Origin of the sequence: Agrobacterium sp. RAC06 (genome assembly GCF_001713475.1) — a bacterium.
GTDB lineage: Bacteria > Pseudomonadota > Alphaproteobacteria > Rhizobiales > Rhizobiaceae > Allorhizobium.
In genome coordinates, this window is the sequence record NZ_CP016499.1 from 2031738 (window position 1) to 2089408 (window position 57671).

At 62.1% G+C, this 57671-nt stretch carries 50 protein-coding genes and 1 pseudogene (2 of these 51 cut by a window edge); 22 read left to right on the forward strand and 29 right to left on the reverse strand.

What is annotated here, in order from left to right:
- The 8 genes from BSY240_RS09885 to BSY240_RS09920 all read right to left on the reverse strand — a co-directional run.
- Positions 1-168, reverse strand: partial view of an RNA polymerase sigma factor gene (locus BSY240_RS09885; RefSeq protein ID WP_054150747.1) — the 5' end (the start) only. Its footprint begins 354 nt before the window's first position; the window shows 168 of its 522 coding nt (coding positions 1-168); it begins with the start codon at positions 166-168; its stop codon lies off the left edge, out of view.
- 82 nt (positions 169-250) lie between these two features.
- Positions 251-3025, reverse strand: a complete 2775-nt coding sequence (locus BSY240_RS09890; RefSeq protein ID WP_069042195.1) for a M16 family metallopeptidase — start codon at positions 3023-3025, stop codon at positions 251-253.
- 161 nt (positions 3026-3186) lie between these two features.
- Positions 3187-3552 (reverse strand): monovalent cation/H(+) antiporter subunit G, encoded by a 366-nt coding sequence (gene mnhG, locus BSY240_RS09895; RefSeq protein WP_069042196.1) that lies wholly within the window; start codon positions 3550-3552, stop codon positions 3187-3189.
- Entirely contained in the window at positions 3549-3830 is a 282-nt protein-coding gene (locus BSY240_RS09900; protein ID WP_054150750.1) for a K+/H+ antiporter subunit F, read from the reverse strand. The genes mnhG and BSY240_RS09900 overlap by 4 nt, the downstream gene beginning before the upstream one ends.
- A complete protein-coding gene (locus BSY240_RS09905) occupies positions 3827-4303 on the reverse strand; it encodes a Na+/H+ antiporter subunit E (RefSeq protein ID WP_054150751.1) in 477 nt (158 codons plus the stop codon). The genes BSY240_RS09900 and BSY240_RS09905 overlap by 4 nt, the downstream gene beginning before the upstream one ends.
- Positions 4300-5940, reverse strand: a complete 1641-nt coding sequence (locus tag BSY240_RS09910; RefSeq protein ID WP_083229612.1) for a monovalent cation/H+ antiporter subunit D — start codon at positions 5938-5940, stop codon at positions 4300-4302. Before BSY240_RS09910 ends, BSY240_RS09905 begins: the two co-directional genes overlap by 4 nt.
- Complete coding sequence (locus tag BSY240_RS09915) at positions 5937-6275, reverse strand: Na+/H+ antiporter subunit C (protein WP_054150753.1); 339 nt, start codon at positions 6273-6275, stop codon at positions 5937-5939. The genes BSY240_RS09910 and BSY240_RS09915 overlap by 4 nt, the downstream gene beginning before the upstream one ends.
- Positions 6275-9196, reverse strand: a complete 2922-nt coding sequence (locus BSY240_RS09920) for a monovalent cation/H+ antiporter subunit A (RefSeq protein WP_335622543.1) — start codon at positions 9194-9196, stop codon at positions 6275-6277. The genes BSY240_RS09915 and BSY240_RS09920 overlap by 1 nt, the downstream gene beginning before the upstream one ends.
- Before the next feature lie 203 nt (positions 9197-9399).
- On the opposite strand from BSY240_RS09920, the gene BSY240_RS09925 reads away from it, so the two are divergent.
- Positions 9400-9570 (forward strand): hypothetical protein, encoded by a 171-nt coding sequence (locus BSY240_RS09925; RefSeq protein WP_371418405.1) that lies wholly within the window; start codon positions 9400-9402, stop codon positions 9568-9570.
- A gap of 38 nt (positions 9571-9608) precedes the next feature.
- On the opposite strand, the pseudogene secD reads toward BSY240_RS09925, so the two are convergent.
- Positions 9609-12121: pseudogene (gene secD / locus BSY240_RS09930) on the reverse strand (protein translocase subunit SecD).
- A gap of 84 nt (positions 12122-12205) precedes the next feature.
- On the reverse strand, positions 12206-12613 hold the full coding sequence (locus BSY240_RS09935; protein WP_069042198.1) for a hypothetical protein: 408 nt from the start codon (positions 12611-12613) through the stop codon (positions 12206-12208).
- Between the two features lie 430 nt (positions 12614-13043).
- On the opposite strand from BSY240_RS09935, the gene ugpB reads away from it, so the two are divergent.
- The 4 genes from ugpB (at position 13044) to BSY240_RS09955 (ending at position 17217) form a co-directional block, all read left to right on the forward strand.
- Positions 13044-14351 carry a sn-glycerol-3-phosphate ABC transporter substrate-binding protein UgpB gene (gene ugpB, locus BSY240_RS09940; protein WP_054150921.1) on the forward strand — a complete coding sequence of 436 codons (1308 nt, stop codon included), beginning with the start codon at positions 13044-13046 and terminating at the stop codon, positions 14349-14351.
- A 77-nt stretch (positions 14352-14428) separates the two neighbouring features.
- On the forward strand, positions 14429-15310 hold the full coding sequence (gene ugpA / locus BSY240_RS09945) for a sn-glycerol-3-phosphate ABC transporter permease UgpA (protein WP_006726481.1): 882 nt from the start codon (positions 14429-14431) through the stop codon (positions 15308-15310).
- 9 nt (positions 15311-15319) lie between these two features.
- Positions 15320-16168 carry a sn-glycerol-3-phosphate ABC transporter permease UgpE gene (gene ugpE / locus BSY240_RS09950; RefSeq protein WP_054150756.1) on the forward strand — a complete coding sequence of 283 codons (849 nt, stop codon included), beginning with the start codon at positions 15320-15322 and terminating at the stop codon, positions 16166-16168.
- A complete protein-coding gene (locus BSY240_RS09955) occupies positions 16168-17217 on the forward strand; it encodes a sn-glycerol-3-phosphate import ATP-binding protein UgpC (RefSeq protein WP_069042199.1) in 1050 nt (349 codons plus the stop codon). Before ugpE ends, BSY240_RS09955 begins: the two co-directional genes overlap by 1 nt.
- A gap of 71 nt (positions 17218-17288) precedes the next feature.
- Here BSY240_RS09955 and BSY240_RS09960 read toward each other — a convergent pair whose 3' ends face one another.
- The 7 genes from BSY240_RS09960 to BSY240_RS09990 form a co-directional block, all read right to left on the reverse strand.
- Positions 17289-18095, reverse strand: coding sequence for an inositol monophosphatase family protein (locus BSY240_RS09960; protein WP_069042200.1), 807 nt, complete (start codon positions 18093-18095; stop codon positions 17289-17291).
- Positions 18095-18943 (reverse strand): glycerophosphodiester phosphodiesterase, encoded by an 849-nt coding sequence (locus BSY240_RS09965; protein ID WP_069042201.1) that lies wholly within the window; start codon positions 18941-18943, stop codon positions 18095-18097. The genes BSY240_RS09960 and BSY240_RS09965 overlap by 1 nt, the downstream gene beginning before the upstream one ends.
- Positions 18933-19979, reverse strand: coding sequence for an ABC transporter ATP-binding protein (locus BSY240_RS09970; RefSeq protein WP_069042202.1), 1047 nt, complete (start codon positions 19977-19979; stop codon positions 18933-18935). Before BSY240_RS09970 ends, BSY240_RS09965 begins: the two co-directional genes overlap by 11 nt.
- Before the next feature lie 25 nt (positions 19980-20004).
- Positions 20005-20829, reverse strand: a complete 825-nt coding sequence (locus tag BSY240_RS09975) for an ABC transporter permease (protein ID WP_069042203.1) — start codon at positions 20827-20829, stop codon at positions 20005-20007.
- Positions 20830-20834: 5 nt separating this feature from the next.
- Positions 20835-21674 carry an ABC transporter permease gene (locus BSY240_RS09980; RefSeq protein WP_069042204.1) on the reverse strand — a complete coding sequence of 280 codons (840 nt, stop codon included), beginning with the start codon at positions 21672-21674 and terminating at the stop codon, positions 20835-20837.
- A gap of 35 nt (positions 21675-21709) precedes the next feature.
- Positions 21710-22861: an extracellular solute-binding protein gene (locus BSY240_RS09985; protein WP_069042205.1), complete on the reverse strand. Its 1152-nt coding sequence runs from the start codon at positions 22859-22861 to the stop codon at positions 21710-21712.
- Positions 22862-23125: 264 nt separating this feature from the next.
- Positions 23126-24157, reverse strand: a complete 1032-nt coding sequence (locus BSY240_RS09990; RefSeq protein ID WP_069042206.1) for a LacI family DNA-binding transcriptional regulator — start codon at positions 24155-24157, stop codon at positions 23126-23128.
- A gap of 284 nt (positions 24158-24441) precedes the next feature.
- Here BSY240_RS09990 and BSY240_RS09995 point away from each other — a divergent pair, with 284 nt between their 5' ends.
- The gene (locus tag BSY240_RS09995) at positions 24442-25749 is read left to right on the forward strand and encodes a hypothetical protein (protein WP_069042207.1); all 1308 of its coding nucleotides are present in this window, start codon (positions 24442-24444) and stop codon (positions 25747-25749) included.
- Positions 25750-25811: 62 nt separating this feature from the next.
- Positions 25812-26543, forward strand: a complete 732-nt coding sequence (locus tag BSY240_RS10000; protein ID WP_054150922.1) for a hypothetical protein — start codon at positions 25812-25814, stop codon at positions 26541-26543.
- Between the two features lie 63 nt (positions 26544-26606).
- On the opposite strand, the gene BSY240_RS10005 is transcribed toward BSY240_RS10000, so the two are convergent.
- Positions 26607-27926 carry an ABC1 kinase family protein gene (locus BSY240_RS10005; protein WP_069042208.1) on the reverse strand — a complete coding sequence of 440 codons (1320 nt, stop codon included), beginning with the start codon at positions 27924-27926 and terminating at the stop codon, positions 26607-26609.
- A gap of 29 nt (positions 27927-27955) precedes the next feature.
- Positions 27956-29140, reverse strand: coding sequence for an FAD-binding domain-containing protein (locus tag BSY240_RS10010; protein WP_069042209.1), 1185 nt, complete (start codon positions 29138-29140; stop codon positions 27956-27958).
- A 256-nt stretch (positions 29141-29396) separates the two neighbouring features.
- Between BSY240_RS10010 and BSY240_RS10015 the strand changes: the two genes are divergently transcribed.
- A complete protein-coding gene (locus tag BSY240_RS10015; RefSeq protein WP_069042210.1) occupies positions 29397-30299 on the forward strand; it encodes a helix-turn-helix transcriptional regulator in 903 nt (300 codons plus the stop codon).
- A gap of 47 nt (positions 30300-30346) precedes the next feature.
- Here BSY240_RS10015 and BSY240_RS10020 read toward each other — a convergent pair whose 3' ends face one another.
- Positions 30347-32497, reverse strand: a complete 2151-nt coding sequence (locus BSY240_RS10020) for a TonB-dependent siderophore receptor (RefSeq protein WP_069042211.1) — start codon at positions 32495-32497, stop codon at positions 30347-30349.
- A 316-nt stretch (positions 32498-32813) separates the two neighbouring features.
- Between BSY240_RS10020 and BSY240_RS10025 the strand changes: the two genes are divergently transcribed.
- Genes BSY240_RS10025 through BSY240_RS10045 form a run of 5 tightly spaced genes read left to right on the forward strand, consistent with a single transcriptional unit; the run spans position 32814 to position 37771 of the window.
- Positions 32814-33809 (forward strand): iron-siderophore ABC transporter substrate-binding protein, encoded by a 996-nt coding sequence (locus BSY240_RS10025; protein ID WP_069042212.1) that lies wholly within the window; start codon positions 32814-32816, stop codon positions 33807-33809.
- A complete protein-coding gene (locus tag BSY240_RS10030; RefSeq protein WP_069042213.1) occupies positions 33806-34849 on the forward strand; it encodes a FecCD family ABC transporter permease in 1044 nt (347 codons plus the stop codon). Before BSY240_RS10025 ends, BSY240_RS10030 begins: the two co-directional genes overlap by 4 nt.
- A 32-nt stretch (positions 34850-34881) precedes the next feature.
- Complete coding sequence (locus tag BSY240_RS10035; protein ID WP_069043928.1) at positions 34882-35895, forward strand: FecCD family ABC transporter permease; 1014 nt, start codon at positions 34882-34884, stop codon at positions 35893-35895.
- Entirely contained in the window at positions 35892-36722 is an 831-nt protein-coding gene (locus BSY240_RS10040) for an ABC transporter ATP-binding protein (RefSeq protein ID WP_069042214.1), read from the forward strand. Before BSY240_RS10035 ends, BSY240_RS10040 begins: the two co-directional genes overlap by 4 nt.
- A complete protein-coding gene (locus BSY240_RS10045) occupies positions 36719-37771 on the forward strand; it encodes a siderophore-interacting protein (protein ID WP_054150773.1) in 1053 nt (350 codons plus the stop codon). The genes BSY240_RS10040 and BSY240_RS10045 overlap by 4 nt, the downstream gene beginning before the upstream one ends.
- 13 nt (positions 37772-37784) lie before the next feature.
- Here BSY240_RS10045 and BSY240_RS10050 read toward each other — a convergent pair whose 3' ends face one another.
- Positions 37785-38117 (reverse strand): helix-turn-helix domain-containing protein, encoded by a 333-nt coding sequence (locus BSY240_RS10050; protein WP_150127448.1) that lies wholly within the window; start codon positions 38115-38117, stop codon positions 37785-37787.
- Between the two features lie 272 nt (positions 38118-38389).
- Between BSY240_RS10050 and BSY240_RS10055 the strand changes: the two genes are divergently transcribed.
- Together BSY240_RS10055 and BSY240_RS10060 are read left to right on the forward strand one after the other, a co-directional pair.
- Positions 38390-39295, forward strand: coding sequence for a FecR domain-containing protein (locus tag BSY240_RS10055; RefSeq protein ID WP_069042215.1), 906 nt, complete (start codon positions 38390-38392; stop codon positions 39293-39295).
- 39 nt (positions 39296-39334) lie between these two features.
- Positions 39335-42169: an EAL domain-containing protein gene (locus BSY240_RS10060; protein WP_069042216.1), complete on the forward strand. Its 2835-nt coding sequence runs from the start codon at positions 39335-39337 to the stop codon at positions 42167-42169.
- Here the strand turns inward: BSY240_RS10060 and BSY240_RS10065 are convergent.
- A complete protein-coding gene (locus tag BSY240_RS10065; RefSeq protein ID WP_069043929.1) occupies positions 42144-42506 on the reverse strand; it encodes a YbaN family protein in 363 nt (120 codons plus the stop codon). The genes BSY240_RS10060 and BSY240_RS10065 overlap by 26 nt on opposite strands.
- A gap of 165 nt (positions 42507-42671) precedes the next feature.
- Between BSY240_RS10065 and BSY240_RS10070 the strand changes: the two genes are divergently transcribed.
- The 4 genes from BSY240_RS10070 to aguB all read left to right on the forward strand — a co-directional run bounded on the left by BSY240_RS10070 (position 42672) and on the right by aguB (position 47757).
- A complete protein-coding gene (locus tag BSY240_RS10070) occupies positions 42672-43925 on the forward strand; it encodes an NAD(P)/FAD-dependent oxidoreductase (protein ID WP_069042217.1) in 1254 nt (417 codons plus the stop codon).
- Positions 43926-44209: 284 nt separating this feature from the next.
- Positions 44210-45568, forward strand: coding sequence for a glutamine synthetase family protein (locus tag BSY240_RS10075; RefSeq protein ID WP_054150779.1), 1359 nt, complete (start codon positions 44210-44212; stop codon positions 45566-45568).
- A 9-nt stretch (positions 45569-45577) separates the two neighbouring features.
- On the forward strand, positions 45578-46876 hold the full coding sequence (locus BSY240_RS10080; protein ID WP_069042218.1) for an NAD(P)/FAD-dependent oxidoreductase: 1299 nt from the start codon (positions 45578-45580) through the stop codon (positions 46874-46876).
- An 11-nt stretch (positions 46877-46887) separates the two neighbouring features.
- A complete protein-coding gene (gene aguB, locus BSY240_RS10085) occupies positions 46888-47757 on the forward strand; it encodes an N-carbamoylputrescine amidase (RefSeq protein WP_069042219.1) in 870 nt (289 codons plus the stop codon).
- Positions 47758-47760: 3 nt separating this feature from the next.
- Here aguB and BSY240_RS10090 read toward each other — a convergent pair whose 3' ends face one another.
- The 3 genes from BSY240_RS10090 to rirA form a co-directional block, all read right to left on the reverse strand.
- Positions 47761-48294: a gluconokinase gene (locus BSY240_RS10090; RefSeq protein ID WP_069042220.1), complete on the reverse strand. Its 534-nt coding sequence runs from the start codon at positions 48292-48294 to the stop codon at positions 47761-47763.
- 50 nt (positions 48295-48344) lie between these two features.
- On the reverse strand, positions 48345-50012 hold the full coding sequence (locus BSY240_RS10095) for a GMC family oxidoreductase (RefSeq protein ID WP_069042221.1): 1668 nt from the start codon (positions 50010-50012) through the stop codon (positions 48345-48347).
- A 181-nt stretch (positions 50013-50193) separates the two neighbouring features.
- On the reverse strand, positions 50194-50682 hold the full coding sequence (gene rirA, locus BSY240_RS10100; RefSeq protein ID WP_054150784.1) for an iron-responsive transcriptional regulator RirA: 489 nt from the start codon (positions 50680-50682) through the stop codon (positions 50194-50196).
- 172 nt (positions 50683-50854) lie between these two features.
- Between rirA and BSY240_RS10105 the strand changes: the two genes are divergently transcribed.
- Entirely contained in the window at positions 50855-51892 is a 1038-nt protein-coding gene (locus BSY240_RS10105; protein WP_069042222.1) for a Fe(3+) ABC transporter substrate-binding protein, read from the forward strand.
- 97 nt (positions 51893-51989) lie between these two features.
- Here BSY240_RS10105 and BSY240_RS10110 read toward each other — a convergent pair whose 3' ends face one another.
- The 4 genes from BSY240_RS10110 to BSY240_RS10125 all read right to left on the reverse strand — a co-directional run bounded on the left by BSY240_RS10110 (position 51990) and on the right by BSY240_RS10125 (position 56224).
- Positions 51990-53048, reverse strand: a complete 1059-nt coding sequence (locus BSY240_RS10110) for a M48 family metallopeptidase (RefSeq protein WP_069042223.1) — start codon at positions 53046-53048, stop codon at positions 51990-51992.
- The gene (locus BSY240_RS10115) at positions 53038-54105 is read right to left on the reverse strand and encodes a YjgN family protein (protein ID WP_069042224.1); all 1068 of its coding nucleotides are present in this window, start codon (positions 54103-54105) and stop codon (positions 53038-53040) included. Before BSY240_RS10115 ends, BSY240_RS10110 begins: the two co-directional genes overlap by 11 nt.
- A gap of 124 nt (positions 54106-54229) precedes the next feature.
- The gene (locus BSY240_RS10120) at positions 54230-54622 is read right to left on the reverse strand and encodes a GFA family protein (protein WP_054150788.1); all 393 of its coding nucleotides are present in this window, start codon (positions 54620-54622) and stop codon (positions 54230-54232) included.
- 105 nt (positions 54623-54727) lie between these two features.
- Positions 54728-56224, reverse strand: a complete 1497-nt coding sequence (locus BSY240_RS10125) for a CoA-acylating methylmalonate-semialdehyde dehydrogenase (RefSeq protein ID WP_069042225.1) — start codon at positions 56222-56224, stop codon at positions 54728-54730.
- Between the two features lie 404 nt (positions 56225-56628).
- Here BSY240_RS10125 and BSY240_RS10130 point away from each other — a divergent pair, with 404 nt between their 5' ends.
- Both BSY240_RS10130 and BSY240_RS10135 read left to right on the forward strand, forming a co-directional pair.
- Positions 56629-57510, forward strand: coding sequence for a LysR family transcriptional regulator (locus BSY240_RS10130; RefSeq protein WP_069042226.1), 882 nt, complete (start codon positions 56629-56631; stop codon positions 57508-57510).
- A 97-nt stretch (positions 57511-57607) separates the two neighbouring features.
- A protein-coding gene (locus BSY240_RS10135) for a HupE/UreJ family protein (protein WP_069042227.1) crosses the window boundary here: on the forward strand, positions 57608-57671 show its 5' end (the start). It continues 542 nt past the right edge of the window; 64 of the gene's 606 nt are visible here — the first part of the coding sequence; it begins with the start codon at positions 57608-57610; its stop codon lies off the right edge, out of view.

Consider the following 57671-nt stretch of genomic DNA (forward strand, 5'->3'; position numbering starts at 1 on the left):
GATATTGCCAGGCGTGCCCTGGTCGAGCGCCCGACGCGCTCTCAGATAGGCGTCGTGCGTCAACTCCTCGGCCTCGGCCGTGTCGCGCACGATCCGCAGGATCGCCCGGTAGAGCGACTGCCGCATGCCGAGAAACGCGTCGTCCAGCCTCTGCGTATCGCCGGTCATGACGATCCCTTGCCGAAGGACACGAGCGACGACGCCAGCCTCAGCCAAGCGCGCAATGGCTCCGCCCGGGCCGGCATGTCCGTCATTCGACCTCGCGTTCCGGCCTGGCGGCCGTGCCAAGCGGAAGCTTGGTGAGGACGGCGATATCTTCAGTGCGGAAGATATGGTTCGCATGGGCGACAAGCCTTTGCGCCGTGACCCGCTCGCCAAGGCCCTGCATGCGCCGCAGATAGCCCGCGTCACCGTAGCGGCGGTGGCTCAGAGCAAGGCGGCGCAGCCAGGTGTTGGGATCGGTCAGACGACTTTCTTCGGCAAAGGCGATGTCGGAGCGGATCTTCTCCACATCCGCCTGTCTGGCAATCTCCGGCATGCGATAGAGTACGGCAAATGCGGCTTGCGTCAGTTCCTCCGTGCGTTCCGGCGCGCAGTAAAAGGCGAGCGTGCCGAGAACACGATCCTGATCGGGATCGGCCTCCAGCTCGAATTCGAGGCTGTAGATGCCACCGAGAACATTGCGCAGTTCCTTCTTCAGGTTCTGCTGGGCAATCGGCGTCAGCGTTGAGATGACGAAGCTTGCCTCCGGCGTCCAGTCGAGCCCGGCGAAGAAGGAAATCTCGACACGTGCGCGATCGTCGGAGAAGACTTCGACCTGTGCCGCATGCCGCCCGGCCCTTTGCAGGGCGACCTCCGTCGTCATCGAGGCCGCACGTGGGACGGCGCCGATCACGGAGGCGAAGCTGTCGCGGATCTCAAAGCCGGGCTCGGGGCCGACGGCATACCAGGTCACCGGTTGGTGAAAGTGGGTGCGGGCGATGTGGCTCAACTCTTCCGCATCCACCTGCCTCAGGTCCTGCAACGTATCGACCGCACCTGCTTCGCCGTAAAGCAGTTCGGCGCGCCGTGCGGCAAGCTCATCCGGCCGTTGGTCTTTCATCTGCGCATGCAGGGCCTCGACGGCTTCCGGCCTTACGCCACCGAAAGCAATGATTGCGGCATAGGCCTCAAGGCGGGCCGGGAGATCGGCCGGGGCCGCAGCGATGCCAGCGTCGAGATCGCCTTCCTTGAGCGCGATGCTCCACTGCTGCGTCTGCTCCTTTGCCCAGAGATCGTGTTCGGACTGGCTCCAGAAGGTGAAGCCACTCTGATCAAAAAGCTGGACCGCCGCCTGGGAGGCCGAGCTTGGAAAAAGGCTGTTGAGGTATCCCGGGCGCGATTGGCCCGAGAGATAAACCTTGCCATCCGGCGTATCCCGCACCAGCCAGACCACCACGTCCCCGTTTGACAGCGTCCATTCGATGACATCGGGATTTCCGGAGCGGCGCTCAGCGGAGATGCGGCCCGATCTGGCCACCTGTCGATCGGCTGGCCATACGGGTGCGGCGGTCGCAATCTCAGGTTCTGGTGTCCGTGGCTGACGTGGCGGAAGGTCAGCCATGGCCGCCCAGCGCGCGCGTTCCGCTTCCACGGTGGCAACCGTCGGCAGCGTCACCGAAACGCCGCCCGGCACCTGGTAGAACAGGACCTGATCCTCGGCTGCCAGCATCTCCCGCAGGCGCTTATTGAGACCCTCGAACGTGATGCGATCGAGGAGAGCGGCCGTGCGGGTCGTGCGGGTTGCGGGATCATCGACGACCGAGCCGGTCAGAACCGCAGAGGCGATCCGGTCCTCCCATTCCGCATAGGTTCGGTTCTCGGCTGCTTTTCTGTTGTTCTCGTTGATGGCGCGGGCGCGCATCATCAGGCTTTCAAACCCGTCGCGCGCCACACCGTCACGCCGCAGCCGTTCGAGTGTTTCCATCAGCACAGGTATAGCTGCTGCGTGGTTGTCGGTGCGGGCGTTGAACGCGAGGATCAGCCGCTCCTCGGTCGTTTCCTGCGCCGCAAAGCCGAGGCTGTCATTGACCGTCGCATGATACGGTGCCTCCGCCTGCACGGCGTCGCGGATCAACCGCGTCAGGAAATACTGCTGCAGATAGGCGATCTGTCCCGCATCCGTCAGCCGGTTCGGCATGGGCAGCCGCAGGGCATAGGTTACCTGCGAGCTCGAGCCCTGCTCGTCCTGCACCAGGTTGACGTTGAGACCCTGCTTCAGGGGCAAAATACGGTAGTCGCGCTCCGGTGCGGGCAGCCTCGGTGCAGGACCGAAAGCCCTCTCAAGGGCATCACGTACTGCTTCCTTGTCAATGCGGCCGGAGACGATCAGCGTCATGTTGGAGGCGCGATAGAGGCTTTCATAAAAGCTGCGGATCTCCTCGATCGAGGTGCGCGATATGCCGGCATGGGTGCCGATTGTCGGCCGGTCGACGTAACGCGACCCCGTGCGCAGGGCGGCCTTCTTCAGGCGGCTCACCCGGTCGGCGACGCTTACCGTCTGGCGCAGTTCCTCGAGGATGACGAAGCGCTCCTTCTCCCAGTCCTCAGCCTCCAGTGCCGGCTTCATCACCAGATCGGCCATGAACTGCAGCGATCCCGCAAGATCAAGCGCATCATCCGGGCGGGTGCGCAGCATGAACTGTGTCTCCGCCTCCCGCGTCACCGCATTGATCTCGACGCCGGTTCGCCAGCCGAGCGCCTCGATCTCCTCGTGCATGGAGCGTCCGCGGGCCTCGTTCCTCTGGAAAACCATGTGTTCAAGGATATGGGCAATGCCGCTCGGCATCGGCTCGTCCACCGAACCGGCATGCACGATCAGGCGGATATTGAAGGGGTCCGCCTCCTTGCCGCTGTCATGGAGGAAGTAGCGCAGGCCGTTGTCGAGCGTCCCGGTCGCAATGCGCGGGTCCCAACCGGGGTCTTGTGCGGCCGAAGGGCCAGAAAGGCAAAACAGCGAGAGGACCGCAATGAAGATCAGGCGCATGTGAAGTTCCAAACAAGGGGGATCGGATCGTCGCAAGACGCGACCGCCTCCAAAAGATGAATGGACCTATCAACTATAACAATTGATCACAAGTGCTGTGTTCGGAGCTTCCCAAGGGGGCATTCAATGGAAACAGCGGAGCCCGCCCCTCTCCACAAGGGTCAGGGCTGATCTTGCGGCGGATTGGCCGAAGGAACGGACGTATTGCCTTCGGTGCGGTCGCGGTGCAGCGCTGCCCTTGCAAGCAGGATAAGGGTGACCGGGGTCGTCAGCGTGACGAAGACACCGATGAGGATCTCGTGCAGGACGGCGCGCGAGCCGACGACTGAGAAGTAGAGGATCGAGGCCAGCATGATTGCGCCCGTGCCCCAACTCGTGCCGAGGGTTGGCGCGTGGATCCGCTGATAGAAGGTTGGCAGGCGCAAAAGCCCGATGGCACCGAGCAGCGTCAGGCCCGAGCCGAGCAGAAGCAGCACGGAAACGCCGATGACGACCCAGAGCGGAAGATCGGCGACTGGCACGGTCATTCGATTACCTCACCGCGCATGAGGAATTTGGCCAGCGCCACGGTTGCCACGAAACCCAACAGGCTGATCACCAGGGCCGCCTCGAAATAGACCGTGCGGCCACTGCCGATCCCGAAGGTAACGAGCATCAGCATGGCGATCACATAACATGCATCGAGGGCGAGGATGCGGTCCTGGGCACGTGGGCCGATGAAGATGCGTACGGCCGCGATAATCAGGGCGAGCCCGAGCAGCACCTTGGCAATCGAGACGGCGGTGAAAAGAATGATGGCGCTCATTCGATAATCTCCAGCAACAGGCGTTCGTAGCGATGCTTGATGTTAGCGACCCATTGCTCCTCGTCGATCAGGTCGAGAACGTGGATCAGGACAGTCTTCCGGCGCTCGTCATAGGCGAGCCAGGCAGAGCCCGGCGTGCTGGTCAGGATGACGGCCATGATGGCAAGGGCGGTGGGGTGCTCGATTTCGAGCGGCACCGTGATGAAGCCCGATGTCTGTTTTCGGCGCTTGCCGCTGAGCATCAGCAGGGCGACGGCAGCATTCGAGCGGATGATGTCGACGAAGACGATCAGGAAGAGCTTGGGCAGCAGATACCACTTCTTTATCTTCGGCTTGTCGGGTCTGAGCGATGCCATGGCCCAACCGCCGAAGATCGCCACGACAGAACCAAGGACCAGATGTCCGAGGGTAAAGTCATTGAGCAGCAGCCACATTAGAAGCAGCGCCAGGCTGAGAAGTGGATGAGGGATCATGGCGCGCTTCCTCCCTCACCTGCTGTCGTGCCGGAAGAGCTTTGATCCTTCACCACATGGGCATTGCGCACAGCATCCACATAGGCGGACGGGTTGGAGAGTGTCCGGATCGTCGTGTCCATATAGGTCATCGCCGGTCCTGCCTTCACGGTCAGGCCGAGCGTGAGCGAGAGCAACAGCATCACGGGAACGAGTTCGACCACGAGTACCCGCGGCACAGCCCCTTCGATCGATCCCCAGAAGGTGCGTATGCCCGCACGGGTCATGGAGATCAGGGCCGCGACGCCTGAGAGAATGACCAGCACGATCAGGGTCCAGACGGCAAGATCGGGCGTCGTCCCGATCGAGCCCGTGCCCATCATGGCGGACAGCATGGCGAACTTGGCGATGAAGCCCGACAGCGGCGGCAGGCCGGCAAGCAAAATGCCGCAGGCCGCAAAGCAGATGCCGAGGATAGCCATGGTCCCGGGCATGGTCGTGCCCTCGCCGTCCTCTATGTCCGCCTCCTCGCCGTCGCCATAGGCCTCCATGGTGACGGCAAGGACGTTGGCGCCCGCATCCTGTCCGCGCTCCACCAGTTCGATCAGCATGAAAAAGGCGCTGATCGTCAGGGTGGAACTCACGAGATAAAGCAGGGCACCGGAGGAGACGACACCGTCATTGATGCCGAGCACCATCAAAAGCGTGCCGGAGGAAACGAGGACCGAATAGCCGGCGAGACGCCCCAGAGCCTGGGATGCGAGAACGCCGATGGTTCCGAAGACGAGCGTCGCCATGCCGCCGAGCAGCAGGACCTCCGCCCCGAAGCCGGCCGATGGACCATCACCGAACAGCAGCATGGTCAGGCGCAGGATGACGTAGATGCCGACCTTGCTGAGGATGGCGAACATGCCAGCCACCGGGGCTGAAGCCGCGCTGTAAGCGGACGGCAGCCAGAAACAGAGCGGCCACATGCCGACCTTGATCAGGAAGGCGACGCCGAGCACAGCAGCGCCAGCCTCCATCAGGATCAGGCGATCCGGCTCCATGTCCGGCATGCGCAGGGCAAGGTCGGCCATGTTCAGCGTGCCGGCGGTTCCATAGACAAGGCTGACCCCGATCAGGAAGAAGAGCGCTGCGACAAGGTTGACGGCGATGTAGTGGAGCCCGGACTTGACGCGCAGCGTGCCCGTGCCGTGCAACAGCAACCCATAGGAGGCGGCCAGCATGACTTCGAAGAAGACGAAGAGATTGAAGAGGTCCCCGGTCAGCAGCGCGCCGTTGACGCCAACCAGCAGAAGCTGGAACAGGGTGTGGAAATGGGCTCCGACGGCGTGCCACCTGGCCATGGAGAAGACCAGTGCGGCGATGGCGAGGACAGCGGTCAACAACAGCATCATCGCCGAAAGCCCGTCAATGACGAGCACGACGCCGAAGGGGGCCGCCCAATTTCCGAGCAGATAGACGTTTTCGAAACTGTTCGGTCCGCTCTCGACAATGAAGAGAACGAGGGCGTTCGCGAGCAGCAGAACCGTCGCCGTCAGGCTGACCAGCGCCTTGGTCGTCCTGTTGCGTTCGTCGATGAACAGTAGGATCGCTGCCGTCATCATCGGCAAGAGGATCGGCGTGACGATGAGATGGTGGCTCCAGTCGATCACGGCTTCTCGTTCCTCCCGTCGACATGGTCGTTGCCGGTCAGTCCGCGAGCGGCGAGCAGCACGACAAGGAAGAGAGCCGTGGTGGCAAAGCCGATGACGATGGCGGTCAGCACCAGGGCCTGGGGCACGGGGTCGCTCAGCGTCGTCGACACCACGCCGTTCTCCAGGATAGGCGGCATGTTGCTCTTCACCCCGCCAACGCCGAAGATGAAGAGGTTCACTGCGTAGGACAGCAGCGACAGTCCAATGATCACCTGATAGGTCCGCGGACGCAGGATGAGCCAGACACCACAGGTGGTCATCAGTCCGATGGCGAGCGACAGGATGAGTTCCATCAGCGCTTCTCCCCCTTGGCTTCAAGTGCCCTCAGGCGGTTGATGCGGATCGACTGGTGGGCAAGCGCCGTCAGGATCAGCACGGTCGCGCCGACCACCAGCGAAAAGACCCCGAGATCAAAGAGAAGCGCGGAGGCCGCCGGCACCTGGCCGATCAGGGGGATTTCCAGATAGCGGAAATGCGAGGTAAGGAAGGGATAACCGAGGAGCCATGCCCCGATCCCCGTTGCCGATGCAGTGAGGATGCCGGCTCCCATCCAGCGCAACGGCAGGATGCGGATGCGATCTTCCGCCCAGCGCGTGCCGCCCGCCAGATATTGCAGCAGGAAGGCGATCGACAGGGTGAGGCCGGCCGAGAAGCCGCCGCCGGGCATGTCGTGACCGCGCATGAAGAGATAGACGGAAAGCGTGATGATGACCGGAAACAGCCACTGCATCAGCACCGAAGGCACGAGCAGATAGTCGCGCATCATGTCGCCCGGCGACCGTTCCGGCTGGTCTGCATCGAAGCGGTTTTGGCGTACCTGCTGTTCCGGCAGTTCCATGCTGTCATCAGCCGGACGGAAACGGCGCAGCAGGCCATAGACGGTCAGGCCGACGATGCCGAGGACGGCGATTTCACCGAAGGTGTCGAAGGCGCGGAAGTCAACGAGGATGACGTTGACGACATTGCGTCCGCCGCCTTCCGTATAGGCGTTCTCAAGGAAGTAGGTGGCAATCGCATCCGGCACCGGCATGGTCATCACCGTGAAGGCAACGACCGACATGCCAATGCCGCAGGCGATCGCCAGTGAAAGATCGCGGAAACGCCGGAACCGGCTTTTCAGGGTCATGACCTCGCCTCGGTCGGGGCTGCGCTTCGGCAACCAGCGCAAGCCGAGAAGGATCAGGACCGTTGTGACGATCTCCACCAGCAACTGGGTGATCGCAAGGTCAGGCGCGGATAGCCAGACGAAGGTCATGCAGACGATCAGCCCCACCCCGCCGAGCATGATGAGGGCTGCGAGACGATGGTACTTGGCAGAAACCGCGGCGCCGATGGCGAGCGCCATGCCGACCAGCCAGAGAAGGCCAAAAGCCGGATCGATGGCGGAAAAGACGATCGGCCTGCGTTCGAAACCCGAGAAATAGAGTGGCAGGGCTGCAGCGACGAAGCCGCTGACCACGATCCAGCGGAGCTGCGGCTGCAGATTGCGGGTGCCGAGCCGGCTTTCCGCGAGACGCGCCCAGCGCCAAGAGACGGTAACCAGGACCCGTTCGAAAAGGCGCTGGCCACGCAGTCGACGGAGATAGGGCGGCCCATCCTCGCAACGTGACAGGTAGTCCCGCATCACCACATAAAGACCGATGCCGCCGAGAAGGGCGATCAAGCTCATGAGCAGCGGCACGTTAATGCCATGCCAGACGCTGAGGCTGTATTCCGGGGTCTGGTCACCGAGCACACTCTCAACGGCCGTCTGCAGGAACGGGCCGATGGAAATCGCGGGCACGATGCCGACGATGAGGCAGACCACCACGAGGATCTCGATGGGAACGCGCATCCAGCGCGGCGGCTCATGCGGGGTCTTTATGGGCAGGTCCTTCGGCAGTGGGCCGAAGAAGACCGTGTGGATGAAGCGGAGCGAGTAGACGACGCTGAAGAGGCCGGCCAGCGTTGCGACATAGGGCAGGCTCACATCGAGCCAGGAATCCGCATGGGTTTCGACAGCTTCGGCAAAAAACATTTCCTTCGACAGGAAGCCATTGAGCAGGGGCACGCCGGCCATGGCGGCACTGGCGACCATGGCGAGCGTGGCCGTTGCCGGCATGAAGCGATAGAGGCCGCTCAGCCGCTGCATGTCACGCGTGCCCGTCTCGTGATCGATGATCCCGGCTGCCATGAAGAGGGAGGCCTTGAAGGTTGCGTGGTTGAGCATGTGGAAGATCGCCGCCACCGTCGACAACGGACTTCCGAGGCTGAGGAGCGTCGTAATCAGGCCGAGATGGCTGATCGTCGAATAGGCGAGCAAACCCTTGAGATCACGCTGGAACATCGCCAGGAAGGCGCCGAGCAGCATGGTCGAGATGCCTGCAAGGCCGACGAGAATGAACCATTCATAGGTCCCTGACAGCACCGGCCAGAAGCGCACCAGCAGGAAGACACCCGCCTTCACCATGGTCGCGGAATGCAGGAAGGCGGAGACCGGCGTCGGGGCTGCCATCGCATTGGGCAGCCAGAAATGGAACGGGAACTGGGCGCTCTTGGTCAAGGCACCGAGCAGGATGAAGATCAGCGTCGGCAGATAGAGCGGATGTTCGCGCACCAGCTGGCCTGAAGCCAGGATCTTGTCGAGATCGTAGCTGCCGACGATCTTGCCGAGGAGGAGCATGCCGATCAGCAGGCAGAAACCGCCGATACCGGTGATCGTCAGTGCCATGCGCGCACCGTCGCGGGCTGCGGCATTCGTGTGCCAGTAACTGATCAGCAGGAAGGAGAAGATGCTGGTCAGTTCCCAGAAGATCGAGAGCAGGATGACATTGCCCGAGACGATGATGCCAAGCATCGCCCCCATGAAGGCCAGCAGGAAGGAGAAGAAGCGCGGGATGGGGTCATCCTTGCCCATGTAGTAGCGGGCATAGAGGATGACGAGAAAGCCGATCGACGTGACCAGCATGGAGAAGATCCAGGCGAAGCCATCAAGCCGCAGGGAGAAATTTAGCCCGACTTGCGGCAGCCACTCGGCCGTGAACCGCAGAACGCCGTTCTGCATCACGAACGGGTAGGCCGAAGCCGTCAGGATCAGGGTCAGGAGCGTCGTTGCCCCTGCAACGAAGACCGGAAGATCACGGGACGTCGTGTTGAGGATGAAAGCCGAGCCAAGACTGCCGAGGAACGGAAGAACCAGCAGCAGAAGCAAAAGACTCGAAGCGTCCAGCGTTATCCCAAATCCATATCCCCCGAAGAAATCTGCTCGGGTGACACAAAGCGCAGACTGGAAAACCCGCTGCAGTCACCCTAAATGGTCAATATCCACTTATATGGTCAGTTATGAACATGGTTCAATCCGCTCAGGACACTGTTTTTTCACCTGCTCTCTGTCGTGCGGCCCGTGGGTATCTGGACTGGACGCAGGAGGAACTGGCGTTGCAGTCGCTTGTCTCCCGCAGCACCATCCGCGACTACGAAGGCCAGCGCCATGGTGCGCACCGATCGACCGAGGCGCAGCTCAAACTGGCCTTCGAGAAGGCAGGTCTGCGCTTCACCAACGACAATGGTTTTCCGGGCATCTTCTGCTCTTCTCCGCGGGAAGGCTAGTTGAGGCGGGCTCGAAACGTGCCCGCCTCAAGCTTTTATCACGCGGGCTGTTCCTGCAGCGGCTCCCGATTGCGGATCTTTCTGCGGTTTCGCCAGTCCCCGAGGAAGAGCAGGATCGGCGCGGCAATCAACACCGAAGACGACGCCGCGATAAAGATCCCGAAGACCATCGGCACGGCAAAGCTCTCGACCGCACTGCCACCCCAGACCGCCATAGGCACCATGGCGAGGAAGGCTGTGGCGGAGGTGTAGAGGCTTCGGGCCAGCGTCTCGTTGATTGACAGATTGATCAGGTCTCGGAACGGCATTGCCTTGTAGAGACGCATGTTCTCACGCATTCGGTCATAGACCACCACCTTGTCGTTGACGGAGTAGCCGACCAGCGTCAGCAATGCCGCGATCGCCGTCAGATTGAAGTCGAGCCCTGTTAGAGCGAAAAAGCCGATCGTCTTGGTCACGTCGAGGATCAGGGTCGCGATCGCACCAACGGCGAACGGCCAGTCGAAGCGCACCCAGATGTAGACGAGCATCGCAAGCGACGCGAGGATGACCGACGTCAGTCCTGCCGCTGCCAGTTCGCCGCTGACTTTGGGGCCAACCACCTCGGTTCGCTCGATCTTGGCCGAGGCGTCGATCGTCTGGATCGCCTCGCGGACCTTTGTGACCGCGTCGGTCTGGGCCTGCTCTCCCCCGGCTGCCGCTCGAGGCGCAGCATGACGTGATTGCTGTCACCGAACTCCTGCAAGGCGACTTCCCCGAGGTTCAATCCCTCGATCCCGGAGCGGAGACGGCCTAGATCGGCGGGCCCGGTTGTCGACAGTTCAAGTTGGATGCCGCCCTTGAAATCGACGCCGTAGTTGAGGCCGGGTGTGATGAAAAGGATGATCGACGAGATCGACAGGAAGGCCGAAACACCGATACCGAACAGGCGCGCCTTCATGAAGTCGATCCTGGTGCCGTCCTTGATCAGCTTGAACGGCAACAGCGGCTTGATCGTGATCGTCTTGAGTTTCCAGCGGCGAGCGATGGCAACCATGGCGACACGGACGACCGAGACGGCGGTGAACATCGAGATTGCGATGCCGAGGCCCATGGTGACGGCAAAGCCGCGCACCGGACCCGAGCCGAACCAGAACAGGAGCACGGTTGCGATCAGGGCCGTGACATTGCTGTCGATGATCGTCGAATAGGCCTTGGCGAAGCCCTGGTCGATGGCCGCGAAGGCCCCTCGCCCCTTGGCCGCCTCCTCGCGGATACGTTCGTTGATCAAGACGTTCGCGTCGACCGCAAGACCGATACCAAGCACGATCCCCGCGATCCCGGGTAAGGTGAGCGTCGCCCCGACGATGGTCAGCCCTGCAAAGGTGAGGATGACGTTCAGGGTCAGAGCGAGCACGGCCAGCAGGCCCCAGGCGCCATAGAGCGCGACGATGAAGGCAACGACCAGGCCGAAACCGGCAAGACCCGATACGATGCCCATTTCTATCGCGTCGCCACCGAGGTCGGCGCCGACGGTGCGTTCTTCGATAACGGTGAGCTTGGCGGGGAGCGCACCGGCGCGCAAGAGTGCCGCGAGCGTATTGGCCTCATCGACCGAAAAGTCCCCGGAGATCTGTCCCGCTCCACCTGTGATCGGCTCACGGATGACCGGCGCGCTCAGGACCTTGTCGTCGAGCACGATGGCGAAGGGACGGCCGACATTGTCGCTCGTGATGCGGGCAAAGCGTTCCGCGCCGACGCCATCGAAGCGGAATGACACCACCGGCTGGCCGCCCTGCTGGTCGAACTGGACGCGCGCATCGGTAAGCCTGTCACCGGCCAGCAGCACCGTTGCCTGCACCGGATAGCTGCGACCTTCGTCATCCCTCAGCGTCTCGACGCCGGCGGCACCCGGCTCGCCGAGCAGATGAAAGCTCATCTTCGCGGTCGTGCCGAGAAGCGCCCGCAGCCGTGACGGATCCTGCTCTCCCGGAAGCTGGACGAGAACACGGTCGCCACCGACACGCTGGATGGTGGGTTCGGCCACGCCGACCTGATCGACACGCTGGCGAATGACTTCGAGGCTCTGGTCGACGGCATGGCCGAGGCGCGCCGTGATACCCTGTTCGGTTGGCGCCATGCGCACCGTGTCGCCGCCGGTTGTGAAGACATCGAGCTCCGGCAGGCCAGTCCCGGTGACGGTGATCGCAGGGTTATTGAGCACCGCAAGCGCCTGTCTTGCCGCAGCAAGCTGGGCGGGGTTGGCCAGCGTGACAGCAAGGGCGTCGCCGTCACGGCGGATGCTGCGTGTCTGGATGCGGGCTTCGAGCAAGGCGGTACGCGCTTCCTGGGTCAGGCTCTGAAGCCATTCGTCGAGCATGGCAGGACGATCCACCTCCAGAACGAGATGGGATCCGCCGCGCAGATCGAGACCGAGAGAGACGCGCTCGTGGGGCATGAAGGAAGGAAAGCGGGACAGGGTTGCGTCGGAGAGCACGTTTGGCAGAGCCACGAGCAGGCCGAGCACGATGACGAGCATATAGCCCATCACCTTGGCGATAGAGTTCTTCATTTGAAAATCCAGCATTTCGCGGCCGCTGCTTGAGGAGCAGTGGCGCAAACGGTTCGAGCCATCACGGAGATGGCGGCAAAACGGTCAGACGAGGGGCTGGATCGTCGGGGGTGCGCGCGACCGATAGGCCAGCGGCAAATGAAAGAGGGCGCGGTCGGAAAGGATCCGTTTGGCCCGGTCACCCTGTCGGCTTGTCGAGACGGCGTGGATCTCGGGCGCAACAAAGCCATCACCCGCCTCGCCCGGCCTCAGCTTCGGTCGCGAGGACCGTTCGGATGCGCTGAGATAGCGGGTGTCACTGGTGGCGCCGGCAACCAGTTGTCCGGCATCCGAGCTGGTCAGGACGCTTGCGCTGGAAGATCCGTGGTGAAGACGACCAAAAGCATCGCCGCCGAACACCAGGAGCAGCGAGGCAAACAGACTTGCAATGACGGCTTTCAGGTGCGCGCGCTGCCGAAGCGGCGTGTGATGCCTCAAGTCTTGAGCGTCCATGACCATCCTTCCGAGGACGGATGTGGCATATCCGAAAGCATTTCTCCACCCAGCAAGCTCGAGCCTCCTCTATAGTCGGACCGCTCGCCTTCAGCCGGCGTTCGGGTCGATGGACCGCGTTTTCACGTGCATGTGATCGAAATGCAGGTCATCTGGCCTTTGCGAAAGTGGTGGCGAGCGATCGAGAAGGCAAGCCTTGTGCCGCGCAGATCCCTCTCCGCCCACGTTTTCAATAGCATCCGATCGCGATCTTTGATTGTACACAGCTCCGGACAACCGACTGTCACAATTTCGTTGCAGGTTCATATGTTTTCGTTTTGAATGCGAGACGCTTCAAACGAAGCGCGCTCACGCAGATCTGGGAGGATCTGACGTAGGGCAAGTCTTGGCCAGCCTGTCGCTTGGCCAGGTGGAACATCAGGGAGGCACCATGTCCACGAAACGTTTCGCTGCATCCGCGGCGACCCTCGCCCTTTCGCTTTCTTTCGGCTCTTCTGCCTTTGCCGCCACGGAACTGCAGTGGTGGCATGCCATGACCGGCGCCAATAACGAAGTTGTCGACCAACTGGCCAAGGAATTCAACGAGAGCCAGAGCGATTACAAGATCATGCCCGTCTTCAAGGGCACCTATCCGGAAACGCTGAATGCCGGCATCGCCGCATTCCGCTCCAAGCAGCCACCGGCTATCATTCAGGTCTTCGACGCTGGCTCGGGCGTCATGATGGGCGCTGAAGGCGCTGTCGTTCCGGTTGCTGAAGTGCTGCAGAAGGGTGGCTTCGAGTTCAACAAGTCCGACTATCTGGCCGGCATCGTTGCCTACTATTCGAAGCCTGACGGCACCATGCTGTCCTTCCCCTACAATTCGTCCTCGCCAGTTCTCTACTACAACAAGGATACCTTCACGAAGGCCGGCCTTGACGCAGAAAACCCGCCGAAGACCTGGCCGGAAGTCTTCGAAGCCGCACGCAAGATCAAGGACAGCGGCGCGGCTCCATGCGGCATGACGTCGACCTGGCTGACCTGGATCCAGACCGAGAACTTCGCCGCCTGGAACAACGTGTCCTACGGCACCAATGAAAACGGTCTTGCCGGCGGCACCGTCGAACTGAAGGTCAATTCTGATCTCTACGTCCAGCACTTCCAGTCGATCGCCGATCTGGCCAAGGATGGCGCGTTCCGCTACGGCGGCCGCACCTCGGAGGCCAAGCAGCTGTTCCTTTCCGGCGAATGCGCGATCATGACCGAGTCCTCCGGCGGCCTTGGCGACATCGTCAAGTCGGGCATGAACTACGGTATCGGCCAGCTTCCCTACTACGAAGGCAATGGCCCGCAGAACACCATTCCGGGTGGCGCCAGCCTCTGGGTCTTCGGTGGCAAGAGCGATGAAGAATACAAGGGCATCGCCCAATTCTTCAACTTCCTGTCGCAGACGGAAATCCAGGCACGCCTGCACCAGGTATCCGGCTATCTTCCGGTGACCAATGCCGCTTATGAGGCGACCAAGTCCTCGGGCTTCTACGAGAAGAACCCGGCGCGCGAAACGCCGATCCTGCAGATGACCGGCAAGGCTCCGACCGAAAACTCCAAGGGCGTGCGTCTGCCGAACCTGCCGCAGGTTCGCGACATCATGAACGAAGAGTTCGAAGCCATGCTGGCCGGCTCGCAGGATGCCAAGACGACGCTCGACAAGATCGTCGAGCGTGGCAATGCAGCCATCGCTTCCGTTTCCAGCAACTGATCTGACCGAATGACGACACTGCCCGCATCGCAAGGTGCGGGCAGTGCTTTTTCCATGGCCGGCTGAGGAGCATCGCCTTGCACACGGTTCACTTCCCGAACAAAATCCTGCCCTATCTGCTGTTGGCGCCCCAGATCATCCTGACGCTGGTCTTCTTCTTCTGGCCCGCAAGCCAGGCGATCTACCAGTCCATGCTGAGGGAAGATCCGTTCGGGCTCAAAAGCACCTTCGTGGGCTTCGCCAATTTCTCCAACATTCTGTCGGATCCGAATTACCTGCACGCGTTTCAGGTGACGATCGTGTTCAGCGCGCTGACGGCTCTCGTCTCGATGGCGGTCGCGCTGCTTCTGGCCACGGCGGCCGACAAGGTGGTCCGCGGCCAGACCTTTTACCGCACGCTGCTGATCTGGCCCTATGCCGTCGCCCCTGCCGTTGCAGGCATGCTGTGGCTCTTCATGTTCAACCCGGCCATGGGAACGCTTGCCTATCTCTTGCGCTCCACAGGCTTTGATTGGGATCCGCTTCTGAAGGGCGACCAGGCCATGGCGCTCATCGTCTTCGCCGCCGCCTGGAAGCAGATCAGCTACAACTTCCTCTTCTTCGTTGCAGGCCTTCAGGCGATCCCGAAATCGCTCATCGAAGCGGCCGCCATCGACGGGGCCCGCGGCAGCAGGCGGTTCTGGACCATCATCTTCCCGCTTCTGGCCCCGACGACCTTCTTCCTGCTGGTGGTCAACACCGTCTACGCCTTCTTCGATACCTTCGGCATCATCCATGCCGTCACCGGTGGTGGCCCGGCCAAGGCGACCGAAACGCTGGTTTACAAGGTTTACAACGACGGCTTCGTCAACCTGAACCTCGGCTCATCCGCAGCGCAGTCCGTCATCCTGATGATCATCGTGATCGGCCTGACTGCCTTCCAGTTCCGCTTCGTCGAGAAGCGGGTTCATTACGGCTGAGGACCGGACATGATTGAAAAACGCCCCATCGCCAATATGATTGGCCACCTGATCCTCGTCATCGGCATCATCGTCGTTGCCTTTCCGATCTACTACACCTTCATCGCGTCCTCGATGAGCTCGCAGGATATCATCCGGCCGCCCATGTCGCTGTTGCCGGGCGACCATCTGGTCGAAAACTACACGGAAGCCATGTCCGGCGGCGTGGAGCGCGTCGTCGGCGTGAGCCTCGAACGGCTGTTGTTCAATTCCTTCGTCGTCGCGATCGCGATCGCCGTCGGCAAGATCATCATCTCGTTCCTCTCGGCCTTCGCGATTGTCTTCTTCCGCTTCCGTTTCCGGATGTTCTTCTTCTGGATGATCTTCATCACCCTGATGCTACCGGTCGAGGTACGCATTCTGCCCACCTACAAGGTGATCGTGGATCTTGGGCTGATCGACACCTATGCGGGGCTCACGCTCCCGCTGATGGCGTCAGCGACGGCAACCTTCCTGTTCAGACAGTTCTTCCTGACCATACCGGGCGAACTGGTTGAAGCTGCGCGCATCGACAATGCCGGGCCGTTCCGCTTCATGAAGGACATCCTGCTGCCGCTGTCGACCACCAACATCGCAGCACTCTTCGTCATCCTCTTCATCTATGGTTGGACCCAGTATCTCTGGCCGCTTCTGGTCACGAACGATGCGAAGATGAATACCATCATCATCGGCCTTCGCCGCATGGTCGATTTCACCGACGCCTCCACGCCCTGGAATTACGTCATGGTTACGGCGATCCTCGCCATCATCCCTCCCATCATCGTTGTCGTTCTGATGCAGCGATGGTTCGTCAAAGGTCTTGTGGAGACAGAAAAGTAATGGCCCAGATTGTTTTGAACGATGTCCGCAAGATGTATGGCAATGTCGAAGCCATCAAAGGCGTGTCTCTGGAAATCGCCGATGGGGAGCTCGTGGTTCTCGTGGGGCCATCCGGCTGCGGCAAGTCCACGCTGTTGCGCATGATTGCCGGCCTTGAGAGCATCTCAGGCGGCGAGATCGCGATCGGCGACCGGGTCGTCAACCAGCTGGAACCATCCGAGCGCGACATTGCCATGGTGTTCCAGAACTACGCGCTCTACCCGCACATGACCGTCCGCCAGAACCTGGCTTACGGTCTGAAGAACCGCAACACGCCGAAGGACGAGATTGACCGCCGCATCGAGCAGGCGGCCAAAGCACTGGAGATCGAGCAGTTCCTGGAGCGCAAGCCCCGTCAGCTCTCGGGCGGCCAGCGTCAGCGCGTTGCCATGGGTCGCGCCATCGTCCGCGAGCCGGCGGCCTATCTCTTCGACGAACCGCTGTCGAACCTCGATGCGAAGCTGCGCGTGCAGATGCGCGTCGAGATCAAGCGGCTGCAGCGGTCGCTCGCCACAACCAGCGTCTACGTGACCCATGACCAGATGGAGGCCATGACGCTCGCCGACAGGCTCGTTGTACTGAATGCCGGGCGTATCGAACAGGTCGGCACGCCGATCGAGCTTTACGAGCGCCCGGCGACGACCTTCGTGGCAACCTTCATCGGGTCACCCTCGATGAACCTGCTGCAGATGGCGACGAAGACCGATAGCTGGTCGATGACGTCAGATGCGTCGGTTCCGTCGGGCACTGCCACACTCGGCATTCGCCCGGAAGATCTCCACCTGATCACGGACGTGCCGGGGGACGAGATCTTCACCGCAAGCGTCAAGGTCGCCGCGGTTGAACTGGTTGGGGCCGAAAGCTACGTGCACGGTACGCTTACCGATGGCAGCGACATCGTCTTCCGTGTGGCGGGTCGCTCGCGGATCGAGATGGACGACATGGTGCAGATCGGCGCGAAGCCATCGGACCTGCACTACTTCGATGCAAACGGCGCGCGTCTCAACTGATACCATCGGTTCGATACATCAGCGGGGCCTTCCGGCCCCGCTTCGATGGCTGCCTGGCACGGTCCGAGACCTCAATCTGCCCGTTGGACACTCGACAGGTGGTTCAGGAGAAACCGGTGTGTGCCGGGATTGGCGACGATCAGCAAACCGGATTTCTCGAAGAATTCCGGTCCCCGGCCCCACCAGTCGGTCACCACCCCACCAGCTTCTTCCACCAGAAGAATCCCGGCTGCCGTATCGACGAAACCGGTCTGCTCGAAGTAGCCGGTAAAGCGACCGCAGGCGACATAGGCGCAACAATTGGCGGCACTGCCGAGAACGCGGACGGCGCCGATCGGTGCGCGGATCGCATCCAGCCGTGCATAGGCGCCGGCATGCATGGAGAGGTTGGGCGTGGGAAGGCCGGTTCCGACCACCATCTGGCTGACATCGGCGCTGTCGCGCATTTCGAGCCGCTTGCCGTTGAGGTAAGCACCCTGCCCTTTGACGGCCGTGAACATCTCGTCCGTCACCGGATTGTAGACGAGGCCGCAGATCGTCTCTCCGGCACGCCGCAATGCAATCGTGATCGTATAGTCGAGACCCCAGAGGAAATTGGTGGTTCCGTCGATCGGGTCAACGAGAAAGCGATAGGTGTCATCCACACCCTTGACCGGCGGAAACTCTTCTCCGCTGAGGCTCCAGTCGGGATAGCGCGTCAGCAGGTGATCGCGGATGAGGGTTTCGGACTGCTCGTCGGCAATACTGACGAAATCGCCCGGTCCCTTCACGCCGATTTCGAGTGTCTCCCTGCGATGAAAATGCTCAAGCGTCAGCGCGCCGGCGCGCCGCGCGGCCTCGACCATGTCGGTCAGGACGATTGTGGGATCGACTAACATCAAGCGGCTCCTTCGGCCAAGGCAAACAGGAGACCCTCGGGGTCATCCGTGGTGATCTGGTCGACCCGCAGGTCGAGGAGACGGCGGATCTTTGCAAGCGTGGCCGAATTGATTGACCGGATCGTCCAGGCATCGACACGCCGGTTGTCGTCGTGCACGGCGCGGATGAGATCGACGCCGGCAGCATCGGCCGCCAGAATGAGCTCGTAGTCGAGATAGATCATCGCCGCTTCCGGTGCCGTCTTCAGTGCAGCCGCAATAAAGCGCGAGAAGTCCTCCCGGGATTGCAAGTCATCGAGCACGCCGACATAGGTCGGGTCGTATCCGGTTCTGAGCCCAGGCGTGGCGGCAGCCAGAGACGCGACGGCAGCGCTATCGCCACCCGAAAGGATCATCGCATGCGCCACCTTGGAAACGGCCGCCGCAAAATTGGCAATGACGGCCGGCGACAGGCGCGACAGGTCTTCCTTGTAGTCGAGCTGCAGAAGGGCATCGCGATGGGCAGGATTTGCAGCCAATAGGTCACAGAGATCCTCGAGCAACATGACCCGGTCAGCGATCGGCTCCCCGTCGTTTCCGCGCAGGAAAAGCCGGCGCAGCGTTTCGGCTGATGTCTCGCAGACCAGGCCGGATCCGGTGGTGCCGTGATCGAGTTCGAGATCGTGCAGGATCGCAAAACCCTTGTCGGCATGCACCACGAGATCCACCTCGACACTCGCGCCGATACGCATGGCGTCGAGAATACGGGTCGGCGTGAATTCGGCGTCAGAGGCTTTTCTCCGCGCCCGGTGCCACTTGATAAGGGTCCTGTGACCCTGGTGGTCGAGGAATATGGGGTCAGGCTGCATCAGAGGACCGGTAGAGTTTGACGTTGTCGCGGAAGGCGGCAAAGGCGCGGGGACGCAGATCCACGGCGTGGCCGGAACTGAAGGGTTCGGGGCTGCGCACCATGGATTTGAGCCGCGTACCATCGGAGAGATGGAGATCGACCAGACCATGGGTTCCGAAATCGGTCACGCGGTGGACAACTGCCGCGCCATCTTCCGTGCTGACCAGATCGAGCGCTTCAGGCCTGACGGCCAGTGTGACCGGGCCATCCGAGACGGGCATGTCCACAGACAGGTCGGGATGCACGAAACGGCCGTTTTCGACCTTGCCTTCGACGAAGTTCATCGTGCCGATGAAGCCAGCGACAAAGGGCGTTAGCGGATCGCGGTAGATGATCTCCGGCCGATCGGCCTGCTCGGTCCTGCCATTTTGCATGACCACGATGCGGTCCGCCATCGAGAGGGCCTCATCCTGCCCGTGGGTGACGAAGAGCGTCGTGATCTTCAGGCGAAGCTGGATGTCGCGCACCTCCTCGCGCAAGCGCTCCCGCAGGTGCTGGTCGAGACTTGCGAAGGGCTCGTCCAGAAGCAGGATCTTCGGCTCGAGGATGAGAGAGCGTGCGAGTGCGACGCGCTGCTGCTGGCCTCCCGAGAGCTCGTTGGTCATGCGTCGATCGTAGCCCTTCAGGCCGACCAGCTCGAGCACGCCCTCGACCCTGTCACGGATTTCGGCAGCGGGCCGCTTGCGCAGCTTCAGCCCGAAGGCGAGGTTGTTGAAGACATTCATGTGCGACCAGAGCGCATGGCTCTGAAAGACCATGCCCGTCGGACGTTGCTCCGGTGGCAGACGCGTCACGTCCTGATCGTCGATCGCGATGGTACCCGCTGACGGCTGTTCGAAACCACCCACCATGCGCAGCAAGGTCGACTTGCCGGAGCCGGAAGGCCCGAGCAGGCAGACCAGCTCGCCATCCGCGACATCGAGCGAGACGCTGTCGACGGCGGTGGGTCCTGCCCCAAAGATCTTGGAGACCGCGCGTATGCTCAGTTTGGACATCTTGGCATTCCTGTAAGACTGTTGTTCATCCCCCAAAGCCCTTGGCAAAGGCGTTGCCGCCGATCACCCGGCGGGCGAACATCAGAGCGATGAAGGACGGGACCCAGAGCATGACGGACAGGACCGCGCCGAACTGGATGACCATCTGGTTGTTGATGAAGCTGATCATCAGCACGGGCATGGTGCGGATGCCCGGCGCGCCGATCAGCCAGGCGCCTTCCGTCTCATAAAAGGTGCCGACGAATGTCAGGAGAAGGGCCGCCGCGATGGTGGGCGCGGCCTGGGGCAAGGTAATCGACCAGAAGACACGGAACGGGCCTGCACCCACGTCGCGGGCAGCCTCTTCCATGCGGCGATCGACGGCCTGGAATGCGGCAACCGGGATCCAGATCATGAACATCAGCGTGTTGACGAGCTGGATAAGCGCCACACCCCAAAAGGTGCCGATCAGGTCTAGCTGCAGAAAGATCGCGGCGATGGCGACGAGGAGACCGAACTTCGGGAAGGCATGGCCTGCAAGAAACGAGAAGAACAACAAGTCACGGCCTGGAAACCGCATACGCGCAAAGGCATAAGCTGCCGGCAGGCAGATGACCGCGGAGGCAAGCGTCACCACGGCCGAGAGCGTCAGGCTCAGCCACAGCGCGCTCCACACGTCCGAACGGTTGAGCGTCTGCTCCCAGAACCGCAGACCGAATTGTTGTGGCAGCACATTCGGATAGCGCCAGACCTCGGTGAAGGCCCAGATGCCGACGACGAGTAGAGGCAGGACGACGACGATCGAAAGCACGAGTGCGAGCAGCATGCCGGTGCCATCGATCCGGCGCGGCGGGGTTATGGATTCGGTCATTTGCCTCATCTCCCCTGGTTGCGGGCGACGGAGCGCACGTAAAACAGGCCAAAGACAATGCAGAAGCCGAAGGTGATGACAGCCTGCGTGATCGCTCCAACAGGATCGTTCAGGTCCCGGAACGTGCGCTGCATGAAGGGGCCCATCATCTCGGGCGACGCTGGGCCGAGCAGATAGGGCAGCGTAAAGGCGGAAAAGATGCCGAGTACGGCGAAGGAGAGTGCCACCAGGATGGAATTGGTGATCTGCGGCAGAATGATGTGCCGGAGAACCCGAAGCCGGCTTGCACCGACATCCCGCGCAGCCTCGATCGCCATGTTGCTCACCGAGCCGAGACCCGAGAGCAGGATCAGCACCGTCAGCGGAATATTGTCCCAAACCAGTCCGATCACCGGCCCCCAGGGCGTGAGATAGGGCGTTCTCAATTTCGGCAGGCCGGCGAAGTTCAAGAGCAGGTCGACCATGCCATTCGGCCCGAGCACGCGGATCAGGGCATAGGCGAGAATGATCGATGGAACGAACATCGGCAGGATGGCAAGCGCCTGCACATAGGAGGCGATACCGCCCTTGGCAAAGCGCAGGTAAAGCGCGATCGGAAGCGACACGACCAGGAGCAGCAGGGCACAGACCGCTGTGGTCCAGAGCGTCAGGCTGAGATTGTTGAGACTGTAGGCGTCGGAAAAGAAGAAGATGTAGCTCGACAGGTCGAAACCTGCCTCACCATCGGGCGAAGTACGCCACACCGTGCGCAGGACGGCACTGATGATTGGCCAGATGACCAGCCATCCGACAAGCGAAACCGGTAGGGCGACGAGCAGGAGGCCAATAAGCCCCCTGCCCGACATGGTTCTGGATATGGCAGACGCACTCACGCCTGAACTCACGACTTCCGGTCGATGGTCGGTGCCACATTGCGGTACCAGCCGTCATTGACGGCGACTTCCCAGGCGCCCGACGGGAAGGTCGGAATGCTGTTCGGGATGATAGCGGCAAACTTCTCGCGCAGATCGGCGGAGACATGTTCCCAGCTGACGCCAGGGAAGCCGCCGAGCTCGGAGAGGATGGCACCCTGGATCTCTTCGGTCAGGACGAAGTCGGCCAGCTTCAGGGCTGCGTCGCGGTTCTTGCCATTGCTCAGCACCACGGCGCGCGAGAAGTTGCCGCAAAGAGCCAGATCCTGAAGCTGCACGATGCCAGTGGTTTCCGGCAGGACGCCCTGGGCGATCGCCTGGAGAACCTGGTCGGACCAGACCGGGATCATGGTCACAACGCCCTGGGCCAACAACTGGATCGACTGGGTGTTGCCGGAGGAGTAGGCGCCGTTGTCGTAGAGTGACGGGGCGATGTCCTTGAGCAGTTCCCAAGCCTTGCCGAGGGCCTCATTGCCGAAGGCTTCGGTGTAGTTGTCGACCGTGAATGCCTTAGGGTCGAGGCCGTTTGCCTGATGGATGGCACGACGGACGAAGTTTCCGCCCGAACCACCCTTGTCAGGGCGGTTGTAGACGAACTGGCCGGGGTTTGCCTTGATCCAGGCGACGAGCGCATCCCAGGTCTTCGGCGCATCGGCAGCCGCCAGCTTGGTGGTGTCATAGGCGAGAAGCACCTGGCTGCCGCGATAGGGAAGCGAGAAGTCGCTATCGATAGCGAGCGGGTTGACCTTCGCATAGTTCGACAGGCCAGCTTCCTTCATGTTGACGTAGAGGCCGGCTTCGATGGCGCCCTTTGGCAGACGCGGATCGGTATGCTCGAAGTAATCGGCCTGCGGGTCGGTGTTCGTCTGCATTGCCGCGATGGCGCGCTCGGCGATCGACTGGATGCCTGCATTGTCACCGGCATCGACGAGATTGAGCTTCACGCCCGCATGCGCTGCTTCGAAAGCCGGCTTGACAGTGTTGGTCCAGAAATCGAGCACATTGGCATCCGAGCCGGTATACCAGTCGATCTGGCCTTCGGCTGCAAAGGACAGCTTCGGCAGGATCATCATTCCGGCAACGGTGCCGGCCGTGGAAATCAGGAATGCGCGACGCTTCATCGTCTTCTCCCTTGGCTGCCGCGCCACTCGGCGTCGGCTTACAATCAAACCCCGAGACACCGCGACATTGACCCAGACGGGCCTGCAGCCTGCATCTCTCGAAATGCTTCGCCCGGGCACGCCTGCAGAGGGACCGCCGCCTCGGCCCCTCTGCAGGTCTGCACCATGCGCCTGCACATGCGTGCAACGCGCTTGAACGGGCATTTCCGTCCTACAGGGATTAGACGAAGGTTTGATGACACCAGCGCAATGCACACGCGTGCATTAGGTCGTCCCAGGTTGGGGACGAACGGAGCGGCGCCAGACGGCAACCGGCTCGAAGACCGCTCCGTCCCCCTGCGGAGCCTCTGTCAGGCCTTGCACTTCCGTCAGGAGACTAACGACATGCGCCGCTATCCGATCGAGTGGCTGCTCGAAGGTTGTCAGGCGATAGGCTTCCCAAGAAGCCTGCTCGATATTGTCGAAGCCGATGACGCAGAGATCCTCCGGGATCCTCAGGCCGAATTCGAGGCGTGCCCCATCCATGAAGCCGATCGCCAGCAGATCGGTGACAGAGAACACGCCGTCCGGAGGTTCCGACCGGGCATAGACGCGTTTGGCGGCCTCGAAACCGGCGCGATAGCTGGTAGCGTCCGCCTCGAAGACGGTCACCCTGATCGCTTCAGCGGCTGCCGCTTCGAGGAAGCGCGCTTCTCTCTCCACCAGGCTCGGGGTTCGAGCAGCCGAGGTTAAGATCCCGAGGCGCTTGCACCCGGCCCGTTTCAGGAGGAAAAGCGCCTCTCTTGCGGCCGTCGCATTGTCCAGCCCGACATTATCGCAGCCTTCCAGACCGTCGTCGCGGTTGATCAGGATAACCTGTTGGCCGTTGGCAAGCGCCGTTTTCACCAATCCCGTCGATGGCGTTCCCGACAGGACCACCGTCGCATCAGCGCGGTAGTGCAAGGTGAGCTTCAAGGCGTGATTGACGCTTGCCTCGTCACTCTCGGTATTGAGAACCACGGTGATCTTGCCGGCCGCCTGAAGCTTGCGGGTCAAGCGGTCGACCATCGCCGCCCTGACGGGCGTGGTCAGATCCGAGACGATCAGACAGACGATATTGCTGCGCTCGCGCAGCTGGCGGGCCAGATGGTTGACGTGATAGCCGAGCGCCTCGGCCGCTTCGACGACCTTTCGACGCGTTTCCTCAGAAACGCTCGCGCCTTCGGTAAAGGTACGCGACACGGCCGAACGGGACACGCCGGCACGCTCGGCCACCATTCTGGCGCTGACAAAAAGCGGCGAGCCATTCTTACGCATGCAGCAAAACCAATAGAGAGTTAGGGGCTCGTTCCGAAAAGCCCGGTTGCGGGCCTGACAGAACGGGACAGAGGGCGCATTACGCGTCTAGTGTGACACAAATTCGTGAGAAGGGTGAAGCAGACGGTTGAGGCACCAGGTCGAAATTGGTTGCAATTCGTACCGATTAGGGGCGCGCCATGGTAGACGAGGCCAATTTCTGAAGAACGGACAGCTGAGCCTCAGCCTTCATTTCGCCCGCTTCTTAAGAACTTGGTAAGAATTCATTCCTGTCGGAGGTCTCCATGGCGCTTGGCGCATCGCATCGTTTGCAGGATGGCGTCCTTGCCGTCGAAACCATGACCCGCTTTGCGCTCGCCGTTCTGGCCCTTGCGTCCGGTGTCTACACCTATCTGGGGGTCCGCAGCCTTCTCGATGGCTCACCGACCGCGGTCTTCTTTGCCGCCATCATCTATTCGGCCTCGGTCTCGGTCGCGATTTATGCCTTCTGGTCTTACATGGCGCGCTTCTACCCCCATGTAACCGGCGCTGCGGCGCGCGGCGCCATGATCGGCGTGATGGCACTCGGCTGCGCCATGATCATTGCCATGTCGAGCTGGCTGAATGCGGCGGCGCTTGCAGGCTCTGCGGCGCTCGAACAGCATCTCGCAGAGACGGTGCAGGACTACACGGCGGATCTCGATCAGGCACATCAGAATGCGCTCGCCGCCCAAAGCCTGTTGCCAGACATCCAGCGGACATCGGAGCGCTTTTCGCGGCTCGCCGAAGATGAACGGCAGAATGGCGCGCTCACCGGCACCACGGGTGCGGGCAGCGTCGTTCAGCTTCTGACGCAGATGTCTTCGCAGCTGAGCGAACTCGAGGCCGGCATTGTCGCATCGCGCGAGCGGGTCACGACGCTCTTTGACCAGGGACGCGCTCATCTGGCGACCATGCGCACGCTGGTTTCGGCGCCCGGGGCAATCGCTCCCCGCAGCGATGAATTCTCCGCCGAGGTAGTCGCCCTTTCCGGCGTCATCACATCGCTCGAACAGACCTCGATTGCCCCCTCCGTCAAGCGGGCCGCCGATGACCTTTCACTCGGCTTCATCGCGCCTGTTGCCGATGGCCGGGCAGCCGATCTCGCGGAGCGTCAGGATCAGGTCATGCAGACGATCCGGACCTCGGTGTCCGCCCAGTCTCAAGTTCTGTCTGAGGCAGCCGACGAAATCCTCGCACGCGAGCCGGTCGCGGAGCGGCGCTTCGTACCACTGTCCTCGGCAGAGGCCGTTCTGCGTTATGCCGCAGATTTTATTCCGGCCTGGGCGGGGGCGATTTCGATCGATCTTCTTCCCGCCGTCCTGGTCTTCATCCTGACCGTGGTGCACGGAGCGATCCGGCGACAGGAGGAGCGTATGCCCTTCGCACAGCGCATCACCGCAGCCGAATTGCTTGAGGCGCTCGAGGTGCAACGTGCGCTCAATCGACAGGGGATCGATGTCGAGCAGGCGCTCCAGTCCGCCGAGGCGGAGGACGAGCGTGGGCGGATCGATTCCAACATCACCAGCCTCGACATGTCCGCCAAGGCGCCACGCAAGGGACCACCGGCGTGAAACCAGCTTCGCTCGCCCTGCGCCTGAAAACAGCCATTGTACATGCCGATGACGGTTTGCTGATGCGCAGCGCCTTCTTCGGGCTGCTGGCGGCTGCAGGCGCCTTCCTGTTCACGGACCTCAGGGAGATGAGCCTCGCGCATGCTACGCTTCCCGGCCATGATCCGATGACCACGGATGCCCCCGTGCTTCCGCCGGCGCTGACGGACGGTACTCCCCAGTTGCCCCCGGTGGAGCCCGGCAGTTCTCCGGAAACCCTGCGCCAACCGATGCGGTTCGAACTGCTGACCGGTGGCTTGCTCACAGCGGAAGGTTCGATCGATCTTGGTGCTGCGGAGCGATTTGCCGAGGAAATCGCTGCTCGCGGCGAATATGTTCAGGCGGTATCGCTGAATTCGCCGGGAGGCTCCGTCAATGATGCCCTGGCCATGTCGAAGCTGATCCGGGAGAAAGGCATCAACACCAAGGTGGCGAGCAAGGCGCTCTGCGCCTCTTCCTGTCCTCTGGTCTTTGCCGGCGGCGTGGCGCGCGAGGCAGAAGAGGATGCCATTCTCGGCGTCCACCAGGTCTTCAATGCCGGGCAAGACCGCCCCTCGCCCGAGCAGGCGATGTCCGGTGCGCAGAGCACCACGGCACGCATTGCCCGGCACCTTGAAGAAATGGGCATCGGCAACGGGCTCTGGATCAACGCGCTCGAAACGCCTCCGGACCGGCTCTACTACCTGACGCCGGAGGAGATGGCGGAGTTCAAGCTGGTCACGACCCCTGTGGCAACCGCGAAGCAGGCAGACTGATCTGCGTCGGCGGGGCCCGGTTCCCAGACAGGTGCGCGACGGCACGCCTCTCTGCAATACGCGTCAGGCATAATCCCGGAGCATGGACGAGAGCGGCATCCGGACGCGCAGCTTCATGCTGAGAAGCGCAAGCCCAGTGATCTTGCGTTGCAGGAACATCTTATCCGGAGCCGGCAGCGCCCATAGCGCGCGATCGGCAAAGATCGGTACCGCGCGCTCACGAATTTCCACGAGCGGGCCACGGTCGCTGAAATCAACCAGCCCCTCCGGCGCCTTCAGGACATGGTCGAGGACGACGCGTGTCATTTCATCCAGCGTCCGTCCGTAGCGCTCCGTTTGCGCCCGGGAAAGATAGCGCATCTCCATCAGCGCATCGCGCACCGCCGTCACGCTGCCGCCGAGAGTCGCCTGCAGGAGGAGATGGTAGTCTCTGGCGCTTTCCGGGGAGACCGGTCGTACCGCGCCGAAATCGAGCAACGCGACCCGTCCGTCCTTAGGCCTCCAGAGATAGTTGGCGAAATTCGGATCCGTCTGCATGTGGCCGAAGACGAAAAGCTCGCGCAGTGCCAGCTCGGAGATAGCCTGCATGGCCGCATCCTTTTGCGCCTGGGGTGCGGAGGCCAGGGTTTCGAGCGGAGCCCCCTCGATGAAATCCATCGCCAGGACCGTCGGCCGCAGGAGTTCCTCCACCGGGGCCGGCACCACGAAGCGGTCGTCATCGGCGAGCAGGCGGCCGAAGCGACGCATTTCCTCCGCCTCGCGCAGATAGTCGGCCTCTTCCCGCAACTGCCGCTTGGCTTCGGCCAGATGTGGCGCAATGTCGAGGCCTGCGGGAAGAAGGCCCGACAGCCGCAAGAAGGTCGCGACATTGTCGATGTCGGAATCGATGCTCTGGAGCACACCGGGATATTGAACCTTGACGGCAACCGGACGGCCTGATGACAGAACGCCCCGATGCACCTGTCCAATCGATGCGGCCGCGATCGGTGTCGTCTCGAACTGGATGAAATGGCGTCGCCAGTCCGGACCCCAGGCGCTGGACAATGAGGCTGCAAGCTGGTTCGGCGGCATGAAATGCGCTGAGGACCGGAGCTGCGCAAAGATCGACTGGAGTTCGGGCGGCAGGAATTCGCCCGGTTCCAACGAGATCATCTGGCCGAGCTTCATGGCCGCGCCGCGCATGCGCGACAGCTGATCCGCCGCCTTCAGTGCGTTCGACGGCGTCAGCAGCAGGTCTCTCAGATGCGGACGCTCACCTTTCGCCAGGCGGCTCAAGCCCTCGGCGACCATGCCCGAGGCGACGCCACCGGCAATCTGGCCAAGTGCTGCGAGCCGGCTGAGACGCCCCTGAGGGACGGGCCTGTATCGATCACGATCACTCATGACTATCCTTCCGAGCATTGGAGCGCATGTCAGCGGTGCCCCGCCTGCAGAAGGGCTGGAATCTTCTCCTTCAGCCCGAAGAAGCCCTTCCGGCAATGTGGCCAGGCCATCCGATCCCACTCGCGGAGATATTCCGTGAAGGCGATGCCGAGCCTGTCGAACTCGCCTCGCACAGGGGCAATGGAAGACGCGACGGGGCCAACGGGCAGGAAAGCGGTTGCGACCTGTGTGCAGCCTGACGATTTTGCTGCGGAAGGAAGCTCACCAGGGGCGAGAGCCCCGCAGACTTCCGCATCCGGCCACACCTGTGCGGTACGTGCAAGAGCATCGGCGAGAGCAGTCTCGTCCCACGAGCTGCGACCTTTAAGATAAACGATGGACTTCACCGGCAGCGCACGCATCGCGCCAACCTGTTCGACCGACAGATCCTCTGTGGTCAGCAGCAACAGAGTGGCTGCGGATGGATCCGACGAAGAGGCCGGCCGGATGGATGAAGGGGAAGGGGTCCGTACACTGTCTGCGGGAATGCGGGCCGTGCGTGCCAGGCCGGCAGGCGAAAAGCGGCCATCGGTCATCGAGCGGATTCGCTCGGCATCGGCGAGATAGGCCTTGCCGGCCGTGTGCAGACCCGCCACCCAACGCCAGGACAGGGTGTTCGATGCCGGATCGGCGTCGATCAGACGGTCGAACATCGAGGCGGCGCCGAGTTCCCAGGGCAGTCCGAGCGTGAAGATCCAGATCGAGGCAAACTGCATGCGCGCCCAGTTGTGCAGATAGCCCGTCTCATTCAGTTCCTTGGTCCAGGCGTCGAAACAGTCGATGCCGGTCGATCCATCGATCGCCGAGGCATGGCGTTTGCGCAGTCCCGACACTGCATCCACCTGCTCCAGCGCTCGTTCGACGGCTGCGCCATAATCCTCCCAAACGGTTGGACGCTGCTCGAGCCAGCCCTTCCAGTAGGTGCGCCAGAACACTTCACTGACGAATTTTTCGGCCGCCGCCAGTCCGTGCCGTGCCAGGACCGCGTCGACAACCTCCTGCTCGGAGATCAGCCGTCTGCGCAGCGCGGCAGACAATCGCGATACATGCACATGCTCTCCCTGCCCCTGTTCCTTGTTGCGCAAGCGTGCATAGGCAGCACCCGCATGCGGCAGAAAATCGTCCAGGCGTTGAAGGGCGTCGCTGCGGGTCAGCGGGAAGTCGAAGTCTGCCATCGTTACTCCAGATGCGTTCAATCCGGCTGGCACTGACTGGTGCCTGCCGAACAACACTACGGCTCCGCGGTGAGGGCGGACCTGCGCTCCTTCGTCACGATCTGAGCCCTGGCGCAGAACAGCCACGCCCACAGGCACAGTTCAAAAATATGATTTATCAAGTCATCTTTGTTGACCCAACGCCTGCATCCGGCCAATAGTGCGCCGCGCCATGACGCATGTGCAGGTCACCGAAACCGGGTGAGAGGCCATTGGTTTGACATATCTCCATTCGATGCAGTCCGAAATCGAGGGTATCCGCGCCCTCATGCCGCCCAAATGGCGTTCCCTCGACGGCGTCGTCGGTGTCCACTGGGAAGCGGAAGGCCATGCAGGGGCAAACGGCTATTATCTCTCGCCGGATCCACGGATCGTCTTCTTCTTCAACGATGTCAGCAGCCAGATCCGGGTGGCGGACCGGGCGGAAGAACTGGACCGGGGCGAGCGGGGCATGGCACGCGCCATCTATGTGCCGGCCGGCATGCCGATGTGGACGAAGTTCAGCAGCCGCCATCGCTTTTCCCACCTCGACCTGCATCTGCATCAGGAACGGCTGATGCGGTATCTGACGCCGGCTGTCGGCTCGTCCGCGGCGCGCGCCATCATCAGGCAACCGGTCGAATTGCAGGATCCCGGTCCCCTGGCCAGCCTCGCCACGCTTGTCGTGGACGAGCTGTCGACGGATGGCAGGCATCCAGCCTTTGCAGAGAACCTGGTAGGCAGCATCATCACCGGACTTCTCGACCTGCGGGTAAGCGAAGGGCGAACTGCTGCGCATGCCGGGCATCTCACCAAGGCGCAACTGAACCGGCTTTCCGGCTATTTCGCCAATTGCGGCGGACGCCGTTTGAGCGTGCGAGAGATGGCCGATGTCGTTGGCCTGTCGGAGAGCTGGTTCGCCACGGTGTTCCGTCAGACCACCGAAATGACGCCGCTCCAATGGCAATTGTCACGCCGGATCGACATGGCGCGGCAGATGCTTTCGGAAACGGAGATGAGCATCGCTGGCATCAGTGCGCAGCTCGGCTTTTCCGACCAGGCGCATCTGACCAAGGTGTTCCGCAGCATCACCGGGGAGACCCCGGCCGTCTGGCGACGCAAACAACAGCATTCGATCTAGATGGCCGAGGGCGCGTCGCACTCTGCGCGGCGAGCCCTCGCTGTTTTTCACCAGGTCTGGCGAAGGGTCGCGTAGATGACGCGTCCGGGATTGTAGTAGAGGGCACCGCCGTCGTTGTTGGCGATGTGCTTTTCGTCGAACAGGTTGCTGACATTCAGCTGGAAGCTCGTGTTCTCCTTGATCGCATAGGTGAAGGACGCATCGAAGACCACTGCGCCGTCGGATTTGCGGGTGTTGGCGTTATCGAAATAGTAGGAGCCGATGAAGCGCGCCCCTGCCCCGAACGTCATGTCGCCGCGATCACCGTTGCCTGGGAGCGTGTAGGTACCCCAGAGCGAGGCCATGTGCTCGGGAACCTGAGACATGCGCTTGCCGTTCACCGAGCTCGAAGCGGTGCTCGTATCCTCGATCTTCGAGTCGATGTAGCTGTATCCCGCGATCAGCCCGAAGCTCGGCGTGACCTCCAGCTTTGCTTCGAGATCCAGACCGCGATGGCGCACTTTTTCGACCGTGGTCGCAAGGTAGAACGGTCCCTCGGATGTGGTGATGTTTTCGAGCGTCAGGTCGTAGATCGAGGCGGTGATCAGACCGGGGAAGGCGTCGGGACGATACTTGACGCCCACTTCGTACTGGGAGCCATAGAGAGGCTCGTTGCCCGTGCTTGGCGGTGCGACGGACTCGGCGTAGCTGACATAGGCCGCCAGTTCCTCGGTGACCTTGTAGCTCAGACCGACGCGCTTGCTGAACTCGCTGTAGTCGCGCGACTTGGACACCCGGGTCCCCAGATCGGTCTCTTCGAGATCGAGCCAGTCGTTGCGCAGGCCGACACTGGCCGTGACGCGGTCCGAGAAGATCAGATCCTGCTGCAGATAGATGGCCCGCGTGCTTCGGTCGTTGCTCTTTCGGGTCGAGAGCGGGATCGCCGACGGCAGACCTGCGTAGACGGGATTTTGCCAATCGATCGAAGGTGTACCTGCGCCCCAGAGATAGCCGGACTCGTTGGTGGATTCGATGCTGTTGTAATCGACACCCGCGAGGGTGCGGCTCTCCACCTGATCGAAGCTTGTCTCGTACAGCAGATGGGCATCGACAATGAACTGCTCGCTTGATCCGGAGCCGAGAGAGTAGATACGGTTTGCCCTGGTGTCCGACAGGTCGGATGCACCGCTGGAATCATAGATATAGGCAAAGCCGGTGTCGCGGTTGGAATTGCTGTAGCGCGCACTGGAATTGAAACTCAGGCCGTTGCCGAAATCGTGGTCGAACAGCATCGTATAGGTATTGCGGTTCGTCGAATCGTAGTTGAAATCGGGCTCCCCGAAGAACCGGTCCCGATCGAAATCCGTGTGGAGCGGATGGCCACCACCGCTCGGGGTCACATTGCGGTCGAGGTGATCGAAGACGAATGTCAGATTGGTCATGTCGGTGGGACGCCAGGTCAAACCGCCCATGATGAAGTTCTCGTCGTTCTCCGAGAAATCATACTCACCGTCGGCCCGCTGGAACTTTCCGGTCAGGCGATAGGACAGGGTGTCGTCTTCCGTCAGATTGTCGCCGAAGTCGAAGCCCGTCTCCTTGTGGGCGAAGGATCCGACCGTGCCATAGACCTCGCCGAACCGCTCGCTGCGCGGGGTCTTCGTCACATAATTGATGGCGCCGCCCGGATCGGAAACGCCGAAGCCGGTCGAATTGGCGCCCTTCAGGATCTCAAGCCTCTCAAAGGCATAGGGTTCCTCCTTCACGCCCAGCCAGGTGCGGCCGATGGCGAGACCGTCGCGATAGGTGTAGGGCGAAAAGCCACGAATGGTGACGTAGTCGAAACGGTCGTCCGATCCGTAGAAATCGGTGGTCACGCCGGCCGTGTACTGCACCACCTTCTCGATGCTGTCGGCACCGCGCTGCTCGATTTCCCTGGACGTAACGACGGAAACGGTCGCAGGCGTTGTCAGGATCTCGCCGGGCATCTTGCCGACAGCGCTCGATTGGGTCGCGACGATCGACTTGGAATCCGCGTCGGCCTTGCCGGCCCCGTCGACGGTGATCGTCTGTAGAACGGTCGTGTCGCCATCGGTATCGGCGTCCTGAGCGACGGCGAATACCGGCACCAGGGCCACGAATGCCGTGCAGCCCAGAAGAATGCTGATGCGATGGCGAAGGGAGACGCGCGTGGCGCCCCGGGCGGAAATGGCTCTGATCATGTTGCTTCCAGAATTTGACGTTCCGACATTCCCACACGATGAACATTGAGGATCATCGTCGGGCGCCGACCGACACCGGATCCAGCTCTGCAGTCTCCTGTGGCCCTATCCCTGAGCCCCGGCCGCTGCAGTCCGAGATCGGATCGGTCTGCACGCCTTTAACTGGATAATTTTCATCCAGTATTGTAGATTTCTCTCTTTTGTAAAATCCCCCGGAAAATCAAGAGCCGATGTCGTCAGCTCGATCCAAATTGCTTGACCCCAGGAATTGAAGCTGAGAGTGACAGTCAACTTAACCAAGGGATGATTGGGACCCATGCGGATCAATTTGCATCACCTGGCGCCTCTTGCGGCCATCTTGCTGTCCCTCTCCGGCTCGACGGTCGTTGCTGCCGAGGAGGCTGGCTTTCCCCTCGAGATCAGCCATGCGCTCGGGCAGACGACCGTTCCCGAAAAACCGCATCGCGTGGCAACTGTGGCTTGGGCCAACCACGAAGTCCCGCTTGCCCTCGGCATCGTTCCGGTCGGCATGGCGGCTGCGAATTTCGGTGATGATGATGGCGACGGGCTGCTGCCCTGGGTTTCGGAGCGTCTTAAGTCCCTTGGGGCCGACGCGCCCGTCCTGTTCGACGAGGGGGATGGCATCGACTTCGAGGCGGTTGCCGGGACGGCACCGGATGTCATCCTTGCCGCCTATTCGGGCTTAAGCCAATCCGACTACGACACCTTGAGCCAGATCGCCCCCGTTATCGCCTATCCGCAGGCCCCGTGGTCGACGGACTGGCGTGAAACGATCCGCTTCGACAGCGCCGGCATGGGCATGGCGCCTGATGGTGAAGCGCTGATTGCCGATATCGAGCAGAAGATCGCAGCCGAGGTCGCCAAGTATCCTGAACTCAACGGCAAGCGGGCGATGTTCGTCACCCATCTCGACGCGACCGACCTCAGCATCGTCAATTTCTATACGACCCAGGACACCCGCGTTCGGTTCTTCGCCGATCTCGGGCTTTCGATGCCGAAAAGCGTGATGCAGGCATCGACGACCGGCAGCTTCGCCGGCTCGATCAGCGCCGAGCAGATCGATCTCTTCGATGACGTCGACATTCTCGTGACCTATGGCGACCAGGCGTTGATCGAGGCCATGAAGGCCAATCCTCTCCTGTCCCACATGCCGGCCGTGAAGCATGACGCCATCGTCACGCTTGGCCGCGATCCCTTGGGCACTGCGGCCAATCCCACCCCACTGTCGATCACCTGGGTGTTGCCCGCCTATGTAGAAAAGCTCGCGGACGCGGCGCGAAAGACGGAATGATTTTTGCTCGCTCCCTTTCGTCCGCCCATCGGCCGTCTCTTGCGAAGACGGCCAAGGGCAGCCTGGTTTGGCTGGCCGCGGCAATCGGGGTCAGCATCGGCGTCGCCTTGCTGTCCCTCACCATCGGCACCCGCGATGTACCCCTGTCGGAGGTGCTGGCGGCCCTGTCCGGGGACGTCTCGACGCTTGACCGCGCCGCAGTTGCGACCCGTGTGCCGCGCACCGTTCTGGCACTGCTCGCCGGTGCGGCCCTTGGCCTTGCCGGCGCCGTCATGCAGGGTGTGACGCGCAATCCGCTCGCCGATCCCGGCATCCTCGGCGTCAATGTCGGCGCATCGCTTGCCGTTGTGGTCGGAGTGGCGTGGTTCGGCATCAGCTCGGCCCATGCCTTCATCTGGATTGCCATCGCGGGTGCCGGCGCTACGGCCGTCTTCGTCTATGTCATCGGTTCGATGGGACGCGGTGGCGCAACGCCGCTGAAGCTCGCCCTTGCCGGTACGGCAACCGCGATCGCCTTTTCATCGCTGGTGATTGCCGTCGTCTTGCCGCGTGCAGACATTGCCGGCGGCATCCGCTCCTGGCAGATCGGCGGCGTCGGGGGCGCCACCTTCGAGCGGATGGAGCACATCTATCCGTTTCTTCTGGTCGGGTTTCTGCTGTGCCTGCTTTCAGCGCGACGCCTCAATGCTCTGGCGCTCGGTGACGAACTTGCCGCGGGGCTTGGCGAGCGCGTGGCAGTGGCACGAGGTATGGCAACGCTCGGTGCCGTTGTGCTATGTGGCGCGACGACAGCCGTCTGCGGCCCAATCGGTTTCGTCGGCCTCGTTGTCCCGCATGCCTGCCGGCTGCTGGTTGGCGTGGATCATCGCTGGCTTCTGCCATTCTCGGCCATAGGCGGGGCCATCCTGCTGACGGCGAGTGATATTCTCGGTCGCCTTGCGGCACGCCCGTCCGAACTCGAGGTCGGCGTCGTGACCGCCCTTATCGGCGCGCCGGTCTTCATCTTCATCGTTCGTCGGCAGAAGGTGAGAGATCTGTGACCCTTCTTCGATCCGATGCTTCCCTGACAGCAATGGTTGCGACAAACCGCAAGCGCCGAACGCGCCGGCGGCTGGCCATGCTGGTCCTCGTTGTGATCCTCATTCTTGCCGGCTTCACGCTGACGCTCATGGCCGGCCGAACCTTCACGCCGTTTGGAGACGTCATCCGCGTCCTCAGCGGCGAAGAGGTTACCGGGGCGGATTTCACGGTGGGGCAGCTGCGCCTGCCGCGTGCCCTGCTCGCCATTGCGGCCGGCATGAGTTTCGGCCTCGGGGGAGCGGCCTTCCAGACGCTATTGCGCAATCCTCTCGCCAGCCCCGACATCATCGGCATCACCTCGGGCGCGAGTGCGGCGGCGGTGTTTGCCATCGTGGTGCTTTCAATCAGCGGGCCTGTCGTCTCTCTTCTGGCCGTAGGAGCGGGCCTTGCGATCGCGCTTCTGGTGCATGGCCTCGCCTCGAAAAACGGCGTTGCCGGTCCGAGGCTGATCCTTGTCGGGATCGGCGTCTCTGCCATGCTCGAAAGCATGATTGCCTACATCCTGTCGCGCGCTCCCGCCTTCAGCCTGCAGGAAGCGATGCGCTGGCTGACCGGCAGCCTCAACGGCGCCAAGCTGGATCAGGCCCTTCCGCTGATTGTCGCGCTTTGTGTGCTGGGCAGCATGCTTCTGACCAAGGCGCGCGATCTCGATGTCATGCGGGCCGGCGACGATACGGCAACCGCGCTCGGTGTAAAGGTTGCCTCGACCAAATTCCTGGTCATCGTCTGCGCCGTCGGACTGATCGCCACCGCAACCGCGGTCACGGGCCCTATCGCCTTCGTCGCCTTTCTCGCAGGCCCGATCGCGAGCGGTGTCTTCGGGCGGCGCAGTTCGATCATTCTGCCGGCCGCCGTGGTCGGCGCCTTGCTGGTCCTCGCGGCAGATTTCGTCGGCCAGTTTCTCTTGCCGAGCCGTTACCCGGTCGGCGTGGTGACCGGGGCGCTCGGGGCGCCATACCTCATCACCCTGATCATCAGGAGCAACCGTCGGGGAGCTGCGACATGACCGATCAACGCCTCGAAGCAAAAAACCTTTCGGCCGGTTACGGTGAAAGCCTCGTCCTTCGGGACCTCGACCTCAGCCTTCCATCCGGCCAGATCACCGCCATCGTCGGCGCCAATGCCTGCGGCAAGTCGACCTTGCTCAAGGCGCTGTCGCGGCTGATCGAGCCCAAGGCCGGCGAGGTTCTGCTCGACGGCAAGGCGCTCCACAAGCTGCCGACCCGCGAACTCGCGCGCCGGCTGGGGCTTCTGCCACAATCCCCGATCGCGCCTGATGGCATCACGGTCATGGATCTGGTGAGCCGTGGTCGCCATCCGCATCACGGCCTGTTTCAATCCTGGACCAGGGACGACGACCAGGCGGTCGCCGATGCCCTGGCGGCCACGCAGACGGCGGACCTTGCAGACAGGCCGGTGGACGAGCTGTCGGGTGGCCAGCGGCAACGGGTCTGGATCGCGATGGCACTCGCCCAGGAGACCGAGTTCCTGCTGCTCGACGAGCCGACGACCTTTCTCGACATCAGCCACCAGATCGACGTGCTGGATCTCCTGACCGATCTCAACCGCAGCCGCGGCACGACCATCGTGATGGTCTTGCACGACCTGAACCTTGCGGCTCGCTATGGAGATCATCTCGTCGCCATGCTGGATGGAAGCCCCTTCCAATGCGGCAGCCCGGACACGGTCTTGACCGAAGACATGGTGCGCCGGGTGTTCAATCTCGAGGCCCGGATCCTCACCGATCCGACCTCCGGCCGACCGATGATGCTCCCGATCGGGCGTCACAACATGCAACCCTCGTCCTCCCTCACTCGACTGGCGCATTCATGAGCGAACTTCAACCCACAAAACTTTCAGGTATTGCCCGCCCAGCCGATGTCGGCGCCATGCTCGCCGAAATCTGCGAACACTTCGTCGAGCACTCGGACGTGGTTCACGCTGATGGCGTAGCCACGCTCAAATCGCAGGACTGGACGATCCACATCGTGGCGGCCGAAGACGTGCTGCAGATCGAGATCAGCACCTTGGGCGAAGAGGCGCTGGCCGTCACGCAGACCATGTTTGCCGAACATCTCTTCTATTTCGCCGGGGATGAACCCTTCTCGCTTGAGTGGTCAAAGCCAGCCGCGAAGGTGAAACCACCCGGTTTCCACGAGGCGACCGTCGTCGGCGTCAAGGATGTCACGCCAAGGATGCGGCGGGTGACGCTCTCCGTCGCCGACGTCACGCCCTTTCTCGATCGCAACATGCATGTGCGGCTGCTCGTGCCGCCGAAAGATCAGACACCTGTCTGGCCTCACCTTCAGGAGAACGGACGCATCGGCTGGCCCGACGAGTTGCTCGTGCGGATCTACACGATCCGTTACGTCGACGCGGAAGCACGCCAGATCAGCCTGGATATCCTTCAGCATCCGGCCGAAGGTGTCGCCACACCGGGCGCGGATTTCGCGCGGGACTCTGAGATCGGCCAGCAGGTGGCGATCATGGGACCCGGCGGCGGCGGCTTGCCCGCTGCGCAGGACATCTTCTTTGCCGGCGACGAAAGTGCGCTGCCAGCGATTGCCCGGATGGTCGAGGAAGCGCCATCAAGCATGACAATGCGGGCAATCATCGAGGTCGAAGATGCCGGTGAAGAACAGCCATTGCGAGGTCTGTCTCCCGTCCATGTCGAATGGCTTCACCGATCATCCTATTCGGTCGGCGATGCCTATGTTCTGGTCGATCGGGTCAAGACGGCGCTCAAGGACGTGGAGGACGAGACCTTCGTCTGGTTCGCGGGCGAAAAGGCGGATGTGCGGACGATCAAGCGTCATCTTGCCGAGAAGGCGCGCGACCGACGACGCCAATACGTCGCCTGGTATTGGGAGAAAGAGAGCTGAGAGCCCGATCTTTTCAGCCCCCGGCGCCAAAGGGGCCGTTCCTCGCCATTTCAGGATACTGAACGGTTTCGTCGCTGCCGGTGTCGACAGACTGGGAAGCCGGGACGGACAGACGCACGCCAAAGCCGCCTGCAGCGCTTGTCACCCGTTCATCGATGAACGTGATGCCCGCTTCTTCGAGAACGGCGCTTATCTGAGCGCGCGCGCTTGCTTCATCCTCGGCGCCCTCGTCAGCGTTCTCCAGTCGCTCGAGCGTTGAGACAGAAAGGCCAACTCGGTCGGCGAGCTGCGCCTGCGTCATGCCGAGCAGCATTCTGGCTGCTGAAACCTGTTTTCCTGTGGTCACGGACGTCCTTTCGGGTTTGCTTGACGCAAGCGTCGAAACCACTCGCCGTAAGGCTAACTAGAAGCGCGTGGCTGCTGATCAAGCTTTCGTCACCCCGTTGAGCGGAACACGTCGAGGCCGCCCGCGCAATTTTCAAGGGTCCGCCCGAGCGAGATACGCCAGGATTCGCGAATATTCCGTCGAATAAACAGGCATTTGATAAAACCGGCAGAGCAAATTCAGAAGAATCTTAAGGAACGCGTGCTGAATTAGGACCTCAAAGGAGACCTACCATGCGCTTCATCGTTTCAACCGTCCTCTGTCTTTTCCTGACTTGCCTTGCCGGTGCGGCATCGGCCGCGGGCGAGGTATGGATGGCGGCTAAGGCGACGGCACAGGTCGCCTACACCGTCGACAAGAAGACCTGGGTCCCGCTGCAGAGAGGTATGCAGGTTCCCAACAAGGCCTGGATCTCGACCGGGCCGCGGGGGCGGTTGCAGCTGGTGCGCGGTACGGAAAGCATCGCCTTTCAGCCGAATACACTGGCGGCGATCATTACCCGGGGCCAGGATATCAGCCGCAAGACCGAGGTGGTTCAGCAGGTGGGCGAGATCAGCCTCGAAATCGAGAAACGGCAGCGTCCGCATACGACGGTGCAGACCCCGTTCCTGGCGGCAGTGGTCAAGGGCACGCAATTCACCGTCAAGGTCGGCAAGGCCAATGCTGCGGTCGCTGTCGAACGGGGCCTGGTTCAAGTGACCAGCTTTAGCAGTGGTGAGCGTAGCGACTTGGGGGCCGGCCAGGGTGCGCAGGTGGATGCATCCGGCATGACCGTCGCCGGGCTTTCGGAAAAGCCGCAGATCACGCGTGTGGCGCCCTCGAATGCCAAGGTCCCGGCCGCTGGCAGCGTCGTCAAGGCGACGTCGACGATGGATGAAGCCAAGGGCGCTATGGACGCGGGCAAATCCAAAAGCAGTGTTGCTGGCAACAGCAATGCTGGTGGCAACGGCAACGGCGGTGGCAACGGCAACGACGGCGGGAACGGCAACGACGGCGGGAACGGCAACGGTGGCGGAAACGGCAACGGTGGCGGAAACGGCAATGCCGGCGGAAACGGCAATGCCGGCGGAAATGGCAATGCCGGCGGAAATGGCAACGGCAATGCCCGCGGAAATGGCAACGGCAAAAGCGACCGCTGATGATTATGGCTTTCGTCACACCACCGCCAGGATACGCGCATGACGGATAGCATTCGCCCTGCACGTGGCTTCCTCGCAAGGCTGGTTTCGTTTCGGGTCGCCATGATCGCCGTGATCATGGCGCTGCCGCTCATCTTGCCATCAATCTCGGTCGTACAGCATCTCGACAATGATCTGAGCGCCTTTCGCGCCGCTGCGGCCCCCCGTGCTGCCAGCGGCGACTTCGTATTCGTCGCGATCGACAAGAAAAGCCTGATCGAGGTTGGCACCTGGCCCTGGCCGCGCGCCGTACATGCCGAGCTGATCGACAGGCTCGTGGCGGCTGGCGCTCAGGACATCTTCCTGGATATCGACTTCAGCACGCCCTCCCAGCCGGAAAATGATGTCCGGCTTGCAAAAGCTCTCGAAGAGGCCGGTGGCGGTGTCATCCTGCCGATTTTCCGTCAGCAGTTCGGTGCCCGGTCATCGGATCCGCTGACTGTGACTGCGCCGCTGCCGATCTTTGCTGAGCATTCCTGGCCGGCTTTGGTGGATGTTGCGCTGGATGACGATGGCTTGATGCGGTCCTTCCCGGTGACGGAACTCATCGACGGTATTCCGACGCAGTCGGCGCCCGCAGTCCTTGCCGGCTACAGTGATGCACGGACCAGCCGGCTCGAGATCGACTTCTCCATTCGGCCTGAAACAGTTCCCACCTATTCGGTCACCGATATCCTCTCCGGCGCTGTCGGACGCGATGCCATCGATGGCAAGTCGGTGGTGGTCGGCGCCTATGCCACGGAACTGAAGGACCTCTTTGCCGTGCCCGTCTATGGCATCCTCAGCGGGCCGATGCTGCATGTGCTGGCAACAGAGACACTGGTCCAGGAGCGAATTCTCCGGCCACTGCGCACCGAGCCGATCGGCCTGCTGCTCGCGGCCTTGATCATCGCCTATACGCTGACATTCCATCGCCAGTCGCTGGGCGTGCCGCTCGCAGCGTCCGCAGCCTTGCTGACGATTGCCGAGGCGGTCTCCTTCCTCCTCTACAAGCACGAGGCCCTGGTCTTCCACACCGCCAGCCTGTGGCTGATGTTCGCCTTCGGCTTTTTCATGCTGATGGCCGAAAAAGTGGGGCTCAGCGGATGGCTGGCGGAGCTCGCGGTAACGGAGAATCGCGACATTCGCCGTGTCCTGAAGCGCATCATCAATGACAGCATCGACCCGGTCATCGTGCTCGATCAGAAGCGTAACCTGCTCGATGCAAGCCACACCCTGAGCGGCGTGCTCGAACGCGACGAAGCGGTTGTGCGCGGTAGCAATCTGAGTGTGTTTGCGCCCCCTGCACTCACCGAGGCTCTGCTCGCGCTCGAAGCGATCCACATCACAGAGCACCAGCAGATTCACAGCCAGACCGTTGCACTCGACATTCCGGGCCGAAAGGGCCGGCGCCATCTCGAAGCCGCCATTACGATCTCGCCCTTCGAAAGCCGTGGCGGCCAGGGGCTGTCACCGGTCGGCTCACATGTAACCTGCATCAGCCTGCGGGACGTGACGGCCCGCCGCCTCTACGAAACCAAGCTCGAAGAGATGGCACGGGTCGACGACCTCACCGGGCTCCTGACCCGACGCGGCCTGATCGACGCGATGGCAGCCACCGGACGCGGCTTCTCCGTCCTTGCCATCGACCTGCATCGCTTCGGCCATCTGAATGAAATGCTCGGCCGGGAAAAAGGCGACAGCGTCCTTCAGGCCGTCGCCGCCCGACTTCGGCGCCATGCGGGGATAGACGGCCTGACGGCCCGGCTTGCTGGCGACGTTCTCTGCTTGGCGACCGCCGGCATCGAGAGCGAGGATGCACTCGCTGAAAGTGCCGCGCAGTTGCTCGCACTCTTCGACACGCCCTTCGGTATCGACGGGATCAAGATCGAACTCAACGCCCGCATCGGCGCCTGCAGTGGCTCGGAAAACCTCGGCAGCCCGGGGAAATGGATCGAAGCAGCCGAACTGGCGCTCATCGATGCCAAACGGGTCGGAGGAAGTGGCTGGCGGGCGTATGAACCCGCCTCGACGCTGCGCAGGGCCCGCTCAAGGCTGCTCGAAGCAGAGCTGCGCACCGGGCTCGATCAGGGACAGTTTTTCCTGCTCTTTCAGCCCCAGGTCGCCCTCACCTCCGGGCGGCTCGTGGGCGCCGAGGCGCTTTTGCGGTGGCAGCATCCGACGCTCGGCATGATTTCGCCGGCGGAATTCATCAGCATCTCGGAAGCCAATGGCTTCATCTGCGATCTCGGCCAGTTCATGTTCCGGGAGGCCTGCAAGGCCGCCACGAACTGGCCCTCGCATGTCAGCGTCGCGGTCAACATTTCCCCGGTCCAGTTTCTGCGCGGCGATCTGCTTTCCGACATCCGTGCGGCGCTCGACGCCAGCGGTCTTCAGCCACATCGGCTGCATGTCGAGATCACCGAATCCATCTTCGTCGAACGCTCCGAGGAGCTTCTCACCAAACTGGATGCGCTGCGTGATCTCGGCGTGACCATTGCCCTCGACGACTTCGGGACAGGTTATTCATCGCTCAGCTACATCTCCAGCCTGCCGCTCGACAAGCTGAAGATCGATCAGTCCTTCGTCCGTGACATGGTCAGCGATCCCGCGGCCCAGAGTATCGTTCAGGCGGTCATGACGCTCGCCCACGGCCTCGGCCTCAAGGTGGTCGGCGAGGGTATCGAAAATGCGCTGCAGGCGGAAATGCTCACGGCCATGGGCTGCGAAGAAGGGCAAGGCTATCTCTTCGGCCGGCCGCAGTCGGCCCGCCAGATCCAGGCCCTGTCGGCCGCCCACTCGCTGCTTTCCGGCGGCCATGAAGCCTCTGTCAGCGCCCTGGCGCAGGCCGGGTGAGGACAAAGGCCGCACAGGCGACGAGGATGACGCCGATCAGCAGCTTCAGCCAAAGCTGCGGTGGCCCGAAGGAGACAACAATGCCGTAGCTCAGGGTCATCAACGACACCGATGCAATCTTGGCCCTTTGCGAAATCGCGCCTTCACGACGCCAGTCGATCAGGGGCTGTCCATAGCGGGGGTGGTCGAGCAACCATTGCTCGAAGCGCGGCGAAGACCGGGCGAAGAGCGCGGCGGCGAGGATCATGAAAGGCGTGGTGGGCAGAACCGGCAGGAAGATGCCGATGACCCCGATCCCGACCATCAGCCAGGCGCAGCCAAGAATGAGCAGGCGCATCAAGTCCCTTTCGCTGGCTGCCGTCGCTTCGACTGGAGATATGGCATGATTCGGGATCGACAAGGATTTTGAGGATTGCGGCAAATGCGGCGATTTTTCGTTTGCGCCGCAACAGGCCGGAATGCATCCTTGCCCGGCAATCCCACCTTCAGGAATTCAACTGACATGTCCAAGGTTACCCTCGTGCTCGGCGCCGGCATTATCGGCGTTTCCACAGCCATCCATCTCGCCCGTCGCGGGCGTTCGGTGGTGCTGGTGGACCGCCGGGGCGCCGGTGAGGAAACCTCTTTCGGCAATGCGGGCCTGATCCAGCGCGAGGGCGTCGTGCCCTATGGCTTCCCGCAGGAACTCGGGATGCTGATCCGCTACGGCTTCAACAACCGGATCGACGCGCATTATCATGCAAGCGCGATGCTGAAGCTCGTGCCGTTCCTGTCCCGCTACTGGTGGCATTCGAACAAGAGCCGCCATCAGGTGATTGCACGAGCGTATGCGCCACTGATCGAGAACTCGATCACCGAGCATCAGGACCTGATCCAGGCGGCCAAGGCCGACCATCTGATCCGCAAGGATGGCTGGATGGAGATCTTCCGCACGACGGCCAAACGCGACAGCGAGCTTGCCGAGGCCGCTCGCCTCGCCCGCGAATATGGCGTCAGCTACAGGGCGCTCAGCCGCGAGGATCTGGCCAAGGAAGAGCCGCATATTCGCGGCGATTTCGTTGGCGGCCTGAAGTGGAACGATCCGTGGTCGGTCACCAATCCGCATGGCCTGACGCAGGCCTATCTCACCTATTTCCAGTCGCTCGGTGGACGCTTCGTCAAGGGTGATGCGACATCGCTGGAAACAGGCGCATCCGGCAAGGGCTGGCGCGTGAAGACCGATGACGGGATGGTCGATGGCGACGATGTGGTGCTGGCACTTGGCCCCTGGTCGGAGGAAGTCACCCGAAAGTTCGGCTACCGCTTCCTGCTCGGCGTCAAGCGCGGCTACCACATGCACTACGCGCCCGAGGGCAATGCCGTCCTCAACAACTGGACCATGGATGCCGAGCGCGGCTATTTCCTGGCGCCAATGGAAAAAGGCATTCGCCTGACGACGGGTGCGGAATTTGCCAATCGCGATGCGCCCAAGTCTCCCGTCCAGCTCGCCCGGGCGGAAAAGGTGGCGCGCGAAATCTTCCCGCTGGCCGACCGGCTCGATGCCGAGCCCTGGATGGGTGCCCGCCCCTGCACGCCCGACATGATGCCGGTCATCGGCAAGGCGCCGCGCCACGAGGGCATGTGGTTCGCCTTCGGCCATGCGCATCACGGCTTGACGCTCGGTCCTGTCACGGGTCGTCTGATCGGGGAAATGATGGACGGGGAGAAGACATTCATCGACGCAAAGGCCTGGAGCCCCGAGCGTTTTCGCCCCTGAAAAACAACGCGTTTCTAGCCCCCTTCTCAGGGGGCTAGCCTTTTTGGCGCCGAGGTGGTAGTCATCCCTCATAATTTGATCAAATTGTTTCCCGGTGGAAACAGGCCGGAACGAAGCTCGCGTCGCAAGAACGCCGCCGGTCGAGGGGATCAGGAAAAGACGGACAGTGGCATGCGCCGGTGTTTGATCCATAACGCGAAAAGCGTCTATCGTTAGCGGACCAGCATCCGTTCGCGCCCTTATGCGCGTTTCGAACCCGATCGACATCAGCCACACGGTGATCCATGGACATGGCCGAAGAGGCACGCGAATTCTTCGCGGCAAATCCCGATATTGAAGTACTCGAAGCCTTCGTCATCGACGTGAACGGCGTGCCACGCGGCAAGTGGATACCCCGCGAGCGCGCCATCGACGTGTTGACCAAGGGCATGGCGATGCCGCGCTCGGTCTATGCGCTCGACGTCTGGGGCCGCGACGTGAATGCCGCGGGCCTTGCCGAAGGTACGGGCGACCCGGATGGCATCTGCTTTCCGGTTCCGGGAACGCTTTCACGCGTGACCTGGCTGTCGCGCCCGACGGCGCAGGTGCTTCTACAGATGCACACGCAGGAAGGCGAGAGCTTCTACGCCGATCCACGCCAGGTGCTCGGCAACGTGATGAAGCGCTTCACGGCGGCGAAGCTGACGCCGGTCGTTGCCACCGAACTGGAGTTCTACCTGATCGACCCGGTGCGCTCGGCGCTCGATCCGGTCCGTCCGCCGAACACAAGAGACGGTCGCTGGCATACCGGCCAGACGCAGGTTCTGTCGATCTCCGAACTGCAGGACTTCGAAGAGGTCTTCCACGGCATTTCGACGGCTGCACGGGCCCAGAATGTGCCGGCAGACACGACATTGCGTGAAAACGGTCCCGGTCAGTACGAGATCAACCTCAATCACGTGCCGGATGCGCTGGCGGCTGCGGACTACGCGGTATTGCTCAAGCGCATCGTCAAGGGCGTGGCGCGCGCCAGCGATCTCGACGCCACCTTCATGGCCAAGCCCTATGGCACCCAGGCCGGTAGCGGCATGCATGTGCATTTCTCGATCCTGAACGAGAAGGGCGAGAACATCTATGTCGGCGAGGATGGACCCTCGGACGCCCTTTTCCATTCGGTCGGCGGGCTTCTCGAAAGCATGGGCGAGAGCATGGCGATCTTTGCACCGCACCAGAACTCCTATCGCCGCCTGCGCCCATCCGAACATGCGCCGACCTATGCGTCCTGGGGCTTCGATAACCGGTCTGCTGCCGTTCGCGTCATCACCGCATCGAAGCCTGCGACTCGCATCGAGCATCGCGTCGCCGGATCCGACACCAATCCCTATCTGGTTCTCGCCATGATCCTGTCGGCGGCGCTCGCCGGCATGAAGGAGAAGCTTTCGCCCGGTGGGGCGATCTCCGGCGACGACCATGCCGTCAACCACGAGCCGCTGCCGACCAACTGGGACTATGCGCTTCAGCGCTTTGGCAAGTCGAGCTTTGCCTATGCGGCGCTCGGGCCGAAATATCGCAGCCTTTATACCGCCTGCAAGCAGCAGGAACTCTCGGAGTTCTCGCTGCGTGTGACCGACGTCGAATACGACGCCTATATCCGGACCGTGTGAGGTGAAGCCATGACGAAGTCGATCGGCCCCAATCCCGGCCATGCGGCCACCTATTACGCAGCCTCTGCCCGCGACAAGCGCGTGCGCCCGACGCTGGATGGACAGCACACGGCCGACATCTGCATCATCGGCGCCGGCTTTACCGGCATTTCGGCGGCTCTCGAGCTTTCCGAGAAGGGCTATGCCGTGATCGTGCTCGAAGGCGATCGGGTCGGCTTCGGCGCTTCGGGTCGCAATGGCGGTCAGATCGTCAACGGCTATAGCCGTGATCTTGAAACCATCGCCAAGCGCTACGGGCAGGAAAAGGCGGATCGGCTCGGCGAGATGTCGCTCGAGGGTGGTCGGATCATCCGCGAGCGCGTGGCGAAATATGGGATCGAATGCGATCTCGTCGACGGCGGGTTCTTCGCAGCCTTCACCGACAAGCAGGTGAAGGAGATGGCGGACGTCCGGGCCCACTGGATGAAGCATGGGCATGACGGGCTGGAGATGGTCTCCAAGGCCGAGGTCGCCAAGTATGCCAAGACCGACCGCTATGTCGGCGGCATGATCGATCGCCACGGCGGCCATATCCATCCGCTCGACCTGGTGCTCGGCGAGGCGGCGGCGGCCGAAAGCCTCGGCGCCAAGATTTTCGAGAATTCGAAGGTCGTGCATCTGGACACCGGCCCGCAGCCCTTTGTCTGCACCGAGGGCGGCATCGTCAGGGCCAAGCACATCCTCGTCTGCGGCAATGCCTATATGGCCGGCATCGCGCCGAAGGTGACCGAGAAGATGATGCCGGTTTCCAGCCAGGTGATGGCGACGGAGCCGCTGGATGCCAAGCTGATCGAGGAACTGCTGCCCTCCAATTACTGCGTCGAAGATGCAAACTACGTACTCGACTACTACCGCCGCACCGCCGACAACCGCCTGCTTTATGGTGGCGGCATCGGCTATGGCGGCCAGGACCCCAAGAACCTGACGGGCGTCATCCGGCCGAACATGCTGAAAACCTTCCCGCAGCTGAAGGACGTGAAGATCGACTATGCCTGGAGCGGCAATTTTGCCCTCACGCTGACGCGCATCCCGCATATGGGCAAGCTCTCCGACACCGTCTACTTCTCGCATGGCGACAGCGGCCACGGCGTGACGACCACGCATCTGCTCGGCAAGATCCTCGGCGAGGCCGTGCATGGCCAGATGAGCCGCTTCGATGTCTGGTCGTCGTTGCAGGCCTATCCGTTCCCGGGCGGGCGGATGTTCCGCGTGCCGTTCACGGCACTCGGTGCCTGGTATTACGGCATGCGTGATCGGCTCGGCGTTTGAGGAAAGAAGAGATGACCCGCACCGTCACCGTCGCCGCCACCCAGATGGCCTGCACATGGGATCTGCCCGGCAATATCGCACGGGCCGAAAAGCTCGTGCGCGAGGCAGCATCCAAGGGTGCGCAGATCGTCCTGATCCAGGAGCTGTTCGAGGCACCCTATTTCTGCCAGGACCAGATCGCCGAGTTCTTCGATCTCGCCAAGCCTGCCCATGACAACGCCCTGATCGATCACTTCGCAGCGCTTGCCGAAGAGCTCAACGTCGTCATTCCCGTCAGCTTCTTCGAAAAGGCCGGGCAGACGTTCTTCAACAGCGTGGCCATCGTCGATGCGACCGGCGACGTGCTCGGCATCTATCGCAAGAGCCATATTCCTGATGGTCCTGGATATACCGAGAAGTTCTACTTCTCGCCCGGCGATACCGGTTTCGAAGTCTGGGAGACGCGGCATGCGGCGATCGGCGTCGGCATCTGCTGGGACCAGTGGTTCCCGGAGGCGGCCCGTGCCATGGCGCTGCAGGGCGCCGAACTTCTGTTCTATCCGACCGCGATCGGCTCGGAGCCGCAGGATGCGAGCCTCGACAGCTCCGGCCATTGGCAGCGGGTGATGCAGGGGCATGCAGCGGCCAATCTCATGCCGGTCATCGCGTCGAATCGGATCGGCAAGGAAGATGGTCGCAAGGGCACCTCGCTTACCTTCTACGGCTCGTCCTTCATCTGCGACCAGACCGGTTCAATGGTGGCAACTGCCGACCGGGAGACTGAGACGGTGTTGACCGCGACCTTCGACCTCGATGGAATCGCAAGGCAGCGCGCCAGCTGGGGCCTGTTCCGAGACCGCCGGCCGGAGCTTTACGGCCCGCTCCTGGGTTACGAGGGCTGAAGCTCAGGCTTCCGCTTTCAGACCGTCGAGCGCGTCGGCGACGATGCCCTCGACGGTCTGATCGATCGAGACAGTGACAACGCCCGGCTCGCCGGTCGGGACTTCCAGGGTGGCGAGCTGGCTATCGAGCAGACCAAGCGGCATGAAATGCCCAGTGCGGGCGCCCATGCGGCGGCCGAGCAGTTCCCGTGAACCATCGAGATAGACGAAAGCGAGGCGACCACCGGTCGCGGCACGCAAGTGTTCGCGGTAGATCTTCTTCAGCGCCGAGCAGGACACGATGATCCCCTCCCCGCGCGCCAAGGCGTCCGCCATGCGCTCGCCGATCACGGTCAGCCAGGGCCAGCGATCCTCGTCGGTTAGCGGCGTACCGGCGGCCATCTTCGCGACGTTGCTTTCGGGGTGCAGGACATCCCCCTCGATGAAGGGAAGCCTGAGACGGGCCGCGAGCGCCGCGCCGACCGAGGACTTTCCGCAGCCGCTGACTCCCATGACGATCACCGCCTGCGGGGCGGCCAGCTTGTTGTCCTGCGGCATGCTCTTCCTCTTCCTCAGCCCTCATCCAGGGGCCGCGACAATAGGAAGGTTCAGGCGAAATGCAATCCGCTCTCACTGTTTGCGCTTCTGCCGGTGGCCCGTTCCCTGGCTGCTCTCGCCTCTGCCCGGATGGATGCGGCGATCTTTTCCGCCATCATGATGACGGGGGCGTTGGTGTTGCCGCCAATCAGACGCGGCATGACCGAGGCGTCGACGACACGCAACCCCACTATGCCCTTCAGCCTGAGATCGGGATCGACCACCGCATCGGCATCGGAGCCCATGCGGCAGGTGCCGACGGGGTGATAGATCGTGTCGGCGCGGGTACGGATCGCCGCGTCGAGTTCTGCATCCGACGTTCCGGCCGGATAGAGTTCAGGTCCGCGATAGCGATTGAATGCGGGGGCTGCCATGATCTCGGCCATCATGCGGGCACCCTTGCGCAGGGTTTCCAAGTCGCGCGGATCCGAGAGAAATGCGGGATCGATGAGCGGCGGAGCGGACGGATCGGTGCTCGCGAGCCGGACCGTGCCACGCGAATGCGGGCGCAAGACGCAGACATGGCAGGAATAGCCGTGGCCCCAATGCATCTTGCGCACGTGGTCGTCGACCATCGCAACGAGGAAATGCAGCTGGATGTCAGGACGATCGAGCGACGGATCGGTCTTCAGAAAAGCACCCGATTCCGCGCAGGTCGATCGCAGGTGACCCATGCGCTCCGTGCGCCATTCACTGGCCGCCCGCATCAGATCGCGCGTCGCCATGATACCCAAGCCGAACATGTCGGTATCCGGCGAGCGGAAGATCATGGTGTAGTCGAGATGGTCCTGGAGGTTGGAGCCGACTTCCGTTCGGTCCAGCACGACGGGAATGCCGAGGGAGGTCAGATGGTCTGCAGGGCCAATGCCCGAGAGCATCAGGATCTGCGGTGATTGCAGCGCCCCTGCCGACAAGAGCACCTCGCGATCGGCGCGGACGATCCGCTGCTCGTCCTTGCCGAAGCGATAGGCGACGCCGACCGCCCTGCCCTGTTCGACCAGGATGCGCGATACATGCGCTTCGGTGATGACGGTGAGATTGCGCCGCGTCATCACGTCGTGGAGATAGGCGGCAGCTGCCGAGCAGCGTTCGCCACGCTTTGGGCCGTTCCAGAACTGGGTGGCCTGATAGACGCCGGCCCCCTCCTGCATCGGCCCGTTGAAATCGTCGTTCTGACGGTGACCGCGCTGTTCGCAGGCCTTCAGGAAGGCCTGGTTGATCGGGCGCGCCCAGTTCTGATCGCAGACCTGAAGCGGGCCACCGCGGCCATGCAAATCGTCCGCCCCACGGATGTTGTCCTCGGCCTTCTTGAACCAGGGAAGGACGTCCTTCCACGACCAGCCTTCACAGCCGAGAGACGCCCACTCATCGTAATCGCCGGTATGCCCGCGGACATAGAGCATGGCATTGATCAGGCTCGATCCGCCAAGGCCGCGACCGCGCGGCTGGTAACCCCGACGTCCGTTGAGGCCCTCCTGCGGCACCGTCGAAAAACGCCAGTTTCCGCTCTTCACATGACCCGGCACAACAGCCGCTGACGCCATCGGCACGCGGGCGAAGATGCCGTCACCCCGACCGCCGGCTTCCAGCAGGCAGACGGTAACCGACGGGTCCTCGCTCAGCCGCGCCGCAAGGACCGAGCCGGCCGATCCGCCACCGATGATGACATAGTCGTACATGCTCCCCCCAGAGACCTGCACCAGCGACCCGTTTCAAGCCGCCCCAACCGGCAGATCTTAACTGCCGTGAACGTAAACGTAGCAGAGTGCCGGAAGGAAGCAAGGCGGGCGTAAAGGCACTGCCCTGCAACGAAAAAACCCGCCTTTCGGCGGGTTTGATCAAGTGAATATTCGACGATTTTCAGGCGGCCGGTGCGGCAGCTGGAGCGGCGGCCACACGGCGCGGCTGCAGGTCGTCGATGCCGAGCAGGAAGTTGATCTGCGGGCGTGCCTTGACGAGGTCGTCGATCGTGTATTCAGAAAGCACGTCGAAGAAGGCGTTCAGCGCCTTGCGCAGCGCAGAGTTCAGGCCACAGCTGTCGATCAGCGGGCATTCGACGTCACCGTCGTCCTCGAAGCATTCCGCCATGGCGAAGCTGTCTTCCGTGACCTTCACGACATCGAACAGCGTGATCTTTTCGGCCGGACGGCCGAGGCGCACGCCACCGTTACGACCGCGGACGGTCTCGACCAAACCGGCCTTGTTCAGCGGCTGCAGAATCTTGAACAGGAAGAGCTCCGACACGCCATAGGCCTTGGCGATCTCCGGGATCCGGCTCAACTGGTCGCTGTTGGCTGCGCAATACATCAGCATGCGCACGGCGTAATTTGTCTGTTTTGTCAAACGCATGCACGATTCCTCTGTTTTCTTGCGGCTTATATAGCGCCTTTTGCAGTTTTGAACAATTCCAAAATACTCAAGTTCTAGACTCACGTGTTGGTGATTAAACTGGACTACAATTGACAGCTTATCCCATTTCATGAATATGCGCCTCAACAATCCGCAAAGAGGGAGGCCTACCATGACATCCATCCGTACCATCGCACTCGGTGCAGTTTCCGTTCTGGCCCTTTCGGCCGGCTCGGCACTGGCAGACGGCGAAGTCAACATCTATTCCTATCGTCAGCCGGAACTGATCCAGCCGCTGATGGACGCCTTCACCAAGGAAACGGGCATCAAGACCAATGTGCTTTTCCTCGACAAGGGCCTCGTCGAGCGCATCACGGCAGAAGGTGCAAACTCGCCGGCCGACGTCATTCTGACGGTCGACATCGCGCGCCTCACGGAAGCCAAGGATGGCGGCGTGACCCAGCCGCTCGTCGACGAGAACATCACCAGCCAGATCCCGGCGCAGTATCGTGATCCGGAAGGCAATTGGTTCGGCCTGACCACCCGTGGCCGCGTTCTCTATGCTTCCAAGGACCGCGTCTCCGAAGATGCGATCACCTATGAGGAACTCGCCGATCCCAAGTGGAAGGGCCGCATTTGCATGCGCGACGGTCAGCACGCCTACAATGTCGGCCTGTTCGCCTCGATGGTCGCCCACCATGGCGCCGAATACACGGAAACATGGCTCGCAGGCCTGAAGCAGAACCTGGTCAAGAAGCCTGACGGCAACGACCGCGCCCAGGCGAAGGCAATCCATGCCGGCGAATGCGATCTCGGCCTTGCCAACACCTACTACCTCGGTCTGATGAAGACCAACGAGAAGGATCCGGAAGAAAAGGACTGGGCCGCTTCGGTCAAGGTTCTCTTCCCGAACGCCGCTGACCGTGGCACGCATGTCAACATTTCCGGCATGGCGCTGACAAAGAACGCACCGAACAAGGACAATGCCGTCAAGCTGATGGAATTCCTGGCTTCCGACGAAGCGCAGACCATCTATGCCGAGCAGGTCTTCGAATATCCTGTCGGCCCCAATGCCAAGGTTTCCGAGATGGTTGCCAGCTTCGGCGCGATCAAGGCTGATCCGCTGCCGCTCGCCGACATCGCTGCCAACCGCAAGACCGCTTCCGAACTGGTCGACAAGGTCGGCCTGAACGACGGCGCAACGCAGTAATCTTCCGCGTATACTTGAAAGCAGAAGGGGCGGTCTCAGACCGCCCCTTCTTGCATTTCGGCATGTGCCATAGTCCGCCTCCCGCCTGGCCTCCCCCTCAGATGCCACCAGCTTCGACAGTTTTCGCGTGATCGTCGATTGCCTCCCGCCGCTCACTGGTGCCCGGATGGGTGGACAGGAAGGAGGAGTCTCCATCGAGACCGAGTTTTTCTTCCAACCGAGCGAAGAAGCGGCCGATGGCGCGCGGATCACGGCCGGCCTTGGCCATCAGCTCCACCGAGATACGGTCGGCCTCGTTTTCCGCGTCACGCGAATGGGAGAGTGACATCAGGGCAGCGCCATTGGTCAGAATGTCCTCGCCGGCCGCACCGACATCGCCTGCGATCAGCATGATTAGACCGGCCATGCCGGCTGCGCGATAGAGCTGGCGGAGCGAGTGCTCCTCCTCGACATGGCCGATTTCGTGGGCAAGGACCCCGATGATCATGTCCATGTCGCCATCAGCAAGATCGATCAGTTCGTCGGTGATGACAAGCGTTCCATCGGGAAGGGCAAACGCGTTCGGGCCAATCGGGCCACCCTGACGGAAATTGAGATTGTAGCCGGCAACACCCCGGGACGAGAGGACTGCGACCTGATTGAAGGCCTTCAGGATCTCCGTCTGACGGGCTTCGGGCAGTCGGCTTTCGCTGAACACCGCCTGGTCGAGCGACAGAAGCGTACCGCTTGCCATCCACTCGGTGACCGCCGGCGGTGTCACCAGAACGGCCACTTCGACCAGCGCCGGAACTGCATAGCGGTAGATCAGGCCCGCAAGCACGACAACAGCGAAGACGAAGGCGACCAGACGTGGGTGAAACCGCTCCAGTTCGTGAACGACGCCCTTCTTGCCATGCTTGCTCAGCCACAGGTCGACGGCGTCGTTGTCATCGGTCTCGAAGAGCGAGCTATCGGCGAAGGTGACCCGGCGGGGAATGCGACCGACGCGGGCCGATATCTCCGTCCGTGCCAGTTCTCCCAGAGACACCGGATCGCCTCCGGCGTCTAGCCGGACAAAAAGGGTCTTGCCCTCCGCCAGAAGGACCGCCGGCGCCGACCGGCTCGAGCCGGGAGGATGCCAGCGACCGGAGGCGATGCGCTTGTCGTCAGAAGCCAAAGTCGAACCCTTCAAGATCGAGATATTCCGCCGTCACGGCGGAGCCGGACGCCTGCATCGAGGATACCACATCACCGAGTTCACCATCGACCACGATGCCGGAATGCTCGATCACATAGCGGTGCTCGCGGACCGCTGCCCAGGGGCGCATCAGGCTGAGGGTGAGGATGGTGACGACCAGATTTGAGACGACGATCCAGAAATAACGCAGGCGGCCCAGATCCGAAAAAAGGGAATGACGGGTATCGAAGCGGGCTGAATTCATCACCACGTTGCGAACGCCGATGCGATAGAAAATCGCCGCGACGCCCCAAAGCAACAAGACCGGGATCACCGTTCCATAGATGCCGAGAACGAGCAGGGCCTCGCCATCCATGCCCGAGTCGGCGCTGGCCACCGCACCATAATAGATCAGGACAAAGAGAGCCCCTCCGACTGCCGCACCGACAAGCATCAGCAGGAAGGCTGGCAGCCAGACGCGGTAGAGCGCACCGATCTTCGGATCTGTCTCGAAGGCCCGGTCGCCGTAACGCAGGTTGTTGAAGATGTAGCGATAGAGCCAGCGGCTGGCGAAAGGCGCGAGGATGCCAAGCGAGAAGAAGGCGATGAGGCCGCCGAAGATGATCGCGACGAAGGCGCCCCAGGTCTTTCCGACGAAGTCGAAACGGATGTTGCGATAGCTCGTGACGCGGGCGTTGAAGCGAAGGCTGCGCATGACGATCCAGGGAAGCAGCACGAACATCAGCAACGCCAGGATACCGCCCGCGATCGGGCTGAAGGTCAGGAGAATGTTGTAGCCAATGATGTAGCCGAAAACGATGGCACGACCGATGAAGATCTGTAGCCCCTTGGCGTGGTAGTCGAAGGAGTGACCGTCAATGAATGAGTTTCCGTAGAAATAGCGGTTGCGCCGAACCTTGGCCCAGGCGGAGTAGATGCCGACCGTGACGATCGTCAGGAGAATGTTGACGATCCAGATACCGAAATACTCACCGGCGCTGCCGCGAAACTCGCCGCGGCGCAAAGCGTCGGCGCGGCCGAAGACTGCCTCTTGCATGAAATGTCCCTCATGAAATCAAAACCGGCACGTCGCTATCCCCCGCAACGCGCGCCTGAACATTGACCATGAGAGCACCACGCACTCAAGTGCGCTCGGACACTTCGGACGCCCGTTGCACCGTTCAGGTCTCGCAAATCTCGATGCACCACCATTTCGGTCGGCCACCCTTGTAGGAATGATAAGCGGGCCTGAGATCGGCGGCGCTGGTGCGATCGAAGGCTCCGAGCAGGAGCGCCACCGTCGGCTGATCGTCGATGGCGCCGATCGAAGAGCCACAGGTGTCGCAGAATGCACGTGACGAAAAGTCGGAGGAGCGCCATGTGGCGGGGATGCCTGCAGGGCCAACCCAGCGCACGGCCTCGCGCGGAAATTCGACCCAGGTGGCGGTGAGACTGCCCGTATGGCGCTGGCACATCTTGCAGGAACAGGTGTGTGGCTTGGCGGCCGGCGCATCGGCCTCGAAGCGCACTGCCCCGCAAAGACAGCCGCCGGTATGGTTCTTCTTTTTCGGCATGATCCGCCCTCCCGCCGGAGAAGCTATCAGCCGATTTCATGCTGGCAAGAGAACGCCACCCTGCCTTTCGACGGGGTGGCGCAATTGTGAACGACGTTGCTTCTCTTACTTCATCGTCGGCATGACGAACTCGGCACCGTCCTTGATGCCCGACGGCCAGCGGCTTGTGACCGTCTTGGTGCGGGTCCAGAACTTGATGGAGTCCGTGCCGTGCTGGTTGAGATCGCCGAAAGACGAGGACTTCCAGCCACCGAAGGAGTGGTAGGCGAGCGGAACCGGGATCGGCACGTTGATGCCGACCATGCCGATGTTGATGCGGCTGGCGAAGTCACGAGCAGCGTCGCCGTCGCGGGTGTAGATCGCAACGCCATTGCCGTATTCGTGCTTCATCGGCAGGTCGAGGGCTTCTTCATAGGTCTTGGCGCGCACGACCGAGAGGACAGGGCCGAAGATCTCGGTCTTGTAGATGTCCATATCCGGCGTGACGTGATCGAAGAGGCAGCCGCCGACGAAATAGCCGTTTTCATAGCCCTGGAGCTTGAAATCGCGGCCATCGACGACGAGCTTGGCACCGGCTTCGACGCCAGAGTCGATCAGGCCCTTGATGCGCGCCTGGGCTTCCTTGGTGACGACGGGGCCGAGATCGGCCTTGTCATCGGTGTAGGGGCCGATGCGCAGGCTTTCCACCATCGGGGTCAGCTTTTCGATCAGGCGGTTGGCGGTTTCTTCACCGACTGGAACAGCGACCGAGATTGCCATGCAGCGTTCGCCGGCAGAGCCGTAGCCGGCACCCATCAGCGCCTGAGCGGCCTGGTCGAGGTCGGCATCCGGCATGATGATCATGTGGTTCTTGGCGCCGCCGAAGCACTGAGCGCGCTTGCCGTTCATCGCAGCCGTTCCATAGACGTAACGGGCAATCGCGGTCGAGCCGACGAAGGAGACGGCCGAGATGTCCGGATGCGTCAAGATGCCGTCGACGGCGGACTTGTCACCATTGACGACGTTGAGGATGCCGGCGGGAAGCCCTGCCTCGATCATCAGTTCAGCCAGGCGGATCGGAACGGACGGGTCACGCTCGGACGGCTTCAGGATGAAGGCGTTGCCGCAGGCAATCGCAGGCGCGAACATCCACATCGGGATCATGGCCGGGAAGTTGAACGGCGTGATGCCGGCGCCGATGCCGACCGCTTGCCGAATCGAATACATGTCGATGTTCGGGCCAGCGCCTTCGGTGAACTCGCTCTTCGACAGATGCGGGATGCCGATGACGAATTCGCAGACTTCCAGGCCACGGACGATGTCGCCCTTGGCGTCTTCGATGGTCTTGCCGTGTTCGCGCGAGAGAGTCTCGGCGAGTGAATCCATATTGTCGTTCAGGAGCTGAACGAACTTCATGAAGACGCGGGCGCGGCGCTGCGGATTGGTGGCGGCCCACTTGGCCTGGGCCGACTTGGCGTTCTCGACCGCCGCGTTCAGCTCTTCAGCGCTTGCGAGCGAGACCTCGCCCTGCACTTCACCGGTTGCCGGATTGTAGATCGGCTGCTTGCGGCCCGACGTGCCGGCGACATGCTTGCCACCGATGAAATGACCAACCTGATACATGGGTGTCCTCCTGGATTGTTGTGGAGGCAGTATGCGCTTTGATTTGCACAAATCAACGCGATCATTTACGCATCTGTTGTGCGAAAATTAATGTTAGGTGACATCGTTGATCGGTCTTTCGTGTGCCACCCCCCTCTGCCCTGCCAGGCATCTCCCCCACACGGGCAGGGCTATCGCATATGAATACCCGCCTCTGTCACTGCGTGACATCTCCCACGCAAGGGGGGGGGGGGGAGAACGTGGCGCCGCGTTTGCTGCTCGGTTCAGCAAGCTCCAAAGGCGGGCGACCGGCCGGCAGCTCATCAGTTCTTGCCCCATGTGGGGAGATGGCCGGCAGGCCAGAGGGGGGGGGGGGGGGGGGGGGGGGGGGGTAACCCGCATTCCGGGAGCAGAGGGGGCCACCGATGAACTGGGATGACGTTCGCATCTTTCTGGCCGTGGCGCGCACCGGCCAGATCCTGGCCGCATCGCGCCGTCTCGGACTCAACCACGCCACGCTTTCGCGCCGGCTGACGGCGCTGGAGACGGCGCTCAAGACGCGTCTGTTCATCCGCCGCACCAATGGCTGCGAGTTGACCGCCGAGGGCGAGGCCTTTCTTTCCTCCGCCGAGCGGATGGAAACCGAGATGCTGGAGGTGCAGGCGCGGCTCGGGCGGACGGACACCCAGGTGGCCGGCACGGTGCGCATCGGCGCACCCGATGGTTTCGGCGTGTTTTTCCTCGCGTCACGGCTCGGTGCCCTCATCGAACGGCATCCGGAGCTGAAGATCCAGCTGGTGCCGGTGCCGCGCTCGTTTTCGCTCTCGCAACGCGAGGCGGATATTGCCGTGACGCTGGAGCGGCCTGATCAGGGCCGGCTCGTCTCGTCGAAGCTCGTCGATTACACGCTCGGTCTCTATGCGTCGAATGGTTATGCCGAAACGAACGGCCTGCCGACGACCGCCGAAGGTCTGAAGGGACATCGACGCATCGGCTATGTCGAGGACCTGATCTTCACCCCTTCGCTGAATTTCACCGGCGAGGTGATGCGCGACTGGAATGCCGGCTTCGAGATCTCCTCGGCGATTGGCCAGACGGAGGCGGTGCTGGCGGGTGCGGGCATCGGTATCCTGCACAGCTATATCGCCCGGCAGTATGACAACCTCGTTCGCGTGCTGCCCGAGGTCACCATCCGGCGCGCCTATTGGACGACCTTCCACGAAAGTGCGCGGGAACTCGTGCGCGTTCGGGCGGTGGTGCAATTCCTGCAGGATGCGGTGGACGAAGATCGCGCGATCTTCAGCTGACGCGGTTGGCCGATGACCGGAGTGCGTTTTGAGGACGCTTTTCCGTCATGATCGACGCAGATAGACTGCGCCGATCTGATCACCCATGGATACTGACATGCGCCAGCCCTTGCTTCATCTCGGCCTTCCGGCCTTTCTGTTTGCACTCCTCTTTGCACTTC

Bases quoted from the DNA above. Each gene is read 5' to 3' on its own strand.
- BSY240_RS10065 (WP_069043929.1), bottom strand. From the start codon at position 42,506: ATGCGCCTGCTCATTCTTGGCTGCGCCTGGCTGATGGTCGGGATCGGG.
- BSY240_RS10035 (WP_069043928.1), top strand. From the start codon at position 34,882: ATGGTTGCGACAAACCGCAAGCGCCGAACGCGCCGGCGGCTGGCCATG.
- BSY240_RS10070 (WP_069042217.1), top strand. From the start codon at position 42,672: ATGTCCAAGGTTACCCTCGTGCTCGGCGCCGGCATTATCGGCGTTTCC.
- BSY240_RS10090 (WP_069042220.1), bottom strand. From the start codon at position 48,294: ATGCCGCAGGACAACAAGCTGGCCGCCCCGCAGGCGGTGATCGTCATG.
- BSY240_RS10025 (WP_069042212.1), top strand. From the start codon at position 32,814: ATGCGGATCAATTTGCATCACCTGGCGCCTCTTGCGGCCATCTTGCTG.
- BSY240_RS10080 (WP_069042218.1), top strand. From the start codon at position 45,578: ATGACGAAGTCGATCGGCCCCAATCCCGGCCATGCGGCCACCTATTAC.
- BSY240_RS09955 (WP_069042199.1), top strand. From the start codon at position 16,168: ATGGCCCAGATTGTTTTGAACGATGTCCGCAAGATGTATGGCAATGTC.
- BSY240_RS10055 (WP_069042215.1), top strand. From the start codon at position 38,390: ATGCGCTTCATCGTTTCAACCGTCCTCTGTCTTTTCCTGACTTGCCTT.
- rirA (WP_054150784.1), bottom strand. From the start codon at position 50,682: ATGCGTTTGACAAAACAGACAAATTACGCCGTGCGCATGCTGATGTAT.
- BSY240_RS10010 (WP_069042209.1), bottom strand. From the start codon at position 29,140: ATGGCAGACTTCGACTTCCCGCTGACCCGCAGCGACGCCCTTCAACGC.
- BSY240_RS09890 (WP_069042195.1), bottom strand. From the start codon at position 3,025: ATGCGCCTGATCTTCATTGCGGTCCTCTCGCTGTTTTGCCTTTCTGGC.
- aguB (WP_069042219.1), top strand. From the start codon at position 46,888: ATGACCCGCACCGTCACCGTCGCCGCCACCCAGATGGCCTGCACATGG.
- BSY240_RS09915 (WP_054150753.1), bottom strand. From the start codon at position 6,275: ATGGAACTCATCCTGTCGCTCGCCATCGGACTGATGACCACCTGTGGT.
- BSY240_RS09965 (WP_069042201.1), bottom strand. From the start codon at position 18,943: ATGCAGCCTGACCCCATATTCCTCGACCACCAGGGTCACAGGACCCTT.
- mnhG (WP_069042196.1), bottom strand. From the start codon at position 3,552: ATGACCGTGCCAGTCGCCGATCTTCCGCTCTGGGTCGTCATCGGCGTT.
- BSY240_RS09900 (WP_054150750.1), bottom strand. From the start codon at position 3,830: ATGAGCGCCATCATTCTTTTCACCGCCGTCTCGATTGCCAAGGTGCTG.
- BSY240_RS10030 (WP_069042213.1), top strand. From the start codon at position 33,806: ATGATTTTTGCTCGCTCCCTTTCGTCCGCCCATCGGCCGTCTCTTGCG.
- BSY240_RS10125 (WP_069042225.1), bottom strand. From the start codon at position 56,224: ATGTATCAGGTTGGTCATTTCATCGGTGGCAAGCATGTCGCCGGCACG.
- BSY240_RS09980 (WP_069042204.1), bottom strand. From the start codon at position 21,674: ATGTCGGGCAGGGGGCTTATTGGCCTCCTGCTCGTCGCCCTACCGGTT.
- BSY240_RS10120 (WP_054150788.1), bottom strand. From the start codon at position 54,622: ATGCCGAAAAAGAAGAACCATACCGGCGGCTGTCTTTGCGGGGCAGTG.
- BSY240_RS10095 (WP_069042221.1), bottom strand. From the start codon at position 50,012: ATGTACGACTATGTCATCATCGGTGGCGGATCGGCCGGCTCGGTCCTT.
- BSY240_RS09970 (WP_069042202.1), bottom strand. From the start codon at position 19,979: ATGTCCAAACTGAGCATACGCGCGGTCTCCAAGATCTTTGGGGCAGGA.
- BSY240_RS10000 (WP_054150922.1), top strand. From the start codon at position 25,812: ATGCGCAGCGCCTTCTTCGGGCTGCTGGCGGCTGCAGGCGCCTTCCTG.
- BSY240_RS10060 (WP_069042216.1), top strand. From the start codon at position 39,335: ATGACGGATAGCATTCGCCCTGCACGTGGCTTCCTCGCAAGGCTGGTT.
- ugpB (WP_054150921.1), top strand. From the start codon at position 13,044: ATGTCCACGAAACGTTTCGCTGCATCCGCGGCGACCCTCGCCCTTTCG.
- BSY240_RS09975 (WP_069042203.1), bottom strand. From the start codon at position 20,829: ATGACCGAATCCATAACCCCGCCGCGCCGGATCGATGGCACCGGCATG.
- BSY240_RS10130 (WP_069042226.1), top strand. From the start codon at position 56,629: ATGAACTGGGATGACGTTCGCATCTTTCTGGCCGTGGCGCGCACCGGC.
- BSY240_RS10075 (WP_054150779.1), top strand. From the start codon at position 44,210: ATGGACATGGCCGAAGAGGCACGCGAATTCTTCGCGGCAAATCCCGAT.
- BSY240_RS09985 (WP_069042205.1), bottom strand. From the start codon at position 22,861: ATGAAGCGTCGCGCATTCCTGATTTCCACGGCCGGCACCGTTGCCGGA.
- BSY240_RS10040 (WP_069042214.1), top strand. From the start codon at position 35,892: ATGACCGATCAACGCCTCGAAGCAAAAAACCTTTCGGCCGGTTACGGT.
- BSY240_RS09905 (WP_054150751.1), bottom strand. From the start codon at position 4,303: ATGATCCCTCATCCACTTCTCAGCCTGGCGCTGCTTCTAATGTGGCTG.
- BSY240_RS09935 (WP_069042198.1), bottom strand. From the start codon at position 12,613: ATGGACGCTCAAGACTTGAGGCATCACACGCCGCTTCGGCAGCGCGCG.
- BSY240_RS10115 (WP_069042224.1), bottom strand. From the start codon at position 54,105: ATGCAAGAGGCAGTCTTCGGCCGCGCCGACGCTTTGCGCCGCGGCGAG.
- BSY240_RS09990 (WP_069042206.1), bottom strand. From the start codon at position 24,157: ATGCGTAAGAATGGCTCGCCGCTTTTTGTCAGCGCCAGAATGGTGGCC.
- BSY240_RS10020 (WP_069042211.1), bottom strand. From the start codon at position 32,497: ATGATCAGAGCCATTTCCGCCCGGGGCGCCACGCGCGTCTCCCTTCGC.
- BSY240_RS09960 (WP_069042200.1), bottom strand. From the start codon at position 18,095: ATGTTAGTCGATCCCACAATCGTCCTGACCGACATGGTCGAGGCCGCG.
- BSY240_RS09995 (WP_069042207.1), top strand. From the start codon at position 24,442: ATGGCGCTTGGCGCATCGCATCGTTTGCAGGATGGCGTCCTTGCCGTC.
- BSY240_RS10105 (WP_069042222.1), top strand. From the start codon at position 50,855: ATGACATCCATCCGTACCATCGCACTCGGTGCAGTTTCCGTTCTGGCC.
- ugpE (WP_054150756.1), top strand. From the start codon at position 15,320: ATGATTGAAAAACGCCCCATCGCCAATATGATTGGCCACCTGATCCTC.
- BSY240_RS10005 (WP_069042208.1), bottom strand. From the start codon at position 27,926: ATGAGTGATCGTGATCGATACAGGCCCGTCCCTCAGGGGCGTCTCAGC.
- BSY240_RS10045 (WP_054150773.1), top strand. From the start codon at position 36,719: ATGAGCGAACTTCAACCCACAAAACTTTCAGGTATTGCCCGCCCAGCC.